Consider the following 54744-nt stretch of genomic DNA (forward strand, 5'->3'; position numbering starts at 1 on the left):
AGACAACCGCGCCGGCGGACGCTGCACATCAACGGAGCAATCACGATCATGATCGGACTCGCCCTTGCGTTCTCTGACCGAGTTCAGAGAATTGACCACGGCTACCACGTCGTGCTGGAAGGCATCATGCACAGCAGCCGCTACCGAAACATGCTGACCTCTCTGCGGGACGACCACCGCGGCCGGTCGCTGTTCTGCTATCTCGACGTGTCCCTGGCCGAGACCCTGCGCCGACACCTCACCCGCCCGCAAGCCACCGAGTTCACCGCTGAGCACATGAGCGGCTGGTACGCCACCCACGACGTCCTGGACTGGCCCGACGAACTCGTCCTCCCCGAGACCACGGGCCTGGACGAGGCCGTCGAGGCCATCGCCGCTGTGACTGGGCTACCCCAGACCGGACGGGACGACGACTTGTTTCCATGCGTTCCGTGCCTGTAGAGCAGCCCAGCCGGCTACAGCTCCATCTGCGGGCGTGCATTGGTGCTCGACGTGTGCTCGTAGCCCACGTTTCAGGGTCGGCAACGTCACGCCACCGGCTTCGTAGCGATCAGGAGCCGCCTGCCGAACGCGGCGCGTACATGATCAAGGCGACGCCGACCAGGCAGATGCCGGCGCCGATGACGTCCCACCGGTCGGGCCGGAACCTGTCGACGATCACGCCCCAGGCGAGGGATCCGGCGACGAACACGCCGCCGTAGGCGGCGAGGATGCGCCCGAAGTTCGGGTCGGGCTGGAAGGTGGCGACGAATCCGTACGCGCCGAGGGCGATGACTCCGGCGGCGATCCACCACAGGCCGCGGTGCTCGCGCCAGCCCTGCCAGATCAGCCACGCCCCGCCGATCTCGAACAGGGCGGCGACGATGAACAGCAGAACAGAGCGAACGACGGTCATCGGTGGACCGTACCGATGTGCCCGCAGTCCTGAATCATGCCGATGACCCGGTCGCCGTCATCCCGGCGGCGGCTCGCAGCGCGAGCGCGTCGAGGACGTCGACGTGCGCGGCCGGCACCTCCACGTCAAGGCGCAGTGTGCCGGTATCGGCGGCGATGGTGAACGAGAAGAACGAGCAGCAGGAGCTTTCCCGGTGCCCGATCTCGCCGACATTCATGGATAGCAACGCAGTGATCGCATGAGGGAACTGCTTGCCGTGCTCCAGTCTCAGGAAACTGACAGCAAGTCGATACAGCCGTCTCTGTATCGTCCCGATCGGACTGTGCCGCCTGTACGCGGGCGGACTGATCACGTTGTTCACGCGGCAGACGAGGGCGGGAAGATGACGAGGAACACGCGTTTGACCTTGGCGTTGATCGCGGCGGTGGTGCTCGTGTTCGGTGGTCTGCTGGCCGTCAACCGTCCCGACCAGCGGCCCGCTGTGATCACCGACGCTGGCGTGATCGAATCGACGGTGCTGGTGCGCGAGGACAGCCACCGGCTGTCCACGGCAGCGGACGGCACGGTGACGCTGGTGGAGTTCCTCGACTTCGAGTGTGAGTCCTGCGCTGCGGCGTACCCGGCGGTCAAGCAGATCCTGGCCACCTATCAGGGCCGCATCACTTTCGTGGTCAGGTATTTCCCGATTCCGAGCCACCCGAACGCGGATCTGGCCGCCCGGGCCGCCCAGGCCGCCGCGAACCAGGGTCGGTTCGCCGAGATGTACGCGCAGCTGTTCGAGAACCAGACCAGCTGGAGTCACAGGGAGCAGCCACAGACTGAGGCTTTCCTTGGCTACGCCCGTACCCTCGGGCTGGACATGCCGCGCTTCGAGCGCGATCTCGACGACCCTGCCACGGCCACGCGGGTCGCCAGGGACAAGACCGACGGCGCGGCGGCCGGTGTGCAGGGCACCCCGACGTTCTTCCTCAACGGCCGGCAACTGACCGACCTGCGCGGCCAGGACGACCTCGTCGCCGCCATCGACGCCGCGCTGGCCGAATGAGCGCCGCCGCCGTCGATCAGTCCAGCGACCAGGCTTCACCCGAGAGTGGTTTCCTGTCCCGGGCCACCGCCTGGATCTTTGCCGTCGGTGGCGTTGTCGGGATGCTCGCCGCCGTGATCCTCATCGTCGAGAAGATCAACCTGCTCGCCGATCCCGGTTACGTTCCGAGCTGCAGCATCAATCCGATCCTGTCCTGCGGCTCGGTCATGACCACGCCCCAGGCCGAGGCGTTCGGTATTCCCAACCCCCTGATCGGCGTCGCGGGGTTCGCCGTGGTCGCCACGATCGGCGTCGTCCTGCTGGCCGGTGTGCGACTGCCCGTCTGGTTCTGGCTGGGGTTACAGGCCGGCGCGACGTTCGGCGTCGTCTTCGTACACTGGTTGATCTACCAGAGCCTCTACGTCATCGGCGCGCTGTGCCCGTACTGCATGCTTGTCTGGGCCGTCGCCATTCCGATCTTCCTCTACGTCACCCTGCGCACCCTGCGCGATCAAGGTGCCGTGCTTCCCGGGCCCGTGGGGCGGGTCGCCGCCGCGGCTGCCAGCTACCACAGCCTCATCCTCACCGCCTGGTACGTGATCATCCTGATCGCGATCCTGGTCCGCTTCTGGGATTACTGGGTCACCCTCATCTGACGTCCCCGGCTGCGGCGGGAGGGCGCACGGCAGCGCTGGGGGCGCAGCATGCGTCGCCGCGCCAGGCTTCGCGGCCTTCCTTGACAGCGACCGCGGCGATGATCAGAGCGGCGGCACTGTCGGCCCACCACCAGCCGAACAGCGAGTTGACGGCCAGGCCGACCAGCAGCACCGCCGAGAGGTACGTGCACAGCAGGGTCTGCTTGGAGTCCGCGACGGCGGAGGCCGAGCCGAGTTCGCGTCCGGCACGACGTTGCGCGGCCGACAGAACCGGCATCACCGCCAGGGACACCGCGGCCAGGATCAGGCCAATCGTGGAGTGCTCCGGGCGGTCCGCGCCGACGAGTGCCCGTACCGACTCGACGGACACGTACGCGGCGAGGGCGAAGAACGACAACGCGATGACGCGCAGCGCGGCGCGTTCCCGGCGTTCGTGGTCAGGTCCGGAGAACTGCCAGGCCACGGCGGCGGCCGAGGCCACCTCGATGACGGAGTCGAGCCCGAACCCGATCAGCGCGGTCGAGGAGGCCATCTTTCCGGCGCTGATGGCGATGACTGCTTCGATCACGTTGTAGGTGATTGTCGCTGCGACGAACAAACGCACCCGCCGGATCAGGGTCGTGCGGCGGGCCGGCGACGGGCTGAGCGACACGAGCGGCAGCGGAGTGCCCATCAGCAGCACCCTTTGGTCCCGGCGGCCGGGCAGGCAGCGGGATCGACCGCCAGGACCAGACCGAGCAGGTCCCCGAGGGCGTGCGCGAGGCGGGCGTCGGCCAGTTCGTAACGGCTGCGGCGACCTTCGGGTACGGCGACGACGAGGCCGCATCCGCGCAGGCACGCCAGGTGGTTGGAGAGGTTCTGCCGGCTGGTGCCCAGCAGGTCGGCGAGTTCGGCTGGATAGCCGGGTCCCTCGCGCAGTGCGAGCAGGAGTCGGGCGCGGACCGGGTCGGACAGGGCGTGACCGAAGCGGGCCAGAACCTGGCCATGCGTGAGCGTCTCCACGCAACGACAGTACATCAGAAGCTGTATACAGCAGAACGTGAACTCCTCTGCGGCACGGCAGTGGCGGCCGTGAGGCAGTTACATCCATCTGGTGGTCGAGGAGTTCCGTTCGCGGAGCGTGTACGACGGCGCGATGCCGAAGGTCGCGCGGTAGCTGGCGGTGAATCGACTGTGGTTGGCGAACCCCCACCGAGCGGCGATACGGGCCACGCTCGTCAACCCTGGGTCGGCGTCGATCAGCTCGCGGTGGGCGTACTCGAGCCGCACCTGTCGCAGGTATGCCATCGGGGTGGTGTCGAGGTGGCGGCGGAAGGCTACCTGGAGGGCCCGAATGTTGACGTAGGAGGCCGCCGCGATCTCGCTCGCGCTGATGTCCCGATGTGCGTTGTCGTCGATGAACGAGACAGCGCGGTGGAACGAGCCGACATGTGCGTCCCGGCGGTTCTCGGGGGTCGGGTCGAGGATCGCGTTGTTGGGAAACGACGCCAGGCTCGTGGCCACGAGGAGGCGGGCGGCGGCTCCCGCCACAAGTGGTTCCTGTGCCGCTGACGTGCCGACGACGCTGGCGCGAACGTAGCGGAAGGCGGCGCGCCAGTTGTCCGCGGCCTGCTGCGTGGGCGGCGTGATCGAGGTGAAGTGGATGGGAGTTGCGCGGCGATTCGGAGCGAGGTCGACTTCCAGGGCGAACAGCCCGACCGGGATGAGCACGAGGTCGATGTCGACATCGTCGACGATGGCCGTGTACGGCTCCGGAAGGGTGGCCAGGATCGAATCGCCCGCCAGGCACTGCGTTTCGTTTCGGCGGCCGCGAACGATGGCGGTCCCGTTGAGTACGGTGCCGAATGGCAGAGCGGCCATGGGATCTACATCCATCTGCACCCGCATGGTGAAGGTGGAACGGTGCAGTTCTACTGGGCCGAGATTGTCCTGCGTCAGGTGCAGGCGGTCCTGCTGCCCTGCCGGGGAGAGTTGCATCGATCCGTAGAATGTATTTAGCAGCTCGAATATTTCTTCCGAATCCGTCAGTTCGAAGGAATTCGTCACGGTCGACCCATCAGGCATGCGATTCTAGCATCAAGTTCCCTGTCTGCTTGGGCAATCCGTCGGAGTGGTCGCGCCCTGCCGAACGTGTGTTAAACGCTCACCGTACAACAGGCGAGAGCGCTTTCACGCATTCCTCGGCGGGGGGCAGGACGTGAAGTGTCATCACGTCTCGGCGCTCTGGCTGGCGTGGGGCGTGTCGCCACGCCGCAGCGCCGCCGTGCACTGCGTTTTACCGAAAAAAGATCCTTGAGAAATTCGCTTTCTGTCCTAGTGCAATAACTGTTGATGCAATCGGGACGATTTATTATCAATGTCAAGTGCATCCAATTCAGCGCGACAAGGGTTGATCAGGTTGCTGCGGCGACCCGCCAGGCGCCAGACCTGCCCATTGGGTCGGATCATCCGAGGGGCGACCGGACCTGGGGTTTCGTCAACACGAGGAGAGCATTGTGGGCGATGACGATGGTCTGCTCAAACCGTTTGAGGTCGCCGCGCTGCTACGCGTGGATCCCAAGACTGTGACGAGGTGGGCGGTGGTCGGCAGGATAGGAAGCATCCGGACGCCCGGTGGTCATCGCCGCTTCCTGGAATCTGAGGTTCGAGCGCTGCTCGTGAGCGCCGCACCAGGGCACCGAAGATGCACCACCTGTGGGGTGGTCGGGTGCGGCGAGGATGCGACGTGAGGTCGACATTTCGGGATGGGGTCCACCCGCCTACTGATCCTGCGCGGCCTGGATCGCCACTGAACCTGACACAAGGCGTTGCCGGCGCCCGAAGACGCCGGCAACGCCCCTGGGTCAGTTGGCGTGGGTCAGGCGCGTGGTGATGCGCAGGCCCAGAAGGGTGTCGTTCATCCACGGCACCCGCTCGCGGTGCAGACCGGCGGTCATCTGGTCCGCCCACACCTCGTACCGCTGCATCAGCGTGTTGGCGCGGGACCGCGCGCTGGTGATCAGGCAGTCGCCCAGTGGGTCACCGGGCAGGTTGGACGAGTCGACAGCCGGCTCGCAGGGCACCTTGAGGCTGACCTGGTCGCGCAGCGGGCGGCTGGGGTCGAGCGAGCACGGCGTGGGCCCGCAGAGGGCGTAGTTCCCGCTCGCCTTGGCATAGGCGTTACCGATCTTGGCGTCCGTCGGCATGTTCACCGGAATCTGGTACTGCCCGAACAGGTTCGCGGACAACACGTCGTCCGAGTCGAGGGCGTTGGGCAGACCCAACCGGGTGTACGCCTGGAGCAACCGCGCCGCCGTGTTCACCTTCTTCAGGGCGGTGGGCACCGCCCCGCTGACCTGGGTGCTCTGGTCCCGTACCCGGTCGTACATGGACTTCTGCCGGGCCTGGAGGAAACCGCGCAGGGTCGGCGTCAGCGTGGCGTCCAGCGCCGTGTTGTTCACGGCCGTCGCGCCGCTCGCGAAGGCGTACCGTCCGGACGGCCACTTCTGGGTCAGGCCCTGCTCGGGCGTGGTCTCGCTGTCACAGTTGAAGAACTCGCAGTCGACCTGGTAGACCTGCTCGTCCGGCCAGGTGTAGTCGGCGGTGCGCGAGTTCTGCCAGGCCGTGTTCGAGTTCAGCCGGAACCGGCTGTGGATCTGCAACCGCAGCTTGCCGTAGTGGCGGATCACCCCGGTGCCGTAACCCGTCGTACGCGTGTAGACCCAGCTCGGCGTGTAGCAGTAGCCGACCTCGGGCAACTCCCGTACCCCGGCCGGCGGCTCGTCGTGGCGCGGTGTGTACGCGTACTGGAATGCCCGCACCATGTTCGACATCAGCTCGTAGCGGACGTTGCTGGGCCGGTCGATCTGCCTGCTGCCCCCACACGCCGGCACCGTCGCCTCGTCGGCCTTCGCCGGCGCCGGGGCGAGCGGCTTGTCGGTGTCCCAGAACAGGTCGTAGTTCTTGGGCGTCTTCACCTGTACGCCGTTGGCGTCCGGCTCGTAGCGGACCTGGACCTCGTTGCTCCGGAACGCCCGCAGCGCTGTGGACAGCTCGTTGGTGACGGCGACGTACTCGTTGACCAGCCCGGTGATCAGGCCGTTGGCGTTGCCGTTGGCCGGCCGACCGAAGCTGGCCGCGAGGTCGGCGATGCGGGTGCCCTCCGCCTCGATCTGCGCCGCGCGGCCGGCGCTGACCTGGGCGGCGTACGTCGGGTTCTGCAGCATCACCATGGCGTACGCCTGCGCGCCGAGGTTCCACACCGTCGGGTTGCCGACCGGCGTCGACGGTTCGGCCATCGACGGGTCACGTCCGTTGGCGACCCGGGCCAGGTAGTTGATCGACCGAGCCTCGCCGAAGCTGTTCAGGACGGTGGTCGGGTCGACCGCCGGGTTGTCGGCGTCGGTCCTGGGCACCACGAAGGCGGCGCCGCTGGCCAGCTGCGTCGAGGTCAGGTGGAACTCGTTCTCCGGGCCGACGAACTCGTTGTAGGTCGGGATGGGTTGACCGAAGTTCTCCCGGTAGCCGATGTACTTGTTGATGTCGGCGCGGGCGTCGTGCAGTGTGGCGTCGCCGATCGCGGCCAGGACGGTGGCGGCGATGTCCTCCAGGCGCAGGCCGAGCTGGGCGACCTGCTGCTGGACGAGGGTGATCTGCGCGGTGTTGCCGGCGATCGCCGCGTTCAGTTTGTCGAACTGGGCCATCATGTTCGCGTACACCGTGTTGATCTGGGCCTCGACCCGCGCGAAGCTGGCGCGCATCTCGTCGCCGAGGGCCCGCACCTCGTCGCGCAACGCTTTGACCTGGGCGAGGATCTGCGCGTCCAGCGACGGTCCGCTGCTGCCGAAGAGCCCGACGACCGACATCACCGCACCGAAGATGTTGCCGGTCATCGCCAACGTCGCGGTGCTGAAGATCGAGCCCGCGAGGCCGCGGCCGGTGATCGCCGCCGCGTACTTGGAGATCGCGCTGATCGTGGTGAGGACCGCCTCCCCGATCACCTTCGACTTCTTGCCGGCGTCGGGGTCGGCGAACCCGATGATGGTGGAGACCATGCCCACCCCGGCCTTGACGTCGGAGATCGTCTGCTGCCGAGCCTTGTCCCGGTCCTCGGCGGCCTTCTTTGCCGCGGCGGTGCACTCGGCGCTCGGCGGGCCCTCGGGCGGGCACTTGCTGGTGTTCTCGCCGATCTCGAGACGGATCTCCAGGCTCAGGCCGAGCAGTTGCGCGTGCAGGGAGGCCAGCTGCTGTTTGGCGGCCGCGACGTACGCCACCGAGTCGTCCCGCAGCGCGAGGATCGCGTCGAGGTCCACGTGCGAGAGCCCGGGATCCCGTCGGAACTCCTCGTAGGTGTCGGTGACGTCCACCCCGTTCGGCGCACCGAGGACGGCGTTCCAGGCGGTGGCGACCGGAGCGCTGGCTGCCGCTGCCTGTCGGACCGCGGACCACACCGCGGCGAGAGCGTCGTCACGGCCGCGCAGCCACTGGGCCGTCCGCAGCGCGCCGGAGGCGAGTTCCTCACGGGTGTCCCACGGCTCGACAGTCCCGCCGATCACGGCCCCGACCAGGCCGGTGATCTCCGGCGAGGTCCTGGTGTCGCCGCCGGGCGCGCCGAGCAGGACGTCGACGGACTTGAGCAGCAGGTCCTGCTCGGGAAGCAGGAGGTCGAACGTGGTCAGCGAGTCGTCGAGCAGTTGGTGGCGCGTGGTGAGCTGGGCCTGCGCCTGTGCGGCAGTGGCGTTGGGGTGCAGCCGGTGCCACTGGACGAACTCGGCCGACAGCACGACGGTGGTGATCCGAGCGGCGCCCTGGAGATGGAGCTCGGCGACCTGGCCGAAGGCCCGGTCGGTGAGCGCGGCCTGAGGGACGGGAACGGGGACGGGATCGGCCGACGCGGGCTCGCCGAAGAGCGCGCTTGCCGCTGTGACCGCGAGCATCGCCAGCACAGCAGTCCCGCGCCGAGTGCGCGTGGAACGTTCGAATGTCATGCCGTGAACGTATGGAGCGGCCTGAAAGGGCGCTGAAACCGCGCTGATTCGCGCAGGGTGCCGCTCAGGCGGCCTGTGACGTGGCAGGCGCGTCGAGGGCCGGCGCCACGATGGCGAACGCCTGGTCCATCAGCTCGGCCAGGTGCTGCTCGTCGTCGCCCGGCTGCCACCGCTGGAGCACCGTGTCGAGTGCCAGCAGTGCCATCCCGGCCGCCATCCGTGGGTAGGGGTCGATGTGTGGGTCGAGGCCGCTGCGGTTGGCCACCTCGGCGGCCAGCTCGGCGCGCCACTCGATCTGGCGTTCCAGCCAGCGGGCGTGCAGGGCGGGGGTGTCCAGGATGAGACGGACGACGACCCGGGCTCGCTCGGAGTGTTCCGGGTGGTCGTTGCAGGCGGCGAGCGGCACCCAGAGGGCATGGCGCAGCGCGACCGACGGTGGCTCGGCGGGTGGCCGGGTGGCGAGTTCGGTGATGATGCCCGCGCTGGTGTCGGCCAGGAACCGGACGACCACGTCCTCTTTGGACGCGAAGTAGCGGAAGAACGTACGCCGCGACATGCCGGCTGCCGCCACGATGTCGTCGACGGTCACCACGTCGAAACCCTTGGTGGCGAGCAGCATCAGGGCGGCGTCGCGCAGCTCGTCGGCAACGAGCTGGCGTTTGCGCTCGGCCAGGCTGGTGTCCGCACGAGATCTCATCCGCCGATGCTACGTCATCCGGTGCCACTTCATGCCCTTCGTGGCATTCTGCGCACTACTTGACACTGAGTGCCATCGACAGCACAGTAAGTCCCATGACTGTCGCTGGCTGGTCCACTGAACAGATTCCCGACCTGAGCGGCCGTACCTTCGTCGTCACCGGTGCCACGGCGGGCCTCGGCCTGGTCACCACCCGGGCGCTCGCCGTCCGCGGTGCGCGCGTCGTGCTGGCCGTCCGCGACGAGGAGCGGGGCCGCCGGGTGGCGGCCGACATCGCCGCTACCCGACCCGGTGTCGACCTGGAAGTCCGGTGGATCGACCTCGCCGACCTCGACTCGGTCCGGACGTTCGCCGACGGGATGCACGCCGACCACCGTCGGGTGGACGTGCTGATCAACAACGCCGGGGTGATGGCAGTGCCGCGCACCCTCAGCCCGCAGGGGCACGAGGTGCAGTTCGCCACGAACCACCTCGGGCACTTCGCTCTCACCGGGCTCCTGCTCGACCTCCTGCTGGCCGGCCGGGATCCACGGGTGGTCACTGTCACCTCGGTCAACCACCGGCAGGCGAAGGTCCGCTTCGCCGACCCGACCGGCGAGCGGGGCTACTCGCCGATGGGCTTCTACAACACGTCCAAGCTGGCCAACGCCATCTTCGGTTACGAGCTGCACCGGCGGCTCAGTGCCGTGGCGAGCCCGCTGGGCAGCTTCCTGGCCCACCCCGGCTACACCGCGACGAATCTGCAGACCAGCGCCACCACGCCGATGTGGCGGCTGCTGCTGGGCCGGATCGGCAACCCACTCCTCGCCCAGCCGGTCGACAGCGGCGTCTGGCCGCAGCTGTTCGCCGCCACCGACCCCGCGGCGCAGCCGGGCCAGCTCGTCGCCCCGGGTGGGCTGGGCGAACTGCGCGGCCACCCCGCGCCGGCGAAGCTCTCCGCAGCCGCGACCGACCCCGAGCACGGCCGCCGTCTGTGGGAACTGTCCGAACAGGCCACCGGCGTACGGTTCGGCGCGCTGCGACCAACGAGCTGATCGCGGCGCGTCCAGCAGCCGTCACATTCCACCGCGCCAGATCGTCCAGGGGGGCGAGCAACCACAACGGAGGAAAAATGTTCGCTGCCTATGTCACTGTCACCATTCTCGCGTCGATCTTCACCGGCATCGCCGCCGTCACCTACCTGATCGGCCACGACTATCCAAAGGCCCAGGCGGACATGAAGCGCGTGCCACGGTCGTGGGTCCCGCGGTTGGGCATGGCGCTGGCGGCAGGTTCGTTGGGGTTGTTGGCCGGCTTCGCCGTACCGCTGCTGGGCACCCTCGCCGCCGCTGGGCTGGTGCTGTATTTCATCGGCGCGCTCATCGCGCACCTGCGCGTCGGCTCCCGCCAGCTGGTGGGCCCGGCCGTATTCTTCGTCACCGTGGTGGCCGCACTGGTGGTGAACCTGACCTACCGCTGGTGAATCGCCCGGCCGTGGCCGTGGCCGGGAGCAGCGGTGCGGCGACGATGCCGCGCTGATGCCGCCGCTGCCCACGCTGGGTCTCGTCAACGCCCTTCGGGACGAAGAGGAGATGCCCGCGGATGAGGCTCACCGTCGCGCGCTGGTCTCCACGCGCCCACCGGCTGCAACCGGGCTTCGTCCTCGGTGAGGATCGCCTGGCGCAGGTCGCGCAGTCGCCGGCTGGGCTCCAGGCCGAGTTCCGCCCGCAGCGACGTTCGCAGCCGGTCGAAAGACGCCAGCGCGTCACCGACCCGCCCGCTGCCGTAGAGGGCGACCATGAGGGCCGCCTGGAGGCGGTCACGGCCCGGGTACGTCCGAGCCAGGGCGGTGAGTTCCGGTACGGCCCGCGCGTGCCGGCCCAGGCTCAGCTCGGCGTCGAGCCGGTCCTCGATCACCTGGAGCCGCGACTCCTCCAGGCTCATGGCCTCGGGCTCCAGCGTGCCGTCGGCGAGGCCGGCGATGGCGGGTCCACGCCACAGGTTCTCGGCCCGCAGGAAAGCCTCGACGGCCTGCTGAGCGTGACCGTCGGCCAGCGCGAGGCGCGCTCGACGGGCTTCCTCGTCGAACCGGGTCCGGTCGAGGGCGCCGGGATCCACGCTCAGCCGATAGCCACTCGGCCGGCGAATCAGCGAGTCCTCGGGAAGCCCGCCAGCGATGAGCTGTCGACGCAGCGCTGCGGCACAGTTGCGGATCTGGCTCGACGCGGTCGCTGGTGGCCGCAGCGGCCACAGACAGTCGACCAGTTTGTCGGGCGTGACCACCCGGCCCGCCCGCAACAGCAGCACGGCCAGGATTCGCTGCTGCCGGCGCCCGCCGAGTGGCAGGGGCGTTCCCCCGACTGTCGCTTCCAGCGGGCCGAGGATCCGGAACTCCATGCGATGACCTCCATGCCGACCGCACCCCGTGTACGGCCCGGTCATCAGCGTGCCCAGCGCGGGTTGGCGTTTCCTTGGCAGCGCCGGGCGTGCGAGGCAACGAACCAGGTGTCCCCGACGTCACGGGGCTGAACACCCATCAGGAGGCACTGTGCGAATCACCAGACGGGCCCGAAGGGGCCTGGCCGCCGCGGCGGTCGCGGGAGCGGCGGCGTCGCTGCTGGTTGCGTCCCCGGCGCTGGCCACCAGCGACTACTGCTCGGTGAGCGGATTGTCGACCGGCTGCAAGACGTACTACATTCCGTCGAACTACGTCAGTCACTTCATCGACTACCGGGTCTGTGGTGGCACGATCGGCGCCAGTTTCCGCGTCCGTGACTATCAGAACCAGGTGATCGTGAAGAGCGGGAACATCGGGCCGGCGAACTGCACCTCGGGCCGGGTCCCCGGCCTGTACTCCAGCTACCGGCTGGAGCTGCACGCGACGGCCCTGGGTTCCGACGGCTCGATCGACAACGAGTAGCACCCCCTCGGTCCGGAGGGGTCGCGAGCTGCGACCCCTCCGGGCCTTGGCGTGTGTGGTGCCCGACCGGGGCACCACACCCCCCGAGTGGTGTCAGGCTCAGAGGTCAGCCCACGCGGTGCACGTCCAGCCACCACCGTTGAGCGAGTAGCAGGCGTGATGCTGGTCCAGGTTGCCGGAGCTGGCGGGGTAGCCGTCCACAGTGGCGGTGTCGTAGTAGTCCGGGCGGCCCCAGAGCATGCTCCTGGATCGGGAATCGATGATCATCCAGCCGTACGAGGTCCACACCTGCCGCTCGACCTTGAAATTGACGGTGCTGCCGGCACCCCACGTTGGATCGGCGATGGTGAACCGCGCGTAGTAGGTGCAGGACGAGGTCCGCCGCACCTGGAGGCTGAACGGCTTGGGCCACAGCGCCGCCGCCGTGCCTGACGAACATGAGCCCGAGGCCTGTGCCGGCGCCGCCGGAAGCCCGGTGAGCAGTGACGCGCCGACGAGCGCGGCGACGGCCGCGCGCTTCAATCTGCTGGTGCCCAATCGCATCTCGATGGTCCCTTCTTGCCTACTGGACTGACGTGTCAATGCTCGGCGTGCGGGACATCGCCGGCGCATCGCGCGGCCATCGATCGAGGTGGAGGTCAACGGCACGGATCCCGCCCCCGAGGACGGGGACGGGATCCGTGGGCCTGTCGGTGTTACCAGGTGTAACCGATCGGGAGGAGACGGTTGGACAGCGCACGCCCGTACGCGGCGTTGCCGGCAACGTTGGGGTGCCCGGAGTGGGGGCTGTTCTTCGACGTGGGTGGCTCACCATCCTCGTCGTCAGAGCCCTGCTGGGTGTAGTACTCGCCGGGCACCCACAGCGAGTTGAAGTAGCCCTCGCTCAGCAGCGGCCCGCCGAGTTCGTGGTCGGCGTAGTCACCCCGTACGTCCACGTAGTTCGTCTTCACCGCCAGGTCGAACGTCGACCCGATGGTGACCACCAACTTGCCGGCCATCTCGTTGAGGAAGGCCACCTCGTCCGCGCTGAACCCGACGCCCCCGATGTCCGGTAGCGGCCGGTACTGCGGCACCTGGTACTGGCCGCCGCTGGTGAAGACCTGCGGGTAACCGGCGAGCACGATCATGGCGTTGGCCGCCTTCGAGCGGATCTCGCGGATCACCCGCTCGGTGTCCTGCTTCACCGGCCCGTTGATCCGTTCGACGAGCATGTCGCGGAGTGGCTTGGGATCACCCTGCCGCACGAACCCGGGCGAGGCGCAGTTGAGGCCCGTCGCGCAGGCGATCAGCGCGTCGGTCCACTTCAGGTCGTTGCCGCCGATGGTCAACACGACAAGTGTGGTGTTCTCGTCGAGCCAACCCTGGTCGAGCTGGGTCAGCTCGCCGAACTGCCCCCGGATCGTGCCGCCGGACGCGGGCGGTGACGCGCTGCCGTTCTGGCTGAGCATCAGGTTGCCGGTCACCGCGCCGCTGCACGCGGCGAAGTGGAAGTCCAGGTTCGGATCGTTGCCGTCGCTGAGTTCGCCGATGGTCCGGTTGTTGGGCGTACCCGGGATCCTGATCTGCCGGGACCACGCCTTGCTGCTGCGGTGACAGGCGTTGCGCAGGGCCGAGTCGTTGCCGTACTGGTCGCTGACCCGGCTGTAGTAACCCGCGCCCTCACCGGAGCTGAACGAATCGCCAAGGCCCACGACGAAGTGGCTCGGCTTCGCGCTGAGCGGCTGCACGGCGATGGCGTCGAACGCCACGTCGGAGCTGTAGTTGCCGTCCCGGGTGATGTTTGTCAGCTCCACCTTCGGCGTGCCGGAGCCGCGGAAGTCGAACACGCCGAGGGGGACCCAGGTGTTCGCCTCCAGCCGAGTGGGCAGAACCCGGTGTTTGGTCGCGATGCCCGGTGCGGTGATCGCGTAGTCGGCCTGCCGGGTCCACGCGGCGGCATCCGGTATGTGGACGAAGACGCGGGTCCACGCGCCGGTCGGGTTGATGGCCCAGGTGCCGGTGACCTTCAGCGGGTCGTTCGTCACGCCGTCGTCAGGGTCGTTGCGCTGCATGGTGTGGGCGAACCAGACATGCCCGCCGAACCCGTGCGAGCTCTGATGGAAGTCGACCTTCGAGGGATGGATGGTGGCACCGTTCGGGCCGCCCATCGCGCCGAAGGTCAGCCCGAACGTGCCGCCCTTGGCGTACGTCGGTCGGCAGCCCTCCGGCCCGGTGGCCGACAACACGTCGATGTCGTCGATGATCCGAGCGCCGGACGGCAGCCCCTCGACCTTGCAGGAGCCGTCGCCGTTGCGGGGCGCCGGATAGATGTTGTACGCCGTAGGCTCCGGCGCGGTGGCGAAGTAGCGGAGATTCTCCTTGCCGCACTTGGCGGCGCAGTCGACCCAGGTGACCGGCCCGTTCCACCAGCACTTCAGGTCGTCGCGCTGGCACGCCCCAGCCTTGGTGGACGGGTACTGCGCGGGCACGTGCGGCGGCCTGGACTGGTCACACTGGTTCACCGCGTACTGGCAGAACGTGTAGAGACCGTTGTGCCCCGGCTGCGCCTCCAGCTTGCCCCGGTCGTCAGCTGTCACGTACGTCGTTCCCCAGTACTTGTCCTGGTAGTCGTAGCGCCGCAGCGAGGTGTACGCGAAACCGGTCACCCGCTCCGGGTACGACCAGTGGTTCGGGTGCTTGGCGTTGTCGTAGCCGACCTCGTCGTGGACCGGCGGGTCGCCGTACGGCTCGCTGCTCGGCTGGGTGAGGAACATCGCCCGGTCCGCCGGATAGTCGGTGTTGGCGATGTTGTTGCTCCAGCCCACGCCCCAGGGCTGCGAGCCGCTGGGGAAGTAGAAACCGGTGTTGTACGCCCACAGAGCGAACCACCAGTTCTCGATGTACTGCGGGTCGCCGTTGTTGGCGATCAGCCCGTAGTTGCGGGTCGTGTTCCACTTAGTCTGCAGAATGCGCAGGGAGGCGGCCACGTTGACCGTGTAGTCGAGCGCCACCGCCTTCTGCCGCTCGTACGTCCACTGCAGGCCGTCGACGGTGGTGTTCGTGTCGACCTTGCGCATGCCGGTGGTCACCTGCCCGACACCGTATCCGCAGTCCGTCTTGTTCCAGTTGATCTGGCGTGCGGTCAGACGGTCACCGGACGAGATCCCGTAGAAACCCATGCTGGTCAACGGGTTCCCCCCGGACCCGTCGACGATGTGCCAGCTCGCCTGCCACATGTTCGACTCCTGGGCCAGGATGCCGAGCAGCACCTGCGCGGGCACGCTTCCGCCGCCGGCCAGCGGCATCGGCGGGAACATCGTCCCCTGCGGCGTGTACGCGAGCATGCCGTTGTTCTTCCAGTTGGCCGGTCGCTCGAAGGTCAGGGCGCTCTTCACGGCCCGGTCCGCCGCCCACTCGACCTGCTCGGTGGAGGGCTGGTAGACCTGCATGGAGCTGTCGTTGCGCGGAATGGCGCAGGACCGGTCCGGATCGTAGGGCACCCGAGCGTTGTCGACCGGCGGGTCGGCCGCCGTCGAGGTGGCTCCCACCGGCGCGTCGATCGCCGACGCGTCGCCGGGCACCGTCGAGAACCGCAGGGCCTTCGCCGAGCCGGTCAGCCGGGCGGAGATGGTGACCCGCTGCGCGCGGGAGCCGACCGGCGCGTCGCCGGCTCGACCTGCCGCCTCCCGACCGGTCGCGGCGCTGGTGACGACGAGCGCGCCGGTGGTGGAGACGTCACTGTCCGGTGGAGCGTCCACCGCTCGCCAACCCGAGGGCAGCCCGGTGCGCGGCTGACTCCGCGCCCTGGTGCCGACGACGTACACCGTGCCGCCGGCACCCGGACGCAACCGTTCGGTGCCGACCTGGGCGGTGCGGATGGCACTGACCCGGCCCCCGGCGTAGCGGTTGAGCACGACATCTTCGCCGCGGCGCACCTGGAAGGCCAGCCCGTTGGCGCCGTCGGCCAACAACCGGTGCGGTGGAGCCTCGGCGCGGGCCAGCTCGCGCACGCGTCCGCCCCGGTCCAGCCGGACCACGGCCCGGCCCATCGCCCCGGCCAACGCGTCCCGATACGGCAGCAGCGACGTCACCTGGCCCGGCGTACGGACGGCAGAGACGCGCACACCGCGAACGGTGTCGACGGTGGCCGCCCAGGTCTCGAACGTCCCATCGGGGCGGGTGTCCCGGCGGGACAACGCAGCCGTCTCGCCAGCACCGCAACCCGGGTTGTGGTAAGCCAGCGACACCCGGTCGGGCAGTTTGTGTACGGCACCGGACCGGAGGTCCACGACGGCCGCGAACGCACCACCGGACAGCAGTTCGTCGCGGTTGGCGAACTCCCTCGGGGCGTACACGACAAGCGCACGGCGGCCGGACCCGGTGACGCAGAACTGGCCGATCCACTGGTCGGTGGGGAACCCGGGCTCGACGAGCGTGGCGGCGGTGCGCCAGCGGTAGCCGTCGGAGGCGTCAGCCACCAGTACGTGCAGACCAGACCCGTCGCTTGACGTGGTCACGGCCCGGTCGGTGGAGCGGCGCCAGTCCCGGCCGATGTCCCGCGTCGGGTCGGCGAGCCGGTCCGGAGATTCGTCGCGGGTGGCCGGTGGCCGGTCCGGCTCGGCCACGCGAACCGATGGCTTTCCGGGCCCCTGCGGTGCGGCGTGAGCGGTGCCCGGACCGGGCAGCAGCGTTGCCACGACGGCCATGGCGGCCGCCGTGGTGAGAATGCGTCTCATCTGGACCTTCCCTGGAGCGGAGACTGTGGGGGCAGCGTCCGCTGACGCTTCATCGCCGTCGCATCGCCCAGGCATCCATCGCCGCCGCAGCGACCGCCTGCTCGGCTCCGATCCCTTGTGGTACGGCCGCTATCCGGCTGTGGCACCGACCGCCCGGCCGTCGTGCCGCTGCAGCAGGGCGCGGACGGCACTCGCCTCGGCCGAGCCGAGCGCGTCGAGGATGTCGAGTGCCTCCTGCCAGGCCCGAGAGGAGCCCTGCAGGTGGCCCAGCGTGATCAGCGCGCGGGCGCGTACCAGGGGAGCCCCGACCACGCCTGCCCGGTGTGCCGCCTCCCCGGCGTACCGTGCCGCATCGGCACGGTCGCCGCGCCGCCGCGCGATGTCAGCCAGCGCGGCCAGGGCGTCGATCTCGATGACCGTGGCGCCGGCCTGGCGGGCCAGGGTGACCGCCCGCTCCAACGAGGAACTGGCCAGCAGGGGCGTCCGCTCGACGACGACTGCGGCGAGACCGACCAGCGCCTCGGCCTCCGTCGCCGGCAGCCGCGCTGACCTGGCCCACTCGGCGGCGCGGGTGTGCGTGGCCGCCGCCCGGGTGGGATCGCCGGTCAAGTGGAGCAGCGACCCCTCGGCGATGTCGATCGAGGCCTTGCAGAGATGGTCGTCGGCCCGGTCGGCGAGGCCCCGAGCGGCGGCGAGTGCCGCCTTCGCCTCCGCCACCTCGCCGCGCAGCGTGTGGATCTGGCCGATACCGGCCAACGAGTTCGCTTCGATCGACGCCATGTCGATCTCGCGGGCCGTCCGCACGGCCGCCTGAAGGTCGGCCAGGGCAGCCGGGTACTCGCCGCGATTGATGCGGAGGAGGCCGAGGTTGTTGAGGATGACCGCCTCGTTGGGTCGGGCGCCGTCCTCCCGGTGAATGGCGATGGCCGCCGTCAGCCGTTCGACCGCCAGCCGCAGTCGACCCGACATGGCGTAGATCGTGCCGAGGTTGCTCGACATCACCGCGATGCCGTAGCGGTGCTGGATTCGTTCGTTCGACCGCAGCGCGTGCTCGAAACAGGCGGCCGCTGTCGCCAGCTGCCCAAGGTCGCCGAAGACAGCCCCGAGCGAACCAGCCGCAGCGGCCTGCCCCTGCACGTGCCCGGCCTTGCGGAACAGGTGACCCGCCCGCCGCTGATGGGCGATGGCGACCAGGTGGTTGCCGGTCAGGTGGTACACGTTTCCGAGACTCATGTGCGCCGACGCCCGCAGCGCGAGATGGGTTCTGCCGCGTGATGCGTGCAGCGCCGCCTGCGATACGAGCAGCCAGTTCAGGGAGTTGCGGGTGACCCAGAAGTACGTCCGTAGCTGGTCGGCGAGCAGAGCCGCAGCGGCCCTCGACGCGCCGTCGGCGCTCGCTCTGATCAGCGCCACCATGTTCGACTCCTCGGCCTCGAGCCAGGCCAGTGCCGCGGCACGGTCGGCAAAGCCGGCGGCCTCCGCCGCCAGACCGGTCGGAAGCTCAAGACGGATCCGCCCAGGTGCCAACAGGTCACCGGCCGCTTGCGCCCGGACGAGATACCACGCGAACAGGCGGGAGAGCGCGCCGTGTGCCTCCTGCCGGCCAGGATGCCGGGAACTGTGCTGTCCGGCGTAGAGCCGCAGCAGATCATGCAGGACGACTCGGTCGTTGTCGCACTCCAACAGGTGCGCCGAGGCGAGCCGGGCCAGCGTGCGGTGAGCCGCGTCGGTCGTCGTCTGGGCGAGGCGGGCGACCGCGTCGACTGGCAGCGCGAGGCCGGGCACGGTGCCGAGGATGCGGAACATGCGCTGGGCATCGCCCGAAAGCCGGGTGTAGGAGAGGTCGAACGCCTTCTGCACGGCGACGCTGGGGTCATCGTCGATCGTCAGGGCGGCGATGGTTCGCTGCCTCAGCTGCCGCACGTACGCCGACACCCCGAGGTCCGGTTCGTCGCGCAGCAGCGCCGCCGCGATGCGAATGGCGAGGGGGAGGCGGCCGCAGACCTGGGCGAGCTCCCGGATCGCGTCGCGTTCGGCGGCTCGCGGGTCGTCGCCGAGCAGGACGGTGAGCAGCTCGATCGCGTCGGACTCCGGCAGTAGCCCGATGGTCAGGCGGTGCGCGTCCTCCTGTGCCACCAGCCCGGTCAGACGGTCGCGGCTGGTGACCAGCACCAGGCTGTGCGCCGAGCCGGGCAGCAACGGCCGAACCTGCTCGGCGTCGAGGGCGTTGTCCAGCACGATCAGCAGGCGGCGATCGGCGACGACGGTGCGGTACAGCGCCGCCGCTTCCTCCGGCTCGACCGGGATGCGGGCCGCCGAGACGCCCAGGCCGCGCAGCAGGGCACCGAGCGCCTCCGCCGACCGCAGCGGGCGGCCGGCAGAATAGCCCCGCAGGTTGAGGAAGAGCTGCCCGTCCGGGAAGCGACCCCGGACGCTGTGTGCCCACCGGATGGCGGTCGCCGTCTTACCGACACCCGCCGTGCCGACAACCGCCGACAGCACCAGAACCTGCGGACCCGCCGCGCTGGCGAACAGCTCGTCGAGCTGACGTGACTCGGCGCCACGGCCGACGAAGTGCCCCGGTGGCAGCGGTAGCTGTGCCGGCCCGTTGGTCGCGGTCGTCGGGGCGACGGCCTCGGGCGCTGGCGCGTGGAGCAGGGCCCGATACGTCGCCTGGACCTGCTCGCCGGGGTCGACACCGAGGTCGGTGGCGAGCCGGTCGGTGAGCGCTGTGTACGCCGCGATCGCCTCGTTGCGCCGACCCAACCCGCCCAGGGCCAGCATCAGCAGCTCAACCGGGCGCTCACGGGTGGGATCCTCGCTGATCAGCTCATGGAGCGCGGTCAGCATCTCGCGGTGTTGGCGCGCCGCGAGGCGCGCGTCGAGCAACGCCTCCCGCGCGCTCAGCCGCGCTTCGTCCAGATCGGGAAAGAGCCGGACACGCTGGACGTCGTCGAAGACATCGGCCAGGGCTGCGCCCCGCCACAGACCGAGTGCGGTGCTGAGCAGTGCGATGCGCTGACCAGCGTCGACGATGCCCCGGCTGTCGGACACCATCGTGGTGAAGCGGTGCACGTCGACGCGTTCCGCCGCGATTTCCAGCGCGTAGCTGTTGGGTCGGGCGAGCAGCGCCGGCTCCACCGACCGACCCAGGTCCAGAGCGGACCGTAGGTGCGAGACCATCGCCTGTAGCCCCGCCCGCGCCTGTGCCGGTGGCCGGCTCTCCCAAAGTAGGTCGATGAGCCGCTCCGCGGAGTGGAACTGACCCGGTCGCATCGCGAGGATGGCGAGCAGCCGTCGCTCCTGTCGACGACGGATGGGCACGACGCGCCCGTCGAGGAGAGCCTCGACCGGGCCAAGCAAGCGCACCTCCACGGCCGGAGGCTAACAAGACGCACCGACACGAGGGAGCAACGAATGTCTATCTGGGATGCGCCTGGTTGCCCATCCATTGGTGCACATCTATAGTTGCGCGGATCGCAACAACCATGGCCGTGGTGACGCGGCAGGGAGCACGTACCGGCGCGCACCTTCACCGCGAAGGTCGCCAAGGCCGGCGCGGGCGCCGGCACGATCCAGGTCCGGTTGGGGTCGCCCACCGGCCGGCTGCTGGGCACGGCCACAGTGCCCAGCACCGGCGACGACTACCGGTACGTCACCACCAGCACCGAGGTGGCCCGGGTCGTCGGCACCCACGACGTGTTCCTGGTGTTCGACTCCCCGCAGCGGTTGGCGGAATTCTCCATCAGGTGACCGGATCCCGGGGCCGGGTCGATCGTCGACCCGGCCCCGGGCCGGTGGCTCGTCAGCTGGCCGTGCAGGTCATCGCGAGCGCAGCGTCGGAGAGTAGCGATGGGGCGCCGGGTCGCGAACCCCGCCTCGTTGCTGCGGATTCGTCGGACGGCGCGAGCAGGGGTGTGCGGTCGGCATGGTTGATCTGCCCGATCCGACGGCATTTCTGCATAGACGCCCTCCAATTGCCAGTTGCATTGGTCAGACGTGTGACCTACGCTCCCAGTAAGAATTTCGGGGCGGTTAACAAAGAGTGCGGTCGGGGCGACGGAAGTCCCCGCCGGCCCTTAGTGGCGTCGCTGTTCCGTACTCGTCGCTCGATACGCACTTTGGGCACCACATCGACGACCAGTGAGAGGAACAGACGTGAAGTCAGCCATATCCACAGCTCGGATGTCAGTGTTGGCGGTGGCGGCGCTTGTCGCCGCCACACTGCCGGCAGTGCTGACGAACCAACTGCCGGCCTCGGCCGCAGTCCAGGCGACCTACTATGTCGCCCCCGACGGTAACGACGCCAATCCAGGCACCCTGCAGTCGCCATTCCGGACTCTGCAACGTGCCCGGGACGTCGTTCGTACGGTGAACACGAACATGACCGGCGACGTGAACGTCTACCTCCGTGGTGGCACCTATCCGGTGAGCGGCACCGTCGAGTTCGGGCAGAGCGACTCCGGCACCAACGGGTTCCGGGTCAGCTACGCGGCCTATCCCAACGAGAAGCCAGTCCTTGACGGTGGCGTCCAGGTGACCGGGTGGAGCCAGCACAGCGGCAACATCTGGAAGGCGCCGCTCGACCGCGCCAACAAGCTGCGGGCGCTCTACGTCAATGACAAGCGCGCGTACATGGCGTCGAAGACGATCAGCTCGGCGGGCTGTTACGGGACGTACAACGTCACGGCCAACCAGGCGTCCTGGGCCTGGGAGTCGGGCTCGCAGTGCGACGGCGCGAAATACAGCCTGAACGATTTCCCGGCCGTCGCCGGCAATCAGGACGACATCGAGATCGAGACCGGAACGACCTGGACCACGGCCATCGTGGGCGTCCGCCAGGTGACCACGAGTTCCGACGGCGCCAACCGGGTGGCCCTCCTCCAGCAACCGGGTGCGGCCATCGCGCAGGGCGCGTTCAACGGCAACGCCCAGGCTGGTGGCACCCACAAGGTGATGAACGCCTACGAGTTCCTGGATGTCCCCGGTGAGTTCTACTTCGACAAGACCAGCCGCACGCTGTACTACTACAAGGCCAGCGCCGAGAACATGTCGACAGCGACGGTCTACGCGCCGAACAACGTGACCACCGTGTTGCGGGTGGCCGGCACCTCGACCAGCAGCCACGCGCGCAACATCACCTTCTCCGGGCTGACGGTCCAGCACTCCGACTGGAACCTGTTCAACGTCGCCGGCTCGTCCTTCAATCAGGCGCAGCAGGGCAACCTCGGCGCCCAGGTGTACGCCAAGGGCAACTTCCACGTCTACCACTACCGGAATGTGGACGTGACGCCCGGCATCATCCACGTGCAGAACGCCGACGGGATCCTCCTGCAACGCAACCGGATCCAGCACACCGGCGCAGACGGAATCAACATGATCAATGATGTGCAGAGCACACAGGTGATCGGGAACCACACCAACGACATCGCCGGGTTGGCCATCACCGTCGGCCATCCCCAGCACGTCTACATCGGGGACGGCACGTCGACCAACCGGGAGAAGCACTCCGCGTCGGTCGAGGGGCTACCGAAGAACATCGACATCAAGAACAACTACCTCTACGACAGCGCGGTTCTGTTCAACGGGCACAGCCCCGTCTCCGCGTACTTCGCCGACACCCTCACCATCCAGCGCAACCGGATCGAGAAGACCCCGTGGTCGGGCATCACGCTCGGCTGGGGCTGGTGGAACTTCGACGGGTCGTCGGGCTCGATCGTGCCGAACCGACCGACCACCACGGCGAGAAACAACACCATCAGCTACAACCACATCATCGACACGGTGCAGCGCCTCAGCGACACGGCCCCCATTTACACGCTCGGAAGCCAGCCCGGAACCACCATCACCAACAACTATCTCCAGGGTGTTCCGTCGGGCCACAAGTACGGACTGCACCCGGACGAGGGCTCGGCGTTCATCACGTTCCGCGACAACGTCCTGAGCATCGACAAGAACGTCACCTGGATGATCAATTCGGACGACTTCGGGCGGAAGCACGATCTGAGCATCACGCAGATCTACGGCCCGATCAACAAGGTCTCGAACAAGATTCTGCCGAACAGCACTGTCGCCGACATCCTCGTCTCGTCCGACTATGTCTGGCCGGCGGCGGCGTACGGCATAGCTGCGAACTCCGGCCTTGAGGACGCGTACCGGGACATCATTCCGGCGAGCAATTTCTCCGCACCGAACTATGTGCTGCCGGCCAGCACCTTCGTCACCAGTGCGACGGCGTCGATCCCGATCCGGAGCATCGGCGACGCCACCAGGTCGGTCTGGTTGGCGCCGTACGGCACCACCACCTTCGCCGCCGGGGCGACGATGACCAGGGCAACCGGCACCGCCACGTCCATCGCCGTGCCGGCCACTCAGGGCGAGTACCGGCTCTACGTCGTGGACGTACAGGGCAACCGGTCAGCCGAGTCGACAGCGATCGTCCGGCAGCAGCAGGGTGGTGGCAGCGGCACGGGAAGTGGGCAACTCGTGGGTGGCCAGTCCGGCCGCTGTGCCGAGGTGCCCAACTTCTCGACCACCAACGGCACCCAGACCCAACTCTGGGACTGCTCGACCGGCACCAACCAGCGGTGGACCCAGACCGCCGGCAAGCAGCTGAGCGTGTACGGCAACAAATGCCTGGACGCCTCCGGGGCCGGCACGGCCAACGGCACCGCGGTCATCATCTGGGACTGCCACGGCGGGCTCAACCAGCAGTGGAACGTCAACGCCAACGGCACCGTGACGAACGCCCAGTCCGGTCTCTGTCTCGACGCCAACGGCGCCGCCACCGCCAACGGCACCAAGCTCATCCTCTGGTCCTGCAACGGCGGCACGAACCAGCAGTGGACGCTGCGTAGCTGACCGGACCAGACTCCGGGGCCAGGCCGACACGGGCCTGGCCCCGGCTACCTCTGACAGCCGTAGTTGTCGCACAAAGGACAACGTGCCGAGGGCTTCGGCATCGCACAGCCTTGCCGCCATTATATGGATCTTGTCGGTGCTGTTCGTCCCGGAAATGTCAGCCTCGGAGGTGCCGACGGACAACGTCCGGGTAATGCTGAACGATGACATCGACCTGGAAACCCCACGAGAAGCACGGCGGCCTGTCGGACAAGGACAAGCGCGAGCTGCCGGAGAGCGTCTTCGCGTTCCCCGACAAGCGCAAGGAGCCGATGACCGACGCGGGCCACGTCCGTAACGCCATCGCCCGGTTCGACCAGGTGCAGGGCGTCACCGACAAGGAGCGTGACCTGGCGTTTCAGAACATCCTCGCCGCCGCTGCGCACTACGGTGTCGATGTGGCGGAGACGAACTGGCGCCAGCTCGGCAAACTCCCGCACACCCCGAACCCCGCCCACTGACCGGCGCGTACACGATTCGACCCACTCGCCGGTAGGTCCGCCTGAGCTGGGTAAGCGGCGCGGATGCCCGCCACGCAGGAGCCCGCAGCCGGCTCCGATCCGGACCCGCACGGGGAGTCGCGGGTCGGCGGAACCTGGGCCGGCCTGCGCGAGCGGGTGCGCTACGGGTTGCGGTCCCGCGTCTGGCGCCTCCGCCTCTTCGGGCTGCTCGCCGTCCAGGCCGGCATCGCGGCGTCGCTCGCCTGGTTCGTTGGGTACCAGTTCCTGGACAATCCCGCCCCGGTGCTGGCACCTACGACGGCGGTGGGCATCGTGGCCGCCTCGATGGGCTCACGCCTGCGGCGCACCGTCGAGCTGCTGGTCGGGGTCGTCCTGGGGCTAGCCGTCGGTGACACGCTCATGCCGCTGTTCGGCATCGGGGCCTGGCAGACCGGCGTGGTCGTCGTACTGGCGATCATCGTCGCCGTACTGCTCAAGGGCGGCGGTTCACTGCTCACCCAGGCTGGCGGCACCGCAGTGCTCATCGCCACCCTGGAACCGCCAGTGCGGGACCTGTCCATTCCTCGCTTCGTCGACGCTGCGGTCGGCGGATTGATCGGGCTTGCGGTCGGTCTGTTGTTGGTGCCCATCCACCCGCAGCGGACGGTGCAGCGGCTGGCCGAACCCGTCCTCGACCCGGCCATCGCCGCCCTGCACGACCTCGCCGCAGCGCTGCGTCTTCGGGATCTTGATGGCGCCCAGCGGAGCCTGGGTACGTTACGCGGCCTCGGCTCCCGGCTGACCGCGCTGGACGAGGGGTTGAGTGCCGCGCAGGAGGTGGTGCGACTGGCGCCTCTGCGTTGGCGTGAACGCCCCTCCCTGGCCTACTACACCGATGCCGTCCGTCATCTGGAGCGCAGCCTGTACAGCTGTCGGGCGATCGCGAGGAGACTCACGAGGGCGCTCAGGGACGGCGAGGCGGTGCCGCAGGAGTTTCCCGCGGCCATCGACCTGCTGGCCGCCAGCGTGCAGACCCTGAGATGCGCGATCCGCGCGCGGGATGAGCCGCGGGAGGCGCGCCGGCAGATCCTGACCGCCGTCGAACTGGTCGGAAGGGCGCAGGGAGAGGCCGCGCCGGACCCCACCCGTCCGCACACCCACCGGTTGGGCCACTCCGGCATGATCGCCGCTGGGGAGTTCCGCACCGGCGCGCACGACCTGCTGATGGCCAGCGGGTTGAACGCGGACGAGGCGGCAGCCCTGTTGCGTCGGGCGGTGGACGGGGACGAGTGGGACTGAACCGGCCCGGTCAGGTCGCCTTGAGCGATGCGAGGACGTCGAGGTAGTGCGGGTTCTTCATGACCCCCAGCACGTTGCCGAACGGGTCGACCACCGCCGCGGTGACGAACCCCTCCTCTCCGTGTGGAGTGATCGGCTGGTACTCCGTGGCGCCCATCGCCAGCAGCCGCTCGACTGTCGCGTCGAGGTCGTCGACGCACCAGTGCATGACCACGCCGCCGGGCCCGGTCGCCGCGCCGGCCGGCGCCCATCTGCTGTCGATGATGCCCAGCTCGGCCTGGTAGTCCCCGATGCGGAACTCGGTGTAGGCCGGGCGTCCGTCGGGGCCGGGGCGCATGAAGTACGCCTCGACGCCGAGGAAGTCCGCGTACCAGGCAGTGGCCGCTTCCACGTCGTCCGCCCAGATGTTCAGGGTGGCGAATCCTCGCAGGCTCATCAGGTGTCCTCTCGTCGATGTCGTCGGTGTCGACGCTATCGACGATTGCGGAAGGTCTGCTTCCGCAATGAGCGGTGGGTCTTGACCAGCCGACACCCGGCGGCCCGCATCTTTCGACGGAGCCCGGGTAGTCGCCGCCATTGCCAGTACGGATGGCGGGGGACGGCGTGGACAGTTACCCGGCAGTCGAGGACCACGGTCTGATTGGTGATCTACAGACCGCGGCGCTGATCACCAAGGACGGTACCGTCGACTGGTTCTGCGCGCCCCGCTTCGACTCACCGAGCGTCTTCGGCGCCTTGTTGGACCGCCGCGAGGGTGGCCACTTCCAGCTGGCGCCCGACGGCATCGACTGCGCGAGCAAGCAGCTCTACCTGCCCGGTACACCAATCCTCATCACCCGCTTCCACAGTGCCGACGGCGTGGGCGAATTGTTGGACTTCATGCCCGTCACGGATGAACGGGCCACCGACCGGCACCGGTTGATCCGGCTGGTTCGCATGATCCGGGGCAGCATGCCGTTCCGCTTCGACTGTCAGCCCCGGTTCAACTACGGACGCGATCCGTTCGAGCTTGAGATGCACCCCGAGGGCGATGTCTTCCGGAGCCAGACGCTGAACTTCACCCTCACGCTCTTCAAGGATGCGAAAGGGCTGATCGACGCGGGGGCCATCCACCGCGACGCGCAGGGCGTGTCGGCTCGGTTGACGCTGCACGCGGGAGACATCGGCGGAGTGGTCCTGGAGACGGCCTGCCCGCACGCGCCCCGAGCACTCACCACCGAGGAGGCGTGCGAACTCCTCGCCGAGACCCGCGACTTCTGGCGGCGGTGGGTGGACCGTTCCCGCTATCGGGGCCGTTGGAGGGAGGCGGTCGAGCGGTCGGCGATGACTCTCAAGCTGATGACGTACGCGCCGACCGGCGCCCTGGTCGCCGCGCCCACAGCGGGGCTGCCCGAGCAGATCGGCGGGCAGCGGAACTGGGACTACCGCTACACCTGGATCCGGGACGCGTCCTTCTCGGTGCACGCGCTGCTGAAGCTCGGCTTCACCGACGAGGCCGAGAAGTATCTGCTCTGGCTCGACGCGCGCATCCGGGACGCCCAGGACCCACACCTGCCCCTACAGATCATGTACCGGATCGACGGCTCACCGGACCTGCCCGAAGAAGTGCTCAGCCATCTGGAGGGATACCGCGGATCGGCACCGGTGCGCATCGGCAACGGCGCTTCGGGCCAACTGCAACTCGACATCCACGGCGAGGCGCTCAATTCCCTGGAACTCGCCGACCGGAATGGCCTGATCGCGCCGTACGAGGGGTGGCGGAAGACGGCAGAGCTGATGGACTGGCTCTGCGAGCACTGGGACCAGCCCGAGGACGGCATCTGGGAGACCCGGTCCGGGCGGCAGGACTTCACGTACGGACGGATGATGTCCTGGGTGGCGCTGGACCGCGCCATCCGCCTCGCCCAACGCCGTGGACGCCCCGGTGACACCACCCGTTGGACGACCGAACGCAACACCATCTACGAGCAGGTCATGGAGCGTGGCTTCCACCCGGGGCGTCAAGCTTTCGTGCAGCACTACCGCACCGACATCCTGGACGCCTCGCTGCTTGCCATGCCCGGGGTCGGCTTCATCTCGCCGATGGACCCGATGTGGGAGTCGACGCTGCGGGCGATAGACGCCGAGCTGGTCTCCGACAGCCTCGTCTACCGCTACGATCCGAACGCCTCGCCGGACGGCCTCGCCGGCACCGAGGGCACCTTCAGCATGTGCACCTTCTGGTACGTACAGGCCCTCGCCCAGGCCGGCCGCCTCGACGACGCACGGTTGACCTTCGAGAAGATGCTCACCTACAGCAGCCCGCTCGGCCTCTACTCAGAGGAGATCGCGCCGACCGGCGAGCAGATCGGCAACTTCCCGCAGGCGTTCAGCCACCTCTCGCTGATCAGCACGGCGACTCACCTCGATGACCTGCTCGAGCAGCAGCGCTGACCGTCCACGTCAGAACAGCGTCAGCGGCTCGACCGGGATCGGCTCGGGCAACGCGTCGAGCCCGGGTACGCGGGCCCGTACCTCATCGTGGAACCGGCGGGCGAGCGCCGGCGCGTCGGCGTTGTCCGGGGTGTGGATGAACATCGTCGGTGAGCGCCCCTCGCGAAGCCAGGTGACTGTCACGTCGATCCAGCGCTGCCATCCCTCGACAGTGCGCGTCGGATCGTCACGACCGAGGTAGCGGACGATCGGCCGGTTGGTCAGCGCGAGCGACCGGAGCGGCACCCGGGGCTTCTTGGTCCAGGCGTCCCGTTCCGCGTCGCTGGTCGGCGGGCTCGCGAAGAAGGCTGTCGTGTCGAAGGGGATCCACTCGGCGCGGGCGGCGGCGAGGGTGGCCCCGAGCAGTCGGGCCGCACCGGCGTCGGTGAAGAACGCGGGATGGCGGACCTCCACCGCGTACCGGTGCGACTGCGGTAGCTGTTCCAGGAAACGGCCCAGGGCCGGGACGTCGGCGGGCGCGAACGAGCCGGGCAGCTGGATCCAGAGGGCGTGGGCGCGCGGGCCGAGCGGTTCGACGGCGTCCAGAAAGACGCGCAGCGGTTCGTCGACGTTGGTGAGCCGGCGTTCGTGCGTGATGACCTTGGGAAGTTTGGGGACGAAGCGGAAGTCGGGACCCGTCTGGGCGGCCCACGAGGCCACGGTGTCCCGGGCCGGGGTCGCGTAGAACGTGGTGTTGCCCTCCACGGCGTCACACCAGCTGGCGTAGTGCCGCAGGCGCTCGGTGGGCGGCAGCCGGTAGCCCGGCCACGACCGGTGACTCCACATCGCGCACCCCACGTGCAGACGCATGACCGCCCTTCCCGCCGGTGACCGCGCTCGACCGGAGCCCACCGTATACGGGCCGCCGGACCCGGCCGGGCCCACGGTGCGACAGGTAGGGTCCGACGCCATGCGTGTGCTGTTCGCCAGTCTCGCGTCCGTCGGTCACACCTATCCATTGATTCCGCTGGCGATCGCCGCCCGGGACGCCGGGCACGAGGTCCACTTCGCCGCCGGGACGGAGGTGCACGCGCCGCTCGCCGCGCACGGCCTGCGGCCGTTGCGGCCCGGCGACGCCTTCTACGAGGTGTACGCCGAGGATCTCGCACCGGAGTTGGCGCGCTTGCGGCCCGACCTGGTGGTGCACGAGTGGGGGCTGCCGGGGGCGGCAGTGGCGGCTCACCGGGCCGGGATCCCGGGCCTGTGGCACGGGTTCGGCCGGATGGTTCCCGAGGGCATCGGCCTGGAACTGCCCACCAGGAACGCCGAGGTCGTCGGCAGGCCGCACCTGGACATCTGGCCGCCTCGCTCCAGGACAAGGACTTCCTCGCCTCCGAACGTCGGATCGAGCTGCGACCTGTCGCCTTCTCCACACCGGCCCCGCTGCCCGAGCGGGTGCACCGTCGCACGTCCCGACCGTTGGTCTATCTGACCCTCGGCACCGCGTTCGGCACGCCGGAGCTGCTGCGCACCGCCATCGCCGGCCTGCCCTCGCCGGCGGCCGTCGCCCAGCTCCTGCCCGAGTACGTCGCCTGAGCGAGCCGGGTTCGTCAACTCAGGGTTGACGCCAGGATTGCGTCAACCTATGGTTGACGCATGACAGAACCTCTCCAGATCGGTGTCCCCGTCAAGCTCGACGACCTGATCCAGGCGATCAAGACGGCGCACACCGACGCGCTCGACCAACTCACCGACGCGGTCATCGCCGCCGACCACCTCGGCGAGGTGGCCGACCATCTGATCGGGCACTTCGTCGACCAGGCCCGGCGCTCCGGCGCCTCCTGGACCGACATCGGCCGCAGCATGGGCGTCACCAAGCAGGCCGCCCAGAAGCGCTTCGTCCCGAAGGCGACCGACGCGGCCGCGCTCGACCCCAACGCCGGCTTCGGCCGGTTCACCCCGCGCGCCCGCAACGTGGTGATGGCCTCCCAGGAGGAGGCCCGGGCCAGCGGCAACGCCGAGATCGGCCCCGAGCACCTGGTGCTGGGCCTGCTTGCCGAGCCGGAGGGGCTGGCCGCCAGGGTGATGGCTGGTCGCGGCGCCACCCCCGAGGTGGTACGGGAGGCGGTCGGCGCCGTCCTCCCACCACGGGTCGAGCAGGTTCCGGACCTCATCCCGTACGACGCGCGGGGTAAGAAGGCGTTGGAGCTGACCTTCCGGGAGGCGCTGCGCCTCGGGCACAACTACATCGGCACCGAGCACATGCTGCTCGCCCTGCTGGAGCAGGAGGACGGCGCCGGCGTGCTCACCGACCTCGGCCTGGACAAGGCGACGGTCGAGGCCGACCTGGCCGCCGCCCTCGCCGCCGCCGTCGGAAGGAAGTGATGAACCGGGGTCAGGGCACCTCAGGAAAGCCGTAACGCAGGGCGTGCTCCGGATCGGCCGGGTCGATCTGGCGTACGCCCGCGTCGGCAAGGCGCTTGTTGACCTCGTCGAGTTGCTCACGAACCAAGCGGGCCTCCTCCTCGGTGACCCGGCCCCGATGCGGCTTGCCGGCGTGCTCCAGCGTGCCGTAGTCGATCTTCTCGGTGGTCTTGCGGGCCTTGGGTGGGCGGACCCGCTCAGCCGTCTTCAAAAGCTGCGCCATCGGCACGTCGGTGGCCATCGCGTCGAACTCGCTGGCGGTCAGGACCACCCGGCGGGGCTCGCCGCCACCGTGCCGATCGTGGATCTCCACCACCGCCACGTCCAGCGCGGCGTCGTCGATGTTCTCCACCTCGCCCGGGGTGGCGTCCAACTGCACGGGCCCGGCGACCAGGTCCGGGTGCTCCAGCACGACGACGCGGACCACCTCGGCGTCCTGCTGCAGAACCGTGCCGGTGAAGTCGGAGACGTGGATCGTCTTCTTGCCCATGCGCGGAGCTTCTCCTGTCGTAGGCCGGGATGGCGGACCACAAGAAATTACCCGACAGGTGTGCGAAAGCCGCCGCTGGACCTCCTCCGGTGTGTCGCCCCGAACGTCGGAGGCTGCCCCTCGGTGCCACCCGACCCGTGGTGCGTCAGTGGGTGTTCAGGCGGTGCCGACCGGAGCTGCCGACGGACAGCTTGTTCAGCCCGGCCCACGACAGGGCGCCGCCGCCGATCGTCCGGGGGTTCCGGTAGCGCGGCTGGGGCGGATTGCCTCCGACGGCCTCCGCCGCCTGCCAGAGTCGCTCGGGGTTCTGCTGGTAGTGGTCGCTCGGTTGAATCGGCATGCGTTCACCGTCCCAAACAAAGGTGTCCAGGTATGGAAATACATATGACGGTCGATTCGCGCGCCTGGTTCGCGCACCCCTTTCCCGCTCGGCCCTGACGTATCCTGCGCCCGGCCCTGCCGTCCGGCGTACGGTGATCGACGACGGGTCGGGTGACGGGGAGGTGCGCATGCTCGACCGGCGACTTCACCTGCACCTGGCCACCTGGCTCGGCCAGTGGCCGGCCGGGCCGGGGTTGCACGTGGTCGCCTCGCAGCGGCGGGCCGAACCGGCCTGGGATGGTCGGCTACGCCCCGCGCTCGCCGTGGACACCGGGCAGAGCGCCGTGCTCTCCGTGGCGCCGGACCGCGTGGCGGCGACCCGCGCGTTGGTCAGCCGTACGCCGGCTCGTCTGCTCGCCGCACTGCCGGAGGCCGTCGGCCGGCCCGACTTCTGCGTACACGATGGCCCCTTCCGGTGGAGCCTGGCACCCGCGCCGCTGCCCGACGTGGGGGAGTGGACCGAGCCGACCGCCACCGGGCTGCCGCCGTGGCTGCGACTCTTCGACAGGCCGGTGCTGGTGGTCCGCGACCCGGACGGCGGCTATTTGGCCGGTGCCGGGATCAAGCGGCACGACGCGTACGGGCACGAGTTGGCCGTCGGCACAGTGCCGGCCGCCCAGGGGCGCGGCCTGGCCCGTCGACTGGTGGCCCAGGCGGCGCGGCGGGTGCTCGACGAGGGAGCGGTCCCCACCTACCTGTACGAACGGGACAATCACGCCTCGGCCCGGGTCGCCGAAGCGGCCGGTTTCCCGGACCGGGGCTGGCGCGCGTACGGGGTCTATCCCCGCTGAGCCGCAGAGACCCGCGATCTTGCATTTTCTGTTGCGACATGCCGGGCATTTCACGCATCTCGGCAACCGAAACCGCAAGATCGGCGCGGGAGCGGCGGGGCGGGGCGGGGCGGCGGGGCGGGGCGGGAGCGGGCAATCGGCGCGGACCGTGGATCCCGGGCCGGATCCACGGTCCGCAACCTCCCCCCAGGCCCCGGTACCGGGTGTAGCGGCCTCGCCGTGGGCGAGCCGCTACGTGTCGATCACGCTACGTATCGAACTGGCTCGGGGCAAGGTTGAAGCTGTCGGTTCGGAGTGTCGAAAACCAGACTTGACCTGCGGCTTAGCTGGCCGGCCGGTGCGGCCGGATCAGTGACGGAGCGTGCGAATCAGGTCGAGCACCTGTCGAGTCACCGGCCGCAGGACCCGGAGCCGGGACAGCGCCACGAGCCGGTCGATCAGTGGTACGGCCCCGTCGATCAGCTGGCGGGTCTTGGTCTGGTTCGGCGATCGGTCGTGCACCCAGTAGAGGATCACGCCCATGTACGCGAGCCAGAGCAGCTCGGGCAGCTGCGGACGCAGCTCGGCGTCGACAGTGGCCGTCGAGCCGGTCAACACCTCGCCGAAGAGGTCGATGGCCGCCTGTCGGGGGCCGGAGGACTCCGCGGAGAAGGGGCTCATCGGGGAGGTGGGCTCCGCCGCCGTCTTGAAGAAGGTCGCCGCGAATCCGTGTGAGGGCGTCAACACGTCGATTCCCGCGTGCAGCACCCCGGCGAGCCGGGGACCGAACGCCTCCTCCCGGTCGAGCACGGGCTGCGCGGCGGCCCGGTGCTCGACCTGGGCCTGGGCGTAGAACTCCTGGATCAGGTGGTCCTTGGAACCGAAGTAGTAGTACGCGTTGCCGACCGCCACGCCGGCTTCCTGCGCTATCGCCCGCATGGTGGTCTGGGCGTACCCGCGTTCGCGGAACAGCCGCATCGCGGTGTCCCGGATCAGCTGCCGGGTCTGCTCGCCTCGGGCGGTGGCTGGGTCACCCGCAGTGGTCGTCTGCGCAGGCTGCTCGGTCATCGGGCTCACCGTATCCCGCCGGTTCGTCGGTCGGCTCGGCCCGCGGGTCGCGGATCCGCTCCCGGATCGCCGAGGCGGCGGCCACCGTCTGCCGGGCGAGGGGCAGCAGGTGCGGTCGGGCCAGCCGCTCGACCGTGGACCGATGGTCGGCCAGTGCCCAGAGGCAGGCGAACCAGGCGCCGTCGCCCGCGTACACCTCGCCGGTATCGGCGATCACGGTGAGGTCGCGCAGCGTCGCGTCGTGGTCCAGGCCGGGGAAGCGCCGCCGGGCCTCGGCGGACCCGGCCGGCACGAACTCCAGGGGTACGAGCTGGGCGCGGGACGACAACCAGCGGCGGGCGGCGCGGCAGAGCGGGCAGGCCGCGTCGAACAGGACGGTGAACCCCCGAATCCCACCGCCGGAGTGAGCGGTGGGATCCGGGAGCCGACCGAGGCCGTCGGTCGGGGGGACTGTCATCGGGTCGCTGGGTTGTTCGTCGGGCTGGACTGCATGGGGAGTCGGCCGATCGGGGCGAGCGGGGGGTGGGTGGCGAGCTGGCGGAGTCGGTTTCGGCGGTAGCGGCCGAGTGCGAAGACGTTGAAGAAGTGCAGCGCGCCGAGCACCAGCAGGACCAAGCCGATCTTCAGTGACAGTTCCTCCATGGCCTGGCTTGTCGAACCCACCGGGTCGGAGTGCTTCATCGCGACAGTGACGTAGCCGAGGTTGAGCAGATAGAAGCCGACCACGAGGAGGCTGTTGACCGCTTGGGCGAGTCGCTTCTCGGCGAACACCTCCTCCAGGAAGACCAGCCCGTTGCGGGACAGCGCTCGAGCCACCCAGATGGTCAGGCCGACGCTGACCGCGAGGTAGATCACGTACATCCAGACCTTGATGTCCATGTGGACGCCCTTCTTGAACGTGTTCAACTATCGACGTCATCAGACTAGAACTGACATTGAACATGTTCAAGAAGTAGCGACCAGTGACTGTGGACACTCCGGTGCGGCGCCGTGGCTCAGCCGGCCAGGCCGAGCACCTCGGCCGCGGCGCGACCGTTGGCGTGGCTCGCCCCATAGGTGGTGACGAAGGCACGGACGCCCGCGGGACGCCACTGTGCCGGCCAGCCCATCTCCACCACCGTCACCGGGTGCTGAGCCGCCAGGTCGGCGATCAGCTCCGGGCCGCCGGGCAGCCGGTGCAGGTGTCGCCCGACCAGCACGATGGGACGGTCGCCAGCCAACCCGCGCAGGGTGGCCGGGTCGGTCTCGGCGGCGATCACCCGAATTTCCGGCACCCCGTCCAGGTGCGGGCCGAGGCCCCACGGCACCCGACCCTCGGCGATCGTCGACTCGGTGTGCAGTTGCACCACCAGTGGCTGGTCCAAGCCGGTGAGCAGGCCGTCCACCCGGACCGCTCGACGCGCTGCCGCGTACCCCAGCTCGGTGTCGCCGGTGGCCGGCGACCCGCTGGCGGCCCGGGTCCAGGCGGCGAGGTCGGCGGCGCGGCCGGCCGCCTCCTCGACCCGCGCCCTCGCCAGCCGGCCGTCGGCGAGCGCGTCGACGATCTCGGCGGCCACCCGCTCGACCAGTTCGGCGTCGACCTTCGCGCCGATGCAGAGCAGGTCGGCACCCGCGCGCAGGGCCCGGACCGCGGCCGGCCCGACCCCGCCGGCGGCCACCGCGGCGCCCTTCATCTCCAGCGCGTCGGTGATGACGGTGCCGGTGAAGCCGTACTCGGTGCGAAGCAGGTCGACCAGGACGGCTCGGCTGAAGGTGGCCGGGTCGGCGCCGGTGAGCGCCGGCACCCGGATGTGCGCGGTCATCACGGCGCGCGCCCCGGCGGCGACGACGGCCGCGAACGGCGGCAGGTCCCGCTGGCGGAGCAGGCCCAGCGGAGCGTCCACGGTGGGCAGTTCGTGGTGGGAGTCGGTGACTGTGGCGCCGTGCCCGGGGAAGTGCTTGGCGCAGGCGGCCACGCCGGCGGCCTGCAACCCGGCCACCGCGGCGGCCGAGTGGGCGGCCACCCGCACCGGGTCCGCGCCGAAGGACCGGGTGCCGATCACCGGGTTGTCGTCGGCGGTGTTGACGTCGACAGTGGGGGCGAGGTTGACGGTGATGCCGAGCGCGGCCAGTTCGGCGCCGATCGACTGGTAGACCCGTCGGGTGAGGGCCACGTCGCCGATCGCGCCCAGGGCGGCGTTGCCGGGGTACGGGCTGCCGGTGGCGTGCGCCAGCCGGGTCACGTCGCCACCCTCCTCGTCGATGGCGATCAGCGCGTCCGGCCGACCGGTGCGCAGCGCGGCGGTGCTCGCCGCAACCTGCGCGGGGTCGTGCACGTTGGTGCCGAACAGGGTGTGCCCGGCCAGCCCGTCGGCCACCAGGTCGACCGCCCAGTCCGGCGGGACCGGTCCCGGGTACGCGGCCAGCAGCGTGCCCAGCGCGAGCCGGCGCAGTCCTGGATCCAACCCCACGTGATCTTCCCCCTTCGGTGCCCCCGCGGGTACGAAACGTCGTACCGGTGGTGGTCCTGGCCCTGCCGACTCGGCGGAGCGTCCCACCGTCGAGTGGCCGTTACGCTACGGCTACCCGTTCGCAGGTCGGTTTACAGTTAGCAAAGTTTACTAAAACTAGAGGACGTGTCATGAGTGCGACCCGGCTGCCCGGCACCCCCCGTCTGTTGCGGGCGCTCAACGACCGTGCCGCGCTGGAGCTGCTCCTCGAACGCGGCCCGCTGACGCGGGCTCGACTCGGCGAGCTGACCGGGCTGTCGAAAGTCACCGCCTCGCAGCTGGTCGAGCGGCTGGAGGAGCGCGGCCTCGTCGCGCGGGTCGGCGAGCAGGCCGGTGGGCGAGGCCCGAACGCCCAGCTCTACGCCGTCCGCCCGGGCAGCGCGCACGTGGTCGGCGTGGACGTCGGGCCGGACCGGGTGGTGGCCGCGTGCGCCGACATCACCGGTGCGGTCATTGGCCGCGTGGAGCAGTCGACCCGCGACACCGACGACCCGGTGGGCGTGGTGCACAACGCCGTCGTGCAGGCGGCGAGCAGCGCCCAGGCGCAGCTGAGCAGCGTACGACGGATCGTGCTCGGCACGCCGGGCCTGGTCGACCCCGGCACCGGCGACATCACCTTCGCCTTCAACCTGCCGCGCTGGCACAGCGGTCTGCTCGCCGCGTTGCGGGACGACCTGCACACGCCGGTGGTCTTCGAGAACGACGTCAACCTGGCCGCGGTGGCCGAGGCGCAGTCGGGCGCAGCGCAGGGGCTGTCCGACTTCGTGCTGGTCTGGGTGGGCGCCGGCGTCGGCCTGGCGATCATGCTGGGCGGGCGGTTGCACCACGGCAGCAGCGGTGCGGCCGGCGAGATCGGCTACCTGCCGGTGCCCGGCGCGCCCATCCCGCGCGACGTCTCCCGTCGCGCCAAGCCGGCCTTCCAGCAGTTGATCGGTGCGGACTCGGTGCGCGCTGTGGCCCGCGAGCACGACTACCCGGACGCCGACGCCGTCGAGGCGGTCCGCGCGGCCGTCGCGGCCGGTGCCGACGGCTTCCCGATGCTCGACGAGCTGGCCCGTCGGCTCGCGCTCGGCGTGGCCAGCACCTGCGTGGTGCTGGACCCGCCGCTGGTCGTGCTCGCCGGCGAGGTGGGCCAGGCCGGTGGCGCGGCGCTCGCCGACCGGGTGCAGCAGGAGGTCGCGGCGATCACCCTGGTCCGGCCGCGAGTGGTGCCGACCGGGCTGACCGAGGAGCCGATCCTGCAGGGCGCGCTGCGCACCGCCCTGGACGCGGTGCGCGACGAGCTGTTCGGCTCCACCGTCGGCTGAGCCCGCTGCGGCGGTCATGTGAAGGAATATTTCACCGCGTGTCCGCAGGGTGCAAGCTTTTGCCGCCTGCTGGTCGGGCCGCATCCGTCGGGCCGACCCGAACTCGGGCGACCCGACGGACCTCGACTCAGATCAGGTCGCGGCGGCGGAACACGGCGAACGCCGCCGCGGTCAGCCCGCCAGCGAGCACGAGCAGCACCAGCAGCGACGCCTCCCAGGTGATCGTGTAGAACGCGTCGCAGTTGCGGCCGGCGCTGCCCGTGCAGAGCCGTTCGTCGTAGAACCGCGCACCGCCGTTGAGCCACGCCCCGATGTGGCTGGAGAGCATGAACAGGTCCGACTTCTGCGCGTCGACGATCTCCAGAACCAACCGGGCGCCCAACTCCCAGACCACCGCGTACGCGGCGAAGGCGCCGAGCGCCGCCGACGTGTGCCGACCCAGCGTGGCGATCGCGAAGCCCAGCGCGGAGGCCAGCAGCACCAGCACCAGGCCACGGCCGTGCACCGCGCCGAGCGAGCGCCAGAAGTCACCGTCCAGCCGGCCCGGCAACCCGGCGGCCTGCCCGATCACCCAGAACGTGGCGAGGTAGGCCACCGACGCCAGCAGGGCCAGCACCAGCACCGTGCCGAGCAGGGTGCCCAACTTGGCCGCGAGCACAGTCACCCGGCGCGGTCGCCAGAGCAGCAGGTTCACCACGCCGCCCGAGGTCAGGTCCGCGCCGATGTAGGAGGCGCCGACCAGGAACCCGAACAGCACCAGGAACGCGATGAGGAAGTACAGCAGTGGCTCAGCCTGCTCGGCGAAGGTGAACACACCCGGCAGGAAGTCGGCGGCGATCGGCAGCCGATCCTGCAGGACCGGGTCGATCTCGGAGCAGTCGGCGGGGAGGTACATGCCGCCGTCCTCCGTCGGAAGCGCGCCGCCCTGGCGGGCCAGGCACTCCCGGAACGTCGCCTCCATGCTCTGCCGCGCCTCGGTGGCCTGCTGCCGCGCCGAGTTCAGCTCACTGACGCTCGGTTTGTGGGAGCCAGCAAGGGTGGTTGCCGCCGTGACAGCGAACGCCAACACCAACAGAACGACCATGAGCTGCACGAAGCGACGCGCGGACAGTCGCTCCAACTCGGCACGCACCAGGTTCACGCGTCCACTCCCCGATCGAGGTCGATCACAGCTTCGCTCTGCGGCAGCGACGAGTCGCCGACCTGCCGGGGCACCGACGGATGCTCGTACGCGCCGGTCAGCTCCAGGAAGACGCTCTCCAGATCCGGCCGGAGCGGCGTCAGCTCGCCCACCCACAGACCCTGCTCACCGAGCACCCGGCTGACCACCGTCGGGTCGCTCACCCCGCTCACCACCAACGCTCCGCCGTTGACGACCGCCGTCAGCTCGGCCGCGTGCAGCAGCTCGACGGCCCGCTCCGGCTCGGCCACCCGGACCAGGAACTCGTGCCGGTCGTGGCCCGCCAGCACCTCGTCCACCCGACCGGTCGCGACCCGCCGCCCCCGGGAGATGATCGTGACGTGGTCGCAGATCAGCTGGATCTCGCCCAGGATGTGACTGGACACCAGCACTGTCACCCCGTTGGCCGCCAGCGAGCGCATCAGGTCCCGCATCTCCCGGATGCCCGCCGGGTCCAGCCCGTTCGCCGGCTCGTCGAGGATGAGCAACCGCGGGTCCTTCAACAGCGCGGACGCCACCGCCAGACGCTGCTTCATGCCCAGCGAGTAGCCCTTCACCCGCTCGTCGCCCCGGTCGTGCAGGCCCACCAGATCCAGCACCTCGTCCACCCGCGAGACCGGCACACCGCCCGCGCGGGCCAACAACCGCAGCGTGCGGTAGCCGCTGAAGTTGCCGAAGAACTGCGGGCTCTCCACGATGGCGCCGACCTGGCCCGCCACCCGGGGCAGCAGCTCCGGCGACGGTTCGCCGAGCACTGTCATCCGGCCGCTGTCGGCGCGTACCAGCCCGAGCAGGGCCCGCAGGGTGGTGGTCTTGCCCGAGCCGTTGGGGCCCAGGAAGCCGTGGATCTGGCCCGCCTCGACCAGCAGGTCGAACCCGTCCACCGCCACCCGTCGGCCGCTGCGCAGGCTCTGGAAGGTCTTGCGCAGACCCTCGATCTCGATGACCGCGCTCATCCGCGCGGCTCCGTACGTCGGAGGGGCATGGGCCGTCCTTCGGGCTTGGTGATCAATGACACGGCGCTTCACCCTATGGCTGAGGCGCTGCCCATGGGGGGCACCGCGGCGCTGCGTGGTTGGATGGAGCGGTGACTGGTGACCTGATCCCCGGCGCTGCCGGCGCCGCGCCTGCCGCCGCTCTCGTGGACCCGGATCTGGTGGTCAGCCTCGACGGCGTCGGCGTACGCCGCTCTGGCACCGCTCTCCTGGCGGACCTGACCTGGCGCGTCGAACTGGACGAGCGGTGGGTGGTGCTCGGCTCCAACGGCGCCGGCAAGACCACACTGCTCAACCTCGCCGCCGGTCGGCTGCACCCCACCACGGGTGTCGCGCACGTGCTCGGCGAGCGGATCGGCCGCACCGACGTCAACGAGCTGCGTACCCGGATCGGGCTCACCACCGCCGCGATCGCCGAGCGGCTGCCCACCGACGAGCGGGTCAGCGACGTGGTGGTGACCGCCGCCTGGTCGGTGGTCGGCCGCTGGCGGGAGAACTACGACCGGGGCGACGAGGCGCGGGCGCGGGCACTGCTGAGTCAACTCGGCGTCGGTGGCCTCGCCGAACGCCGCTACGGCACCCTCTCCGAGGGTGAGCGCAAGCGGGTGCAGATCGCCCGGGCCCTGATGACCGACCCGGAGCTGCTGCTGCTCGACGAGCCCGCCGCCGGGCTGGACCTGGGTGGTCGGGAAGACCTGGTCGCCCGGCTGGCCGAGCTGGCGTACGACCCGGACGCCCCGGCGATGGTGCTGGTCACCCACCACGTCGAGGAGATTCCGCCCGGGTTCACCCACGCGCTGCTGCTGCGCGAGGGTGGGGTGGTCGCCCAGGGCCTGCTCGCCGAGACGCTGACCGGTGACAACCTCTCCAAGACCTTCGGGCTGCCACTGGTGGTCGAGCGGTCGGGCGACCGCTTCACGGCTCGCGCCGCCTGAGCGTCGGACAGGCGGAGGCGACAGTGCCGCAGACCCGGGTTGCCGTGGTGGGCAGCGCCAACATGGACCTGGTCGCGATGGCGCCCGCGCTGCCTCGTCAGGGCGAGACCATGCTCGGCACCGACTTCGTGATGGTGCCCGGCGGCAAGGGCGCCAACCAGGCCGTGGCCGCGGTCCGGGCCGGCGCCTCCTGTGCCTTCCTCGGCGCGATCGGCTCGGACGCCTTCGGCGTCACCCTCAAGGCCCGCATCACAGCGGCCGGCGTGGACACCAGTCAGCTTCGCGTGGTCTACGGCGCCTCCGGGGTGGCGCTGGTGATGGTCAACGCCCAGGGGGAGAACGCCATCGTGGTCACCCCCGGCGCGAACGACTTCCTGGTCGGCCTCACCGAGGAGGAGCTGACCACCGTTCGCGCGGCGGACGTCCTGGTCGCCCAGCTGGAGATCCCGGTGCAGACCGTGACCGCCGCTGCGGTGGCCGCCCGCGAGGCCGGCACCCGCTTCATCCTGAACGCCGCCCCGGCACGGGACCTCCCACCCGAGCTGCTCGCCGCCGTGGACCTGCTGGTCGTGAACGAGGGCGAGGCGCAGACGCTCGCCGGCCGAGGTCGGGAGGAGCCCCGCGCGCTGCTGGACCTGGCCCCCCGGGCCGTGCTCACTCTCGGCGGTGAGGGCGCCTGGTACGTCGACCGGGACGGTGCCGAGGTGCACGTGCCGGCGGTACGTGTCGACGTGGTCGACTCCACCGCCGCCGGTGACGCGTTCACCGCCGCGCTGGCCGTCGGCTGGGGCGAAGGGCGCGACCTGGTCGACGCGGTGCGCTGGGCGTCGGCGGCCGGCGCTGCCTGCGTCCGCAAGCTCGGCGCTTCGGTGGCGCTACCGCAACGCGCCGAGATCGACGAGCTGTACGCGCGGACCTGACCGCGCCCGTCGCACACCGGGCGGGCGTTCAGTCGAGGGGTTCCTCGGCGAGCTTCTCGCCGCGACGGCGCAGCATGCCCAGCCCGGGGATGCCGGCCACGGCGAGCTTGAGGTCGCGGGTCACGTCGAGCAGGTCGTGCAGGTCGGGTCCGACCCGGTCCAGCGTGGCCAGGATCGGCAGGATGTCCGCTGTCAGGTGTTCCCTGAGCTTGGGCAACTCGTCGATCAGGTGGATCGCCGCGCTGATCTCCTCGTGGCTCAGCTCCTCGACGAACCGCCCGGCCATCGGCGCGGCCCGGCGCAGCGCCGGTTCGTACGCCGCCATCAGCTCGGCCGCCGTGGCGGCGGCCTCCGCTGCGGTGCCCACGGTGGCGGCGGCGCGGTCGGCCACCCCCTCGGCCTTGGTGACCACCGTGGCGGCGGCCCGGGTCGCCCGCTCGGCGTCGGTGAGCACCTGGTCGGTTCGGTCCAGGGTCGTCTCGATTCGGTCGACCACGCCGTTGATCCGGGCCAGCAGCGCCTCCACCCCGTCCAGCACCGCGAACGCGCGGGCGGGCACGGCGGCCATCGAGGCGGCCGAGCCGAGCGCCTGGTCGAGAGCGGAGCGGGTCAGGTTGACCACGGCGGTCGGGGTGGGGAGGGGAATCGCCATGGGATCAAGTGTGCGTCGGCCGGGCCACAACCGCCCGACGGAGCGTGTCAGCGCGACCGTCGACCGGCGGTGTCGGTGCGGGCCACCCGCATCGCCCACCAGATGAGCGGCACCTGCAACGGCACTCTGCCGTACGCGATGGCCCGCTTCGTCGGGCGGCGCTGTCGCCAGTCCACTGCCATCTTCACGTTCGCCGGTAGGACGGCGACGAAGAGCGCGGCGGCTGCCCGACCGCCAGCCCGCCGGGTGGTCGGGTTGGCGACCGCCGCCGCCACCGCGAGTTCGGCCACCCCGCTGGCGTACGTCCAGAATCGGGCCGGGCCGGGCAACGCGCGCGGCACGATCGGGTCGTAGACGCCGGGGCGTACCAGATGGGTGACGCCGGCCGCCGCGAGCAGGCCGGCCAGGGCGACGGCCTCGCCGCGGCGGGTGGTCATCGATGGTCCCCCTGTTGTTCGACGGCGCGCTGCACGGCCCGGTAGATCTGCCCGAACCGTAGCGCGTCCGGGGTGCGCACCAGCAGATCCTCCCGGCCGTGGTGCTGAACCCACAACTCGTGCACATGGTTGCCGCGCTCGTAGGAGCGGTCCAGCCAGCCGAGGGGAATCTCCAGGAACGGCATCAGCGCCAGCGCCCCCACCGCACAGGCGGCGAGAATGATCAACGCCAGCTGCCAGTTGCCCCGGTCCTGAGCCGACCAGGCCAGCGACAGCACGCAGACCACGGCGACCAGCGGCGGCAGCGAGAGCAGCAGGACCAGGACACCGCGCCCCAGCACACGGCCGCGGACGGCGAGGGTCTTCTGCCCCCGGTCGTGCCAGACGAACGTCACGTCGGACAGGGCGATCACGTGACCGCCCGCCCGGATCGACTCGGAGGTCACCTGCACCGCGTCGTCCCGGTAATAGAGGGTCATCACTAAGCCTAACCACCGGCAGGCAACCCTCGCCCGCTCGGCCGCGGCCTTCCTCGCCCCCGATTCGGCGTACGCCGCCCGGCGGGTAGAGGTGATGTTGTGCTGGTCCTTTGGAGCTGAATCGTCTGCGACATCAAGCGCCGGCGTCGCCGTGCCGCCGCGTCGCGGCGGGGCGCTGTAGCGCCGCGGGCCCCTGGTCTGATTCGTTTGCGATATCAGCTCCATAGGCACTGCACGAATGCTGCGCCCGCTGCGCCCGCTGCGCCCGCTGCGCCCGCTGCGCCCGCTGCGCCCGCTGCGCCCGCTGCGCCCGCTGCGCCCGCTGCGCCCGCGCCCCGCTCAGGTCGAGACGTGAGACGGAGACAGGCTGGCTAGCGGCGGGTGCCGGGGCGGGCCGGTTGGCTGTGTTCGACGGCGCGCTGCACCGCCCGATAGATCTGCCCGAAGCGCAGCGCGTCACCGGTGCGCAGCAGACGCACCGGCTGACCCCGCCAACGGGCCCAGATCTCCAGTTGGCGGCTGCCCCGGGCGTACGAGCGGTCCAGGTGTTCGAAGAGGAAGTCGGCGACCGGCCCGACGGCCAACCCGACCAGCACCGACGCGCCGACGATCGCGATCGTCACTGTGGGGGAGCGGTGCAGCCAGACGGCCACGCCGATGCCGAGCACCGCCGCGACCAACGGGCCGGCGAGCGCGGCGCCGATCGCACCCCGCCCCACCAGCACGCGCCAGGAACGGCTGCCACGGCGGTGCCAGATCATGGTGATGTCGGCCAGCGCGTAGCTGCGACCGTCGACGCGGACAGTGGTGGAGGTGACCTGCACCGATCTGTCGTCGTAATAAGTGATCATGGCTGGACTCCCGCCCACGGGGCTGACACCACACTACTTACCCAAACGAGCCGGGTCGTAAGGTTGGCACGCGACTTCGACGAGGAAGTGAGGGCAGCGTGGGCGAGTTCGTTCGGCTGGAGACCACTGACGGCATCGGCACCATCCGGCTGGAGCGGCCGCCGATGAACGCGCTCAACACCCAGGTGCAGGAGGAGTTGCGCGCCGCCGCCACGGCGGCCACCGCCGATCCCGAGGTTCGCGCCGTCATCGTGTACGGCGGGGAGAAGGTCTTCGCCGCCGGCGCCGACATCAAGCAGATGGCCGACATGTCCTACGTGGACATGGCCGACCGGGCGGCGAACCTGTCCAGCGCGCTCGGCGCGATCGCCCGGATCCCCAAACCGGTGGTCGCCGCGATCACCGGGTATGCCCTCGGTGGCGGCTGTGAGCTGGCGCTGGCCTGTGACTGGCGGGTGGTCGCCGAGGACGCCAAGCTCGGCCAGCCGGAGATCAAGCTGGGCATCATCCCGGGTGCGGGCGGCACCCAGCGGCTGGCCCGCCTGGTCGGCCCGGCCCGCGCCAAGGACCTGATCATGTCGGGGCGGATGGTGGACGCGCAGGAGGCGCTGCGGATCGGCCTGGCCGACCGGGTCGCCCCGGCCGCCGAGGTGTACGACACGGCCGTCGCGCTGATCACTCCGTACCTGACCGGCCCGGTGCAGGCGCTGCGCGCGGCGAAGCTGGCGGTCGACGGCGGCCTGGACATGGACCTGAACTCGGGTCTGGCCTGGGAGAGTCAGCTCTTCGCGGCGCTGTTCGCCACCGACGACCGGCGAGAGGGCATGACGGCCTTCGTCGAGAAGCGCAAGCCGGGCTTCACCGGTCGTTGATCCGTCGCTTCCCCACCCGACGGCGCCCTGACCTCGGCAACGTCCACTGGCCGGGGCCACGGTCGCAGGGCCAAGTGACTGGCCGGTAACCTGTGATCCCGGCCACGGACGATGGGAGCGACATGACGGAGCGGATCGAGGGTCACGGCGGCGAGTTGGCGCTCGCGGCACTACGCGCGCACGGCGTACGGGAGATGTTCACGCTGTCCGGCGGGCACGTCTTCCCGCTCTACGACGCCGCGTACAAGACCGACTTCCCGATCTACGACGTCCGGCACGAGCAGTCCGCGGTCTTCGCCGCCGAGGCGGTGGCCAAGCTCCAGCGCCGCCCCGGCCTCGCCGTGCTCACCGCCGGGCCCGGTGTCACCAACGGCATCTCCGGCATGACCAGCGCGTTCTTCAACGCCTCGCCGGTGCTGGTGCTCGGCGGTCGCGCGCCCGCGTTCCGCTGGGGCTCGGGCAGCCTCCAGGAGATGGACCACCTGCCGCTGGTCTCCCCGGTCACCAAGCACGCGGAGACGGTGTTCAGCACCGACGACATCCCGCGCGCGGTCGGCGCGGCACTCAACGCCGCGCTCACCCCGCACCGCGGCCCGGCCTTCCTCGACTTCCCGCTGGAGACGGTCTTCTCGGTTGCCGAGGCCGAGCTGCCCACCGTGACGGGCGTCGACCCGATCGCCCCGGACCCGGAGGAGGTCGGCCGCGCCGCGCTGCTCATCGCCGGGGCGCAGCGGCCGGTCATCATCGCCGGCTCCGACGTGTACGCGGGCGACGCGGTCGCCGCGCTGCGCGAGGCGGCCGAGGCGTTGCAGGTGCCGGTCTTCGCCAACGGCATGGGCCGCGGGTCGCTCCCACCGGAGCATCCGCTCGCGTTCGCCAAGGCCCGCCGGGCCGCGCTCTCCGGTGCCGACGTGGTCGTGGTGGTGGGCACCCCACTGGACTTCCGGCTCAGCTTCGGTGACTTCGGTGACGCCAAGGTGGTGCACATCGTCGACGCGCCCAGCCAGCGGGCGACGCACGTGCAGCCGGCCGCCGCCCCCGCCGGTGACCTCCGCCTGATCCTCTCCGCGCTGGCCGACCACTCCGGTGACCGGGCCGACCACGCCGACTGGATCGCCGACCTGCGCGTCGCCGAGGACGCGGCGAAGGCTCGGGACGCCGCCGAGATGGCCGCCGAGACCGACCCGATCCGCCCGGCCCGGATCTACGGGGAGCTGCGTCGGGCGCTCGCCCCGGACGCGATCACCATCGGCGACGGCGGCGACTTCGTGTCGTACGCCGGGCGGTACCTGGAGCCGGCCCAGCCCGGCACCTGGCTGGACCCGGGCCCGTACGGCTGCCTGGGCACCGGCATGGGTTACGCGATGGGCGCCCGGGTCAGTCACCCGGACCGGCAGATCTGCGTGCTGATGGGCGACGGCGCGGCCGGCTTCTCGCTGATGGACGTCGAGTCGCTGGTCCGCCAGAAGCTGCCGGTGGTGATCGTCGTCGGCAACAACGGCATCTGGGGGCTGGAGAAGCACCCGATGCGGGCCATGTACGGCTACGACGTGGCCGCCGACCTCCAGCCGGAGCTGCGGTACGACACGGTGGTCAGCGCGCTCGGCGGAGCGGGGGAGACGGTCGCCAAGGCGGCCGACCTGGGCCCGGCGCTCCAGCGGGCGTTCGACTCCGGAGTGCCGTACCTGGTGAACGTGCTCACCGACCCGACCGACGCGTACCCCCGGTCGTCGAACCTGGCCTGAGTTCGCACCCGCCGCCGCCGTCGCTCCTGCGCCGGCGGCGGCGTCGCGCTCACACCTCCGGTCGGTCACCCTCGCGCGGCGGCTCACCGTCGCGGCGGCGCAGGTCGTCCTCGCGTCGCCGCAGGTCTTCCTCCCAGCGGCGGAAGAGCTCCTGGTCCTGCTGCTGGGCGCGTTCCTCCACCGAGCGCAGGAACTCCGGGTCGTCGTCGGGGGCCACCGGCCGAGGGCGCTGGCGCTCGCCGCCGCCGGTGCCGCCCGGCCAGCCCTTGCGGGCGCCGGTGCTGGGCTCCCGGCCGACGATGAACCAGGCGATCGAGCCGACCAGCGGGAAGAACAAGATGATCAGCACCCAGGCGATCCGGGGAAGGGCACGGATCTTGCCCTCCTCGGCGGAGAGGCAGCTGATCAGCGCGCAGACGGCGAGGACAATCTGCACCAGGAAGAGGAGTACGCCAAGCCGGGCCATCCACCCATCATGGCGCACCGGCGCGCGTCACCACAGTCCGCGCAGGACCAGCAGCACTCCCAGTAACGCCAGCACCACGGTGCCCGCCGTGACCAGGGGCAGTGTCCGGCCGCCGGTGCGGGCCGGACCGGTGCCGGTGCCCCGGGGCCAGCAGAGCACCAGCAGGGCGCCCCACACCAGCACGGTGCCGCCGGCGATCAGCGCGCCGGTCGGGTCGCCGGTCGACGCCAGCCGGACGGCGAGCACTGTCACCAGTGTCACAGTGAGCAGTGTGCGCCGCCAGGCCAACCGGGTCCGCTCCGGTTGCAGCCCCGGGTCGCGTCCGGTGCTCACCGCCCGCCGATCGCCCGCATCAGGACGGCGACCACCAGCAGCAACGCGCCGACGCCGACGGCGAGCGCCAGGATGGCGGGGAAGCGGGACGCGGGCAGCTCCTGACCGAGCCGGATGGCCCGCTCGGTACGCGACCAGTGATCCACCGCGCGGATCGCGACCGCCGCGCCGAGCAGCAGCAGCGCCACAGCGATCACCTCGCGCAGATGGCTCATCGGCAGGGGTGGCAGGAACTGCGCGGCGGCCAACCCGCCTCCGACCAGCGCCAATCCGGTGCGCAGCCAGGCGAGGAAGGTGCGTTCGTTGGCCAGGGAGAAGCGGTAGTCCGGTGTTTCACCGACCGAGCCCAGCTCCGCCGGGTCGAACCACCGCCTGATCGCCTCCCACACAGTGGGAGATTATCCGCTTCCCATCCCGCTTAGCCTGGGCCGGTGACTGATCTCGACGTACAGACGCTGCGGACCGCCTACGACAACCAACTCCGTCCGGAGATCCCCGACCCGGTCCCGGCCGGGGTGACGGTGGAGCGGGACGGGCCGCTGGTCCGGATCTCCGGGCTCGACTCCGGTGGCTTCATCACCTACCGGGATCTGGGCGGGTTGACCGGCGACGCGCTGGACGAGCTGATTGCCCGGCAGGTGCGGTTGTGCCGTGAGCGGGGCGAGTCGGCGGAGTGGAAGCTCAACGAACACGACGAACCGGCGGACCTGGCGGACCGTCTGCGCGCGGCCGGCTTCGTGCCGGAGGACCGGGAGACCGTCGTGGTCGGGCCGGTCGCGCCGCTCGCCGCCGCGCTGCCGGTCGTTCCCGAGGGGGTACGCCTGCGTGAGGTGACCTCCCAGGAGGACCTGGAGCGGATCGCCGCCATGGAGGAGGAGGTCTGGCAGGAGGACCGCTCGCACCTCGTGTGGGGTCTGGCCAAGGAGATCGACGCCGACCCGAACTCGATCACAGTGGTGGTGGCCGAGGCGGGCGGGACTGTGGTGAGCGCCGGCTGGGTGCGGTTCCCGGCGAACACCGGCTTCGCCACGCTGTGGGGTGGGTCCACCCTGCCGCAGTGGCGGCGCAAGGGCATCTACCGAGCGTTGGTCAACTACCGGGCGCGGCTGGCCGAGCAGCGGGGTCGGACGCTCATGCAGGTCGACTGTTCCGAGGACAGTCGACCTATCCTCCAGCGGCTCGGCCTCGTCGCGGTCACCACGACCACCCCGTACGTCTACACTCCGTGATCATGGAGCAGCGGTTGACGGACGAGGAGCGGCTGACCCTCAAGACCGGTGCCTTCGGCGCCGTCTTCCTGGTCTCCAACGCCGACCCCGGTGTGCTGGGGGTGATCCGGGAGAGCATCGCCGCGTCCAGCGCGCTGGCCGACGCCAGTGGCGCGGTCAAGGAGGCCCTGACCACCGGCCCGCTGCCGCGACTTCCCCGGGACTCGCAGCTGGAGATCGAGTCGGTGGTGCTGCCGGCGCTGGGGCAGGCGGTGCGGATCCTGCGCGAGAAGTCCCCACGGGACGTGGACGCGTACCGCGAACTCGTGTTGACCGCGGCGGACCAGGTGGCCCGGGCGCACGACGGGGTGGCGCCCGCCGAGGCGGCGGCCATCGACCAGATCCGGGTCGCGTTGGCCGAGCCGGCCTGACCGGCCGCGCGTCGGTGAGCTGTGTCACTCTGAGTGCTGCCGGAGCGCAACCTACTGGCAGGTAACATTGCGCCGTGGGCAACTGCACAACCGCCCGCGGTTGACCTGGCGTCGACCGACGCGCGACGCTGCGCCCAGACCGGGCGAGCGAATCGCATCACCACACAGGAGGGTCGTCGAAGCGCGATGAATATCGTCGTACTCGTCAAGCAGGTGCCTGATTCGGGCGCGGACCGCAACCTGCGCAATGACGACAACACCGTCGACCGCGGTTCGGCGAACAACGTGATCAACGAGATGGACGAGTACGCCATCGAGGAGGCGCTGAAGATCAAGGAGGCGCACGGCGGCGAGGTGACCATCCTGACCATGGGTCCGGACCGGGCGACCGAGTCGATCCGCAAGGCGCTCTCCATGGGCCCGGACAAGGCCGTGCACGTGCTGGACGACGCCCTGCACGGCTCGTGCGCCGTCGCCACCTCGAAGGTGCTCGCCGCCGCTCTCGGTCAACTCGGTGCCGACCTGGTGATCTGCGGTGCGGAGTCCACCGACGGCCGGGTCCAGGTCCTGCCGCACATGATCGCCGAGCGACTGGGCGTCGCGGCGCTGACCGGTGCCCGCAAGCTCACCGTCGACGGCGCGACGCTGACCGTCGAGCGGCAGACCGAGGAGGGCTACGAGGTGGTCACCGCCTCCACCCCGGCCGTGGTCTCCGTCTGGGACACCATCAACGAGCCGCGCTACCCCTCCTTCAAGGGCATCATGGCCGCGAAGAAGAAGCCGGTGCAGACGCTCTCGCTGGCCGACCTCGGGGTCGCGGCCGACGAGGTGGGCTTCGACGGCGCCACCAGCGCCGTCGTCGAGCACACCAAGCGCCCCCCGCGCTCCGGCGGTGCCAAGATCACTGATGAGGGCGAGGGCGGCGTCAAGCTGGTCGAGTTCCTCGCCACCGAGAAGTTCGTGTGAGAGGGGGGTTCTGACATGTCTGAGGTTCTCGTCGTCGTCGAAGCCACCAAGGAATTCGGCGTCAAGAAGGTCACCCTGGAAATGCTCACCCTCGCGCGCGAGCTGGGCACCCCGAGCGCTGTGGTGCTCGGCGGCGCCGGCGCCGCCGAGGCGCTGAGCGGCAAGCTGGGCGAGTACGGCGCGGAGAAGATCTACGCCGCCGAGGGTGACGAGATCGACGGCTACCTGGTGGCCCCCAAGGCGACAGTGCTGGCCGAGTTGGTCAAGCGGGTGCAGCCGGCCGCCGTGCTGCTGGCGTCGGCCCAGGAGGGCAAGGAGATCGCCGCCCGGCTCGCCGTCAAGCTCGACAACGGCATCCTGACCGACGTGGTCGGCCTGGACGCCGACGGCACCGCGACCCAGATCGCCTTCGCCGGGTCCACCATCGTCAAGTCCAAGGTCACCAAGGGCCTGCCGTTGGTCACCGTCCGGCCCAACTCGGTCACCCCCGCCCCGGCGGCGGCCACTCCGGCGATCGAGCAGCTCAGCGTGTCGGTCACCGACACCGACAAGCTGGCCACCGTCGTCGAGCGGGTCGCCGAGCAGAAGGGCTCCCGCCCCGAGCTGACCGAGGCCGGTGTGGTCGTCTCCGGCGGCCGGGGCGTCGGCAACGCCGACAACTTCAAGCTGGTCGAGGAGCTGGCCGACCTGCTCGGCGGCGCCGTCGGCGCGTCCCGCGCGGCCGTCGACTCCGGCTTCTACCCGCACCAGTTCCAGGTGGGCCAGACCGGCAAGACGGTCTCCCCGCAGCTCTACGTCGCCCTCGGCATCTCCGGTGCCATCCAGCACCGGGCCGGCATGCAGACCTCGAAGACCATCGTCGCTGTCAACAAGGACGGCGAGGCGCCGATCTTCGAGCTGGCCGACTTCGGGGTCGTGGGCGACCTGTTCAAGATCGTCCCGCAGGCCGCCGAGGAGATCCGCAAGCGCAAGTGACCCCGCGCTGAGACGGGTGGCCGCCCCCGATGGGGGCGGCCACTGTCTGTGGATGGGAGCTGATCGGCGGGCCGGGGAGCTGAGCCGGCCCGCCGATCAGCCCGTCAGGGAGCCCCTCAGCAGGCTGTCGCCGGAGTGGCGGGTGTTGTTGTCGTACTGCTCGGCGGAGACGTCGACCACCGAGTAGCTCTTGAGGTCGACATTCGGGGGCAGGGGTAGCAGGGCGTCCGAGCCGCCACCCAGGGTGCCGACCGAGAACATCTCCATCGTCGTCGGATTGATGAGCCAGACCTCGTAGTACCCAGGGACGCTCGGGAGATTCGCCACATGCAGATGTAGTTGGTTGTCCTTGAAAACCCGGGCGTCACCAGTGGCCGTCGGAGGGGTCGCCCCGTACGCGGCCAGCGGCGCGCTCGCCACCACCACCGGCGGCGGGGTGGGCGTCGGATCGTCCGGTCGGAGCACCGAGACGGTGCCCACCACGCCGACCGCCGCGGCGGCGGCCGCGGTCACCGCGGTGGCCACCCAACCGGACCAGCCACGACCCCGGCGCGATCGCCGCGCCGGGTCCAGTCGGGTCACCGTCGACTCGGCCGCCGCGCCGAAGGTCTGCTCGGTCGTCGTGGTGTCGGCCTGCCCGGTCGTCGTGGTGTCGGCCTGCCCGGGCACCCGGTGTCGACGGGTCTCGGTCAGCAACGGCCCGGCCTCGGCGGCCCTGACCTGGGCTTCGATGCCCTGCCAGACGTGCTCCGGCGGGTCGGGCAGGTCGGCCAGGCCCTGCGTCTCGGTGCCGAGCCCCGCCACCTGCCGAAGGGTCGCCACCTCCGCCCGGCAGAGCGCGCAGGTGCCGAGGTGGGTGCTCTCCCCGTCGTCCGCCTCGCTCTCACCGAGTGCCAGAAATACCAGCCGGTCGTGGTCCAGGTGCTGCACCGTCCACCTCCCATCTGCGTTTCAAGCTCGCCATGCCGCGTCGGATGTGACTCTTCACGGTGCCCAACGGCACGCCGGTCACAGTGGCTATCTGCTGGTGTGTCAGGTCGTCGTAGAAGGCCAGCTCCAGCATCCGTCGCTGGTCGTCCGGGAGACGAGCCAACTCGTCGGCGATCACCAACCGGTCCACCACGCGGTCCGGGTCCGGCTGGGTCTGCGTCGGCTCGGGCAGCTGTCGGACCGTCTCCACCACGCGGGTCTCCCGGGCCGAGGCGCGCATCCGGTCGATCACCTTGCGCCGGCCGATGCCGAGCAGCCAACCGATCAGCGACCCCTTGGCCGGGTCGAACGTGTCGCGACCCAGCCAGGCGGCGACGAACGTCGCCTGGGTGACGTCCTCGGCGTCGCTGCGGTTCGCCAGCATGGACGTGGCCAGGTGGAGCACGGCACGACCGTAGCGGTCGTACGCCTCGCGCAGCGCCACGTCGTCGCCGTCGCGGAACCTGCGGTCGAGGTCGTCCACCGGAGGGTCCGGTTCCTGTCGTAGCGCCGTCATCGGGCGGCTCGCCTTCGATGGGGCATGCCCGACTGTAGCTGCCACAGCCCCCGCCCCACTTCCCCGGTCGAAGTCATCTCACCAGCTCTTCGTCTCCCGACCCCGGTCCGGATGCAGTCTGGGCCGGAAAAGAAAAGTGCCTCCGGGGCGCATCCGCCCGTCCGAGAGCCGGCGTAACCCGTTCTGCAAGCCAGGCCTGACGAATCAGCACCAAATATCAGGAGGCAGTTACATGCAGCTCTCGTACTTCCGTCGGGTCGCCGCGGGCGGCGCGGTCGCCGCGCTGGCCTTCGCCGGTGTCGGCGCGCTCAGCGCGTCGCCCGCGTACGCCGCCTCGTCGAAGGTCTCCGTGGTGCACGGCATCCCGGACACCCCTGTCGACGTCTACGTCAACGGCAAGAAGACGCTGGACAACTTCAAGCCCGGCGACGTCGCCGGCCCGCTGACCCTGCCCGAGGGCGACTACGACATCGCGCTCACCAAGCCCGGTGAGGCGATCGACAAGGCGATCCTCAAGGCCGACAACGCCGCGGTGCCGGGCGGGGCGAACATCAGCATCGCCGCGCACCTCGACGCTGCCGGCAAGCCGAAGATCACCCCGTTCGTCAACGACGTCTCGAAGGTCGGCGCCGGCAAGGCCCGGCTGATCGTCCGGCACACTGCGGCTGCCCCCGAGGTGGACGTCCGTGCCGGCGGCACCCCGGTCTTCGAGGGCCTGACCAACCCGAACGAGGCCAAGGCCGACGTCGACGCGGGCTCCGTGAAGGCGGACGTGGTGCTGGCCGGCACCGACACCGTGGCCATCGGCCCGGCGGACCTCAACCTCAAGGAGGGCACCGCCACGATCGTCTACGCGATCGGCTCCGCCGAGGGCAAGACCCTCGACGTGGTGGCCCAGACCATCACCGGCCTGCACTCCGCCCCGGGCGGCGTGCCCAGCGGTGACGGCGGCCAGGCCGGCACGGGCGTGGACACCTGGTGGTACGTGCTGACCGGTGCCGGCGTACTCCTGCTGCTTGGTGGTGGGGTGCGGATGGCGACCGCACGGACCGGCCGCAAGTGACGGTGCGCAACCGCGGCGCGCTGGCGGCCCTGGCCGCCGGCGTTGCCGCGCTCACCGTCGCGGCCCTGGTCGCGTGCGGCTCGCAGCCGGCCGAGAACGTGGGCGCCGACGAGGCGGCCACCCTGGCCAGCGCCACCCCGTCCCCGTCGGCCAGCGCGGCCGGCGGTCCGTCGGTTCCGGTGGTCGCTGGTGACCTGCCGGCCGGCACCAAGATTGTTCCGCCGGTCAAGCTGGTGATCTCGGATATCGACGTCACCGCCACTGTCAACGCGGTGGGCATCAACAAGCGGACCAACGAGTTCGAGGTCCCGCCGAGCGTCGACCAGATCGGCTGGTACCAGTTTGGGCCGGGCCTGGAGGCGACCTCCGGTTCGGTGGTCATCGCCGGGCACGTGGACAGCGCCAAGCAGGGCAAGGGGGCGTTCTACCGGCTGCGTGAGCTGGGCCAGGGCGACATCCTCACCGCGACCGGCAGCGACGGGAAGGCCCGGCAGTATCGGGTCGTCGCCCGGGAGGAGTACCTCAAGACCAAGATTCCGCTGGACCGGTACTTCGCCCGCGACGGCAAGCCTCGGCTGACCCTGATCACCTGTGGTGGGCCGTTCGACGCCAAGGCGCGCAAGTACCGCGACAACATCGTCGTCACCGCGGTGCCCGCCTGACCGGGTCCGCGCGCGTCGGGCCGGGGTGGAGTTCCACCCCGGCCTTTGCGTGCGGTCCCCTCCGGCATCCGGTCCCCAAGGTGTCGGCCGTACGCTGAACGGCGATGGCTTACCTGGATCACGCGGCGACGACTCCCATGCTCGATGAGGCACTGGAGGCGTACGTCGCTACCGCCCGCGAGGTCGGCAACGCGTCCTCCCTGCACGCGGCGGGCCGCCGTGCCCGCCGCCGGGTCGAAGAGTCACGCGAGCGGGTGGCCGCGGTGCTGGGCGCCCGGCCCTCCGAGGTGATCTTCACCGGTGGTGGGACGGAGAGCGACAACCTCGCGGTCAAGGGCATCTTCTGGGCCCGCCGAGGAGCCCGACCCGACCGCCGCCGGGTGGTCTCCAGCGCCGTCGAGCACCACGCGGTGCTGGACGCTGTCGACTGGCTGGCCCAGCACGAGGGCGCCGAGGTCGGCTGGCTGGCGGTGGACGCCGTCGGTCGGCTCGACCCGGAGACGCTGCGCGCCGAGTTGGTCGCGCACGCCGACCAGGTGGCAGTGGTCACCGCGATGTGGGCGAACAACGAGGTGGGCACCGTCCAGCCGGTCGCCGAGCTGGCCGCCGTCGCCGCCGAACACGGTGTGCCCTTCCACACCGACGCCATCCAGGCGGTCGGTCAGGTGCCCGTCGACTTCGGCGCCAGCGGGGTCGCCGCCCTGACCGTCACCGGGCACAAGCTGGGCGGCCCGACCGGGGTGGGCGCGCTGCTGCTCGCCCGGGACGTGCCGGCCACGCCGCTGCTGCACGGCGGCGGCCAGGAACGCGACATCCGCTCCGGCACCCTGGACACCGCCGGCATCGTCGCCTTCGCGGTCGCCGTGGAGACGGCAGTGAAGGGTCAGCAGGAGTACGCGGCCCGGGTGGCAGCGCTCCGCGACGACCTGATCGAGCGGGTCCGCCAGGCGGTGCCCGAGGTGATCTACAACGGTGACCCGACCGACCGGCTGCCCGGCAACGCGCACTTCTCCTTCCCCGGCTGTGAGGGCGACGCGCTGCTGCTCCTGCTCGACGCGCAGGGGATCGCCTGCTCGACCGGCTCCGCCTGCTCGGCCGGGGTGGCCCAGCCCTCGCACGTGCTGCTCGCGATGGGCGCCGACGACGACCGTGCCCGCTCCTCGCTGCGCTTCACACTGGGCCACACCAGCACGCAGGCCGACATCGACGCCCTCATCGCGGCCCTCCCGGCGGCCGTCGACCGAGCCCGTCGAGCC

At 70.2% G+C, this 54744-nt stretch carries 55 protein-coding genes and 2 pseudogenes (1 of these 57 only partly in view); 27 read left to right on the forward strand and 30 right to left on the reverse strand.

All coding sequences use genetic code 11. The annotated features are described in order from the left end of the window. Positions 1-90 precede the first annotated feature (90 nt). A pseudogene (locus ABZS40_RS11640) lies at positions 91-441 on the forward strand (kinase); the annotation flags it as partial. 109 nt (positions 442-550) lie between these two features. On the opposite strand, the gene ABZS40_RS11645 reads toward ABZS40_RS11640, so the two are convergent. Together ABZS40_RS11645 and ABZS40_RS11650 are read right to left on the reverse strand one after the other, a co-directional pair. Next, on the reverse strand, positions 551-895 hold the full coding sequence (locus tag ABZS40_RS11645) for a YnfA family protein (RefSeq protein ID WP_354943249.1): 345 nt from the start codon (positions 893-895) through the stop codon (positions 551-553). A gap of 34 nt (positions 896-929) precedes the next feature. Beyond that, the gene (locus ABZS40_RS11650) at positions 930-1112 is read right to left on the reverse strand and encodes a hypothetical protein (protein WP_354943250.1); all 183 of its coding nucleotides are present in this window, start codon (positions 1110-1112) and stop codon (positions 930-932) included. A gap of 165 nt (positions 1113-1277) precedes the next feature. On the opposite strand from ABZS40_RS11650, the gene ABZS40_RS11655 reads away from it, so the two are divergent. After that, positions 1278-1940 (forward strand): thioredoxin domain-containing protein, encoded by a 663-nt coding sequence (locus ABZS40_RS11655; protein WP_354943447.1) that lies wholly within the window; start codon positions 1278-1280, stop codon positions 1938-1940. Continuing rightward, positions 1937-2575, forward strand: a complete 639-nt coding sequence (locus ABZS40_RS11660) for a vitamin K epoxide reductase family protein (RefSeq protein WP_354943251.1) — start codon at positions 1937-1939, stop codon at positions 2573-2575. Before ABZS40_RS11655 ends, ABZS40_RS11660 begins: the two co-directional genes overlap by 4 nt. Here the strand turns inward: ABZS40_RS11660 and ABZS40_RS11665 are convergent. The 3 genes from ABZS40_RS11665 to ABZS40_RS11675 all read right to left on the reverse strand — a co-directional run bounded on the left by ABZS40_RS11665 (position 2568) and on the right by ABZS40_RS11675 (position 4621). Continuing rightward, a complete protein-coding gene (locus ABZS40_RS11665) occupies positions 2568-3248 on the reverse strand; it encodes a cation transporter (protein ID WP_354943252.1) in 681 nt (226 codons plus the stop codon). The genes ABZS40_RS11660 and ABZS40_RS11665 overlap by 8 nt on opposite strands. Then, entirely contained in the window at positions 3248-3577 is a 330-nt protein-coding gene (locus ABZS40_RS11670) for a metalloregulator ArsR/SmtB family transcription factor (protein WP_354943253.1), read from the reverse strand. The genes ABZS40_RS11665 and ABZS40_RS11670 overlap by 1 nt, the downstream gene beginning before the upstream one ends. 78 nt (positions 3578-3655) lie before the next feature. Continuing rightward, the gene (locus ABZS40_RS11675; protein WP_354943254.1) at positions 3656-4621 is read right to left on the reverse strand and encodes a helix-turn-helix transcriptional regulator; all 966 of its coding nucleotides are present in this window, start codon (positions 4619-4621) and stop codon (positions 3656-3658) included. Between the two features lie 446 nt (positions 4622-5067). On the opposite strand from ABZS40_RS11675, the gene ABZS40_RS11680 reads away from it, so the two are divergent. Then, positions 5068-5304, forward strand: a complete 237-nt coding sequence (locus ABZS40_RS11680) for a BldC family transcriptional regulator (protein WP_354943448.1) — start codon at positions 5068-5070, stop codon at positions 5302-5304. Positions 5305-5418: 114 nt separating this feature from the next. Here ABZS40_RS11680 and ABZS40_RS11685 read toward each other — a convergent pair whose 3' ends face one another. Both ABZS40_RS11685 and ABZS40_RS11690 read right to left on the reverse strand, forming a co-directional pair. After that, positions 5419-8541: a hypothetical protein gene (locus ABZS40_RS11685; protein ID WP_354943255.1), complete on the reverse strand. Its 3123-nt coding sequence runs from the start codon at positions 8539-8541 to the stop codon at positions 5419-5421. A 64-nt stretch (positions 8542-8605) separates the two neighbouring features. Beyond that, positions 8606-9238: a TetR family transcriptional regulator gene (locus ABZS40_RS11690; RefSeq protein ID WP_354943256.1), complete on the reverse strand. Its 633-nt coding sequence runs from the start codon at positions 9236-9238 to the stop codon at positions 8606-8608. Between the two features lie 95 nt (positions 9239-9333). On the opposite strand from ABZS40_RS11690, the gene ABZS40_RS11695 reads away from it, so the two are divergent. Then, entirely contained in the window at positions 9334-10272 is a 939-nt protein-coding gene (locus ABZS40_RS11695) for an oxidoreductase (RefSeq protein ID WP_354943257.1), read from the forward strand. A 77-nt stretch (positions 10273-10349) separates the two neighbouring features. Beyond that, positions 10350-10700, forward strand: coding sequence for a DoxX family protein (locus ABZS40_RS11700; protein WP_354943258.1), 351 nt, complete (start codon positions 10350-10352; stop codon positions 10698-10700). Positions 10701-10783: 83 nt separating this feature from the next. Here ABZS40_RS11700 and ABZS40_RS11705 read toward each other — a convergent pair whose 3' ends face one another. Further along, positions 10784-11614, reverse strand: a complete 831-nt coding sequence (locus tag ABZS40_RS11705; RefSeq protein ID WP_354943259.1) for an AfsR/SARP family transcriptional regulator — start codon at positions 11612-11614, stop codon at positions 10784-10786. Between the two features lie 151 nt (positions 11615-11765). On the opposite strand from ABZS40_RS11705, the gene ABZS40_RS11710 reads away from it, so the two are divergent. Continuing rightward, positions 11766-12137, forward strand: a complete 372-nt coding sequence (locus tag ABZS40_RS11710; protein WP_354943260.1) for a hypothetical protein — start codon at positions 11766-11768, stop codon at positions 12135-12137. Between the two features lie 99 nt (positions 12138-12236). Here ABZS40_RS11710 and ABZS40_RS11715 read toward each other — a convergent pair whose 3' ends face one another. The 3 genes from ABZS40_RS11715 to ABZS40_RS11725 all read right to left on the reverse strand — a co-directional run bounded on the left by ABZS40_RS11715 (position 12237) and on the right by ABZS40_RS11725 (position 20227). Further along, positions 12237-12680 (reverse strand): hypothetical protein, encoded by a 444-nt coding sequence (locus ABZS40_RS11715; RefSeq protein ID WP_354943261.1) that lies wholly within the window; start codon positions 12678-12680, stop codon positions 12237-12239. Positions 12681-12832: 152 nt separating this feature from the next. After that, positions 12833-16852 (reverse strand): SGNH/GDSL hydrolase family protein, encoded by a 4020-nt coding sequence (locus ABZS40_RS11720; RefSeq protein WP_354943262.1) that lies wholly within the window; start codon positions 16850-16852, stop codon positions 12833-12835. A gap of 129 nt (positions 16853-16981) precedes the next feature. Continuing rightward, on the reverse strand, positions 16982-20227 hold the full coding sequence (locus ABZS40_RS11725) for a BTAD domain-containing putative transcriptional regulator (RefSeq protein WP_354943263.1): 3246 nt from the start codon (positions 20225-20227) through the stop codon (positions 16982-16984). 156 nt (positions 20228-20383) lie between these two features. Between ABZS40_RS11725 and ABZS40_RS11730 the strand changes: the two are divergent. The 4 genes and pseudogenes from ABZS40_RS11730 to ABZS40_RS11745 all read left to right on the forward strand — a co-directional run. Beyond that, positions 20384-20605 (forward strand): annotated as a pseudogene (locus ABZS40_RS11730) (carbohydrate-binding protein); the annotation flags it as partial. A 432-nt stretch (positions 20606-21037) separates the two neighbouring features. Beyond that, positions 21038-23713, forward strand: a complete 2676-nt coding sequence (locus ABZS40_RS11735; RefSeq protein ID WP_354943264.1) for an RICIN domain-containing protein — start codon at positions 21038-21040, stop codon at positions 23711-23713. A gap of 203 nt (positions 23714-23916) precedes the next feature. Next, complete coding sequence (locus tag ABZS40_RS11740) at positions 23917-24213, forward strand: DUF6582 domain-containing protein (RefSeq protein WP_354943265.1); 297 nt, start codon at positions 23917-23919, stop codon at positions 24211-24213. Positions 24214-24276: 63 nt separating this feature from the next. Then, positions 24277-25491, forward strand: a complete 1215-nt coding sequence (locus ABZS40_RS11745; RefSeq protein ID WP_354943266.1) for an FUSC family protein — start codon at positions 24277-24279, stop codon at positions 25489-25491. A gap of 10 nt (positions 25492-25501) precedes the next feature. On the opposite strand, the gene ABZS40_RS11750 is transcribed toward ABZS40_RS11745, so the two are convergent. Next, positions 25502-25927 carry a VOC family protein gene (locus tag ABZS40_RS11750; protein ID WP_354943267.1) on the reverse strand — a complete coding sequence of 142 codons (426 nt, stop codon included), beginning with the start codon at positions 25925-25927 and terminating at the stop codon, positions 25502-25504. 167 nt (positions 25928-26094) lie between these two features. Here ABZS40_RS11750 and ABZS40_RS11755 point away from each other — a divergent pair, with 167 nt between their 5' ends. Further along, on the forward strand, positions 26095-27924 hold the full coding sequence (locus tag ABZS40_RS11755; protein ID WP_354943268.1) for a glycoside hydrolase family 15 protein: 1830 nt from the start codon (positions 26095-26097) through the stop codon (positions 27922-27924). Between the two features lie 9 nt (positions 27925-27933). Here the strand turns inward: ABZS40_RS11755 and ABZS40_RS11760 are convergent, their stop codons facing one another. After that, complete coding sequence (locus ABZS40_RS11760; RefSeq protein ID WP_354943449.1) at positions 27934-28749, reverse strand: DUF72 domain-containing protein; 816 nt, start codon at positions 28747-28749, stop codon at positions 27934-27936. A gap of 124 nt (positions 28750-28873) precedes the next feature. On the opposite strand from ABZS40_RS11760, the gene ABZS40_RS11765 reads away from it, so the two are divergent. Together ABZS40_RS11765 and ABZS40_RS11770 are read left to right on the forward strand one after the other, a co-directional pair. After that, on the forward strand, positions 28874-29395 hold the full coding sequence (locus tag ABZS40_RS11765) for a hypothetical protein (protein WP_354943269.1): 522 nt from the start codon (positions 28874-28876) through the stop codon (positions 29393-29395). 164 nt (positions 29396-29559) lie between these two features. Then, positions 29560-30288 carry a Clp protease N-terminal domain-containing protein gene (locus ABZS40_RS11770; RefSeq protein ID WP_354943270.1) on the forward strand — a complete coding sequence of 243 codons (729 nt, stop codon included), beginning with the start codon at positions 29560-29562 and terminating at the stop codon, positions 30286-30288. 10 nt (positions 30289-30298) lie between these two features. On the opposite strand, the gene ABZS40_RS11775 is transcribed toward ABZS40_RS11770, so the two are convergent. Continuing rightward, positions 30299-30817, reverse strand: coding sequence for a hypothetical protein (locus ABZS40_RS11775; protein ID WP_354943271.1), 519 nt, complete (start codon positions 30815-30817; stop codon positions 30299-30301). 145 nt (positions 30818-30962) lie between these two features. After that, complete coding sequence (locus ABZS40_RS11780; RefSeq protein ID WP_354943272.1) at positions 30963-31157, reverse strand: DNA repair protein; 195 nt, start codon at positions 31155-31157, stop codon at positions 30963-30965. 169 nt (positions 31158-31326) lie between these two features. Here ABZS40_RS11780 and ABZS40_RS11785 point away from each other — a divergent pair, with 169 nt between their 5' ends. Beyond that, positions 31327-31989, forward strand: a complete 663-nt coding sequence (locus ABZS40_RS11785; RefSeq protein WP_354943273.1) for a GNAT family N-acetyltransferase — start codon at positions 31327-31329, stop codon at positions 31987-31989. A 348-nt stretch (positions 31990-32337) separates the two neighbouring features. Here ABZS40_RS11785 and ABZS40_RS11790 read toward each other — a convergent pair whose 3' ends face one another. The 4 genes from ABZS40_RS11790 to ABZS40_RS11805 form a co-directional block, all read right to left on the reverse strand. Beyond that, positions 32338-33036, reverse strand: coding sequence for a TetR family transcriptional regulator (locus ABZS40_RS11790; RefSeq protein ID WP_354943274.1), 699 nt, complete (start codon positions 33034-33036; stop codon positions 32338-32340). After that, positions 32999-33493 (reverse strand): DCC1-like thiol-disulfide oxidoreductase family protein, encoded by a 495-nt coding sequence (locus tag ABZS40_RS11795; protein WP_354943275.1) that lies wholly within the window; start codon positions 33491-33493, stop codon positions 32999-33001. Before ABZS40_RS11795 ends, ABZS40_RS11790 begins: the two co-directional genes overlap by 38 nt. Then, complete coding sequence (locus ABZS40_RS11800) at positions 33490-33942, reverse strand: hypothetical protein (RefSeq protein WP_354943276.1); 453 nt, start codon at positions 33940-33942, stop codon at positions 33490-33492. The genes ABZS40_RS11795 and ABZS40_RS11800 overlap by 4 nt, the downstream gene beginning before the upstream one ends. An 89-nt stretch (positions 33943-34031) precedes the next feature. Then, a complete protein-coding gene (locus ABZS40_RS11805; RefSeq protein ID WP_354943277.1) occupies positions 34032-35486 on the reverse strand; it encodes a glycoside hydrolase family 3 N-terminal domain-containing protein in 1455 nt (484 codons plus the stop codon). 170 nt (positions 35487-35656) lie between these two features. On the opposite strand from ABZS40_RS11805, the gene ABZS40_RS11810 reads away from it, so the two are divergent. Next, positions 35657-36832: an ROK family transcriptional regulator gene (locus ABZS40_RS11810; RefSeq protein WP_354943278.1), complete on the forward strand. Its 1176-nt coding sequence runs from the start codon at positions 35657-35659 to the stop codon at positions 36830-36832. A 127-nt stretch (positions 36833-36959) separates the two neighbouring features. Here ABZS40_RS11810 and ABZS40_RS11815 read toward each other — a convergent pair whose 3' ends face one another. Beyond that, entirely contained in the window at positions 36960-37973 is a 1014-nt protein-coding gene (locus ABZS40_RS11815) for an ABC transporter permease subunit (RefSeq protein WP_354943279.1), read from the reverse strand. Then, complete coding sequence (locus tag ABZS40_RS11820; protein WP_354943280.1) at positions 37970-38968, reverse strand: ATP-binding cassette domain-containing protein; 999 nt, start codon at positions 38966-38968, stop codon at positions 37970-37972. The genes ABZS40_RS11815 and ABZS40_RS11820 overlap by 4 nt, the downstream gene beginning before the upstream one ends. Positions 38969-39099: 131 nt before the next feature. Between ABZS40_RS11820 and ABZS40_RS11825 the strand changes: the two genes are divergently transcribed. Next, positions 39100-39942, forward strand: a complete 843-nt coding sequence (locus ABZS40_RS11825; RefSeq protein WP_354943281.1) for an ABC transporter ATP-binding protein — start codon at positions 39100-39102, stop codon at positions 39940-39942. 23 nt (positions 39943-39965) lie between these two features. Then, a complete protein-coding gene (locus ABZS40_RS11830; protein WP_354943282.1) occupies positions 39966-40862 on the forward strand; it encodes a ribokinase in 897 nt (298 codons plus the stop codon). 28 nt (positions 40863-40890) lie between these two features. On the opposite strand, the gene ABZS40_RS11835 is transcribed toward ABZS40_RS11830, so the two are convergent. The 4 genes from ABZS40_RS11835 to ABZS40_RS11850 form a co-directional block, all read right to left on the reverse strand. Continuing rightward, positions 40891-41514, reverse strand: a complete 624-nt coding sequence (locus ABZS40_RS11835; protein ID WP_354943283.1) for a hypothetical protein — start codon at positions 41512-41514, stop codon at positions 40891-40893. Positions 41515-41561: 47 nt separating this feature from the next. Further along, positions 41562-41951 carry a hypothetical protein gene (locus ABZS40_RS11840; RefSeq protein WP_354943284.1) on the reverse strand — a complete coding sequence of 130 codons (390 nt, stop codon included), beginning with the start codon at positions 41949-41951 and terminating at the stop codon, positions 41562-41564. Beyond that, on the reverse strand, positions 41948-42430 hold the full coding sequence (locus ABZS40_RS11845) for a DUF6232 family protein (RefSeq protein ID WP_091393319.1): 483 nt from the start codon (positions 42428-42430) through the stop codon (positions 41948-41950). Before ABZS40_RS11845 ends, ABZS40_RS11840 begins: the two co-directional genes overlap by 4 nt. A gap of 371 nt (positions 42431-42801) precedes the next feature. Further along, positions 42802-43281 (reverse strand): DUF6232 family protein, encoded by a 480-nt coding sequence (locus tag ABZS40_RS11850; protein WP_354943285.1) that lies wholly within the window; start codon positions 43279-43281, stop codon positions 42802-42804. A gap of 98 nt (positions 43282-43379) precedes the next feature. Between ABZS40_RS11850 and ABZS40_RS11855 the strand changes: the two genes are divergently transcribed. Together ABZS40_RS11855 and ABZS40_RS11860 are read left to right on the forward strand one after the other, a co-directional pair. Continuing rightward, positions 43380-44153, forward strand: coding sequence for an enoyl-CoA hydratase-related protein (locus tag ABZS40_RS11855; protein WP_354943286.1), 774 nt, complete (start codon positions 43380-43382; stop codon positions 44151-44153). Positions 44154-44275: 122 nt separating this feature from the next. Continuing rightward, entirely contained in the window at positions 44276-45898 is a 1623-nt protein-coding gene (locus tag ABZS40_RS11860; RefSeq protein ID WP_354943287.1) for an acetolactate synthase, read from the forward strand. Between the two features lie 49 nt (positions 45899-45947). Here ABZS40_RS11860 and ABZS40_RS11865 read toward each other — a convergent pair whose 3' ends face one another. From ABZS40_RS11865 to ABZS40_RS11875, 3 genes are read right to left on the reverse strand one after another with little or no spacing between them, the layout of a single operon-like run. Beyond that, positions 45948-46364, reverse strand: a complete 417-nt coding sequence (locus ABZS40_RS11865; protein WP_354943288.1) for a PLD nuclease N-terminal domain-containing protein — start codon at positions 46362-46364, stop codon at positions 45948-45950. 27 nt (positions 46365-46391) lie between these two features. Beyond that, positions 46392-46697 carry a DUF202 domain-containing protein gene (locus ABZS40_RS11870; protein ID WP_354943289.1) on the reverse strand — a complete coding sequence of 102 codons (306 nt, stop codon included), beginning with the start codon at positions 46695-46697 and terminating at the stop codon, positions 46392-46394. Then, a complete protein-coding gene (locus ABZS40_RS11875) occupies positions 46694-47086 on the reverse strand; it encodes a DUF202 domain-containing protein (protein WP_354943290.1) in 393 nt (130 codons plus the stop codon). The genes ABZS40_RS11870 and ABZS40_RS11875 overlap by 4 nt, the downstream gene beginning before the upstream one ends. Positions 47087-47128: 42 nt before the next feature. Here ABZS40_RS11875 and ABZS40_RS11880 point away from each other — a divergent pair, with 42 nt between their 5' ends. The 4 genes from ABZS40_RS11880 to ABZS40_RS11895 all read left to right on the forward strand — a co-directional run bounded on the left by ABZS40_RS11880 (position 47129) and on the right by ABZS40_RS11895 (position 50277). Further along, positions 47129-47926, forward strand: coding sequence for a GNAT family N-acetyltransferase (locus ABZS40_RS11880; RefSeq protein ID WP_354943291.1), 798 nt, complete (start codon positions 47129-47131; stop codon positions 47924-47926). Continuing rightward, positions 47923-48336 (forward strand): hypothetical protein, encoded by a 414-nt coding sequence (locus ABZS40_RS11885; protein ID WP_354943292.1) that lies wholly within the window; start codon positions 47923-47925, stop codon positions 48334-48336. The genes ABZS40_RS11880 and ABZS40_RS11885 overlap by 4 nt, the downstream gene beginning before the upstream one ends. A 186-nt stretch (positions 48337-48522) precedes the next feature. Beyond that, positions 48523-49302 carry an electron transfer flavoprotein subunit beta/FixA family protein gene (locus ABZS40_RS11890; RefSeq protein WP_354943293.1) on the forward strand — a complete coding sequence of 260 codons (780 nt, stop codon included), beginning with the start codon at positions 48523-48525 and terminating at the stop codon, positions 49300-49302. A 15-nt stretch (positions 49303-49317) separates the two neighbouring features. After that, positions 49318-50277, forward strand: coding sequence for an electron transfer flavoprotein subunit alpha/FixB family protein (locus ABZS40_RS11895; protein ID WP_354943294.1), 960 nt, complete (start codon positions 49318-49320; stop codon positions 50275-50277). Between the two features lie 96 nt (positions 50278-50373). Here ABZS40_RS11895 and ABZS40_RS11900 read toward each other — a convergent pair whose 3' ends face one another. Next, positions 50374-51207, reverse strand: coding sequence for an anti-sigma factor (locus ABZS40_RS11900; protein WP_354943295.1), 834 nt, complete (start codon positions 51205-51207; stop codon positions 50374-50376). Then, positions 51161-51763: an RNA polymerase sigma factor gene (locus ABZS40_RS11905; RefSeq protein WP_354943296.1), complete on the reverse strand. Its 603-nt coding sequence runs from the start codon at positions 51761-51763 to the stop codon at positions 51161-51163. The genes ABZS40_RS11900 and ABZS40_RS11905 overlap by 47 nt, the downstream gene beginning before the upstream one ends. A gap of 232 nt (positions 51764-51995) precedes the next feature. Between ABZS40_RS11905 and ABZS40_RS11910 the strand changes: the two genes are divergently transcribed. The 3 genes from ABZS40_RS11910 to ABZS40_RS11920 all read left to right on the forward strand — a co-directional run. Beyond that, positions 51996-52826 carry a DUF4397 domain-containing protein gene (locus ABZS40_RS11910; RefSeq protein WP_354943297.1) on the forward strand — a complete coding sequence of 277 codons (831 nt, stop codon included), beginning with the start codon at positions 51996-51998 and terminating at the stop codon, positions 52824-52826. Then, positions 52823-53488 carry a class F sortase gene (locus ABZS40_RS11915; protein WP_354943298.1) on the forward strand — a complete coding sequence of 222 codons (666 nt, stop codon included), beginning with the start codon at positions 52823-52825 and terminating at the stop codon, positions 53486-53488. Before ABZS40_RS11910 ends, ABZS40_RS11915 begins: the two co-directional genes overlap by 4 nt. A gap of 104 nt (positions 53489-53592) precedes the next feature. Beyond that, positions 53593-54744: the 5' portion of a cysteine desulfurase family protein gene (locus ABZS40_RS11920; protein ID WP_354943299.1), read on the forward strand. The gene runs 24 nt beyond the window's last position; 1152 of the gene's 1176 nt are visible here — the first part of the coding sequence; its start codon is at positions 53593-53595; its stop codon lies off the right edge, out of view.

This window comes from Micromonospora sp. NPDC005324 (assembly GCF_040607155.1).
Taxonomy (GTDB): Bacteria; Actinomycetota; Actinomycetes; order Mycobacteriales; family Micromonosporaceae; genus Micromonospora; species Micromonospora trifolii.

What these genes read in the sequence shown, in the direction of transcription:
- ABZS40_RS11645 (WP_354943249.1), bottom strand. Translation starts at nt 895, where the DNA reads ATGACCGTCGTTCGCTCTGTTCTGCTGTTCATCGTCGCCGCCCTGTTC.
- ABZS40_RS11650 (WP_354943250.1), bottom strand. Translation starts at nt 1,112, where the DNA reads ATGAATGTCGGCGAGATCGGGCACCGGGAAAGCTCCTGCTGCTCGTTC.
- ABZS40_RS11655 (WP_354943447.1), top strand. Translation starts at nt 1,278, where the DNA reads ATGACGAGGAACACGCGTTTGACCTTGGCGTTGATCGCGGCGGTGGTG.
- ABZS40_RS11660 (WP_354943251.1), top strand. Translation starts at nt 1,937, where the DNA reads ATGAGCGCCGCCGCCGTCGATCAGTCCAGCGACCAGGCTTCACCCGAG.
- ABZS40_RS11665 (WP_354943252.1), bottom strand. Translation starts at nt 3,248, where the DNA reads ATGGGCACTCCGCTGCCGCTCGTGTCGCTCAGCCCGTCGCCGGCCCGC.
- ABZS40_RS11685 (WP_354943255.1), bottom strand. Translation starts at nt 8,541, where the DNA reads ATGACATTCGAACGTTCCACGCGCACTCGGCGCGGGACTGCTGTGCTG.
- ABZS40_RS11690 (WP_354943256.1), bottom strand. Translation starts at nt 9,238, where the DNA reads ATGAGATCTCGTGCGGACACCAGCCTGGCCGAGCGCAAACGCCAGCTC.
- ABZS40_RS11695 (WP_354943257.1), top strand. Translation starts at nt 9,334, where the DNA reads ATGACTGTCGCTGGCTGGTCCACTGAACAGATTCCCGACCTGAGCGGC.
- ABZS40_RS11700 (WP_354943258.1), top strand. Translation starts at nt 10,350, where the DNA reads ATGTTCGCTGCCTATGTCACTGTCACCATTCTCGCGTCGATCTTCACC.
- ABZS40_RS11705 (WP_354943259.1), bottom strand. Translation starts at nt 11,614, where the DNA reads ATGGAGTTCCGGATCCTCGGCCCGCTGGAAGCGACAGTCGGGGGAACG.
- ABZS40_RS11715 (WP_354943261.1), bottom strand. Translation starts at nt 12,680, where the DNA reads ATGCGATTGGGCACCAGCAGATTGAAGCGCGCGGCCGTCGCCGCGCTC.
- ABZS40_RS11720 (WP_354943262.1), bottom strand. Translation starts at nt 16,852, where the DNA reads ATGAGACGCATTCTCACCACGGCGGCCGCCATGGCCGTCGTGGCAACG.
- ABZS40_RS11735 (WP_354943264.1), top strand. Translation starts at nt 21,038, where the DNA reads ATGTCAGTGTTGGCGGTGGCGGCGCTTGTCGCCGCCACACTGCCGGCA.
- ABZS40_RS11740 (WP_354943265.1), top strand. Translation starts at nt 23,917, where the DNA reads ATGACATCGACCTGGAAACCCCACGAGAAGCACGGCGGCCTGTCGGAC.
- ABZS40_RS11745 (WP_354943266.1), top strand. Translation starts at nt 24,277, where the DNA reads ATGCCCGCCACGCAGGAGCCCGCAGCCGGCTCCGATCCGGACCCGCAC.
- ABZS40_RS11750 (WP_354943267.1), bottom strand. Translation starts at nt 25,927, where the DNA reads ATGAGCCTGCGAGGATTCGCCACCCTGAACATCTGGGCGGACGACGTG.
- ABZS40_RS11760 (WP_354943449.1), bottom strand. Translation starts at nt 28,749, where the DNA reads ATGTGGAGTCACCGGTCGTGGCCGGGCTACCGGCTGCCGCCCACCGAG.
- ABZS40_RS11765 (WP_354943269.1), top strand. Translation starts at nt 28,874, where the DNA reads ATGCGTGTGCTGTTCGCCAGTCTCGCGTCCGTCGGTCACACCTATCCA.
- ABZS40_RS11770 (WP_354943270.1), top strand. Translation starts at nt 29,560, where the DNA reads ATGACAGAACCTCTCCAGATCGGTGTCCCCGTCAAGCTCGACGACCTG.
- ABZS40_RS11775 (WP_354943271.1), bottom strand. Translation starts at nt 30,817, where the DNA reads ATGGGCAAGAAGACGATCCACGTCTCCGACTTCACCGGCACGGTTCTG.
- ABZS40_RS11780 (WP_354943272.1), bottom strand. Translation starts at nt 31,157, where the DNA reads ATGCCGATTCAACCGAGCGACCACTACCAGCAGAACCCCGAGCGACTC.
- ABZS40_RS11785 (WP_354943273.1), top strand. Translation starts at nt 31,327, where the DNA reads ATGCTCGACCGGCGACTTCACCTGCACCTGGCCACCTGGCTCGGCCAG.
- ABZS40_RS11790 (WP_354943274.1), bottom strand. Translation starts at nt 33,036, where the DNA reads ATGACCGAGCAGCCTGCGCAGACGACCACTGCGGGTGACCCAGCCACC.
- ABZS40_RS11795 (WP_354943275.1), bottom strand. Translation starts at nt 33,493, where the DNA reads ATGACAGTCCCCCCGACCGACGGCCTCGGTCGGCTCCCGGATCCCACC.
- ABZS40_RS11810 (WP_354943278.1), top strand. Translation starts at nt 35,657, where the DNA reads ATGAGTGCGACCCGGCTGCCCGGCACCCCCCGTCTGTTGCGGGCGCTC.
- ABZS40_RS11820 (WP_354943280.1), bottom strand. Translation starts at nt 38,968, where the DNA reads ATGAGCGCGGTCATCGAGATCGAGGGTCTGCGCAAGACCTTCCAGAGC.
- ABZS40_RS11835 (WP_354943283.1), bottom strand. Translation starts at nt 41,514, where the DNA reads ATGGCGATTCCCCTCCCCACCCCGACCGCCGTGGTCAACCTGACCCGC.
- ABZS40_RS11840 (WP_354943284.1), bottom strand. Translation starts at nt 41,951, where the DNA reads ATGACCACCCGCCGCGGCGAGGCCGTCGCCCTGGCCGGCCTGCTCGCG.
- ABZS40_RS11845 (WP_091393319.1), bottom strand. Translation starts at nt 42,430, where the DNA reads ATGACCCTCTATTACCGGGACGACGCGGTGCAGGTGACCTCCGAGTCG.
- ABZS40_RS11850 (WP_354943285.1), bottom strand. Translation starts at nt 43,281, where the DNA reads ATGATCACTTATTACGACGACAGATCGGTGCAGGTCACCTCCACCACT.
- ABZS40_RS11860 (WP_354943287.1), top strand. Translation starts at nt 44,276, where the DNA reads ATGACGGAGCGGATCGAGGGTCACGGCGGCGAGTTGGCGCTCGCGGCA.
- ABZS40_RS11865 (WP_354943288.1), bottom strand. Translation starts at nt 46,364, where the DNA reads ATGGCCCGGCTTGGCGTACTCCTCTTCCTGGTGCAGATTGTCCTCGCC.
- ABZS40_RS11890 (WP_354943293.1), top strand. Translation starts at nt 48,523, where the DNA reads ATGAATATCGTCGTACTCGTCAAGCAGGTGCCTGATTCGGGCGCGGAC.
- ABZS40_RS11895 (WP_354943294.1), top strand. Translation starts at nt 49,318, where the DNA reads ATGTCTGAGGTTCTCGTCGTCGTCGAAGCCACCAAGGAATTCGGCGTC.
- ABZS40_RS11905 (WP_354943296.1), bottom strand. Translation starts at nt 51,763, where the DNA reads ATGACGGCGCTACGACAGGAACCGGACCCTCCGGTGGACGACCTCGAC.
- ABZS40_RS11910 (WP_354943297.1), top strand. Translation starts at nt 51,996, where the DNA reads ATGCAGCTCTCGTACTTCCGTCGGGTCGCCGCGGGCGGCGCGGTCGCC.